The organism is Enterobacter cloacae complex sp. 385G4 (genome assembly GCF_057320665.1).
Window position 1 is genome coordinate 170245 of the sequence record NZ_JBXWDD010000004.1, and the last position, 55882, is coordinate 226126.

57 protein-coding genes and 1 other RNA gene (2 of these 58 running past the window's edge) are annotated in these 55882 nt (G+C 55.8%); 36 read left to right on the forward strand and 22 right to left on the reverse strand.

Features of this window, described 5'->3' with window-relative positions; genetic code table 11:
- Positions 1-215 carry the final stretch of a serine/threonine transporter SstT gene (gene sstT / locus AC2FAJ_RS13655; RefSeq protein ID WP_041907970.1) on the forward strand. 1027 nt of this gene lie to the left of the window's left edge, so the window shows 215 of its 1242 coding nt (coding positions 1028-1242); the start codon falls outside the window, past its left edge; its stop codon occupies positions 213-215.
- A gap of 140 nt (positions 216-355) precedes the next feature.
- Here the strand turns inward: sstT and AC2FAJ_RS13660 are convergent, their stop codons facing one another.
- Both AC2FAJ_RS13660 and uxaC read right to left on the reverse strand, forming a co-directional pair.
- Positions 356-1843, reverse strand: a complete 1488-nt coding sequence (locus AC2FAJ_RS13660) for a UxaA family hydrolase (protein WP_045631611.1) — start codon at positions 1841-1843, stop codon at positions 356-358.
- Positions 1844-1860: 17 nt separating this feature from the next.
- A complete protein-coding gene (uxaC, locus tag AC2FAJ_RS13665; RefSeq protein ID WP_309257550.1) occupies positions 1861-3273 on the reverse strand; it encodes a glucuronate isomerase in 1413 nt (470 codons plus the stop codon).
- Between the two features lie 476 nt (positions 3274-3749).
- Between uxaC and AC2FAJ_RS13670 the strand changes: the two genes are divergently transcribed.
- The 11 genes from AC2FAJ_RS13670 (at position 3750) to AC2FAJ_RS13720 (ending at position 11035) form a co-directional block, all read left to right on the forward strand.
- A complete protein-coding gene (locus AC2FAJ_RS13670; RefSeq protein ID WP_028014505.1) occupies positions 3750-5048 on the forward strand; it encodes an MFS transporter in 1299 nt (432 codons plus the stop codon).
- Between the two features lie 115 nt (positions 5049-5163).
- Positions 5164-5940, forward strand: coding sequence for a transcriptional regulator ExuR (gene exuR / locus AC2FAJ_RS13675; RefSeq protein WP_028014506.1), 777 nt, complete (start codon positions 5164-5166; stop codon positions 5938-5940).
- Between the two features lie 343 nt (positions 5941-6283).
- The gene (gene yqjA / locus AC2FAJ_RS13680) at positions 6284-6946 is read left to right on the forward strand and encodes a DedA family general envelope maintenance protein YqjA (RefSeq protein WP_008503144.1); all 663 of its coding nucleotides are present in this window, start codon (positions 6284-6286) and stop codon (positions 6944-6946) included.
- A gap of 2 nt (positions 6947-6948) precedes the next feature.
- Complete coding sequence (gene mzrA / locus AC2FAJ_RS13685; RefSeq protein ID WP_028014507.1) at positions 6949-7332, forward strand: EnvZ/OmpR regulon moderator MzrA; 384 nt, start codon at positions 6949-6951, stop codon at positions 7330-7332.
- Positions 7333-7475: 143 nt separating this feature from the next.
- The gene (locus tag AC2FAJ_RS13690) at positions 7476-7844 is read left to right on the forward strand and encodes a DUF1090 domain-containing protein (RefSeq protein ID WP_028014508.1); all 369 of its coding nucleotides are present in this window, start codon (positions 7476-7478) and stop codon (positions 7842-7844) included.
- 29 nt (positions 7845-7873) lie between these two features.
- Positions 7874-8179, forward strand: a complete 306-nt coding sequence (locus AC2FAJ_RS13695) for an ElaB/YgaM/YqjD family protein (RefSeq protein ID WP_008503141.1) — start codon at positions 7874-7876, stop codon at positions 8177-8179.
- A gap of 1 nt (position 8180) precedes the next feature.
- Positions 8181-8579 (forward strand): phage holin family protein, encoded by a 399-nt coding sequence (locus AC2FAJ_RS13700; RefSeq protein ID WP_041907961.1) that lies wholly within the window; start codon positions 8181-8183, stop codon positions 8577-8579.
- The gene (locus AC2FAJ_RS13705) at positions 8576-8872 is read left to right on the forward strand and encodes a YqjK-like family protein (protein ID WP_014885330.1); all 297 of its coding nucleotides are present in this window, start codon (positions 8576-8578) and stop codon (positions 8870-8872) included. The genes AC2FAJ_RS13700 and AC2FAJ_RS13705 overlap by 4 nt, the downstream gene beginning before the upstream one ends.
- A 241-nt stretch (positions 8873-9113) precedes the next feature.
- Positions 9114-9506 (forward strand): DoxX family protein, encoded by a 393-nt coding sequence (locus AC2FAJ_RS13710; RefSeq protein WP_014833394.1) that lies wholly within the window; start codon positions 9114-9116, stop codon positions 9504-9506.
- 71 nt (positions 9507-9577) lie between these two features.
- Positions 9578-10564 (forward strand): glutathione S-transferase family protein, encoded by a 987-nt coding sequence (locus AC2FAJ_RS13715; RefSeq protein ID WP_163332897.1) that lies wholly within the window; start codon positions 9578-9580, stop codon positions 10562-10564.
- Between the two features lie 105 nt (positions 10565-10669).
- The gene (locus AC2FAJ_RS13720; protein WP_485454241.1) at positions 10670-11035 is read left to right on the forward strand and encodes a DUF805 domain-containing protein; all 366 of its coding nucleotides are present in this window, start codon (positions 10670-10672) and stop codon (positions 11033-11035) included.
- A gap of 41 nt (positions 11036-11076) precedes the next feature.
- Here the strand turns inward: AC2FAJ_RS13720 and yhaJ are convergent, their stop codons facing one another.
- The gene (gene yhaJ / locus AC2FAJ_RS13725; RefSeq protein WP_041907956.1) at positions 11077-11979 is read right to left on the reverse strand and encodes a DNA-binding transcriptional regulator YhaJ; all 903 of its coding nucleotides are present in this window, start codon (positions 11977-11979) and stop codon (positions 11077-11079) included.
- A 104-nt stretch (positions 11980-12083) separates the two neighbouring features.
- On the opposite strand from yhaJ, the gene AC2FAJ_RS13730 reads away from it, so the two are divergent.
- Complete coding sequence (locus AC2FAJ_RS13730) at positions 12084-12785, forward strand: pirin family protein (protein ID WP_028014512.1); 702 nt, start codon at positions 12084-12086, stop codon at positions 12783-12785.
- A 53-nt stretch (positions 12786-12838) separates the two neighbouring features.
- Here the strand turns inward: AC2FAJ_RS13730 and AC2FAJ_RS13735 are convergent, their stop codons facing one another.
- Positions 12839-14140, reverse strand: a complete 1302-nt coding sequence (locus tag AC2FAJ_RS13735) for an L-cysteine desulfidase family protein (RefSeq protein WP_485454242.1) — start codon at positions 14138-14140, stop codon at positions 12839-12841.
- Between the two features lie 20 nt (positions 14141-14160).
- Positions 14161-15492: an SLC5/6 family protein gene (locus AC2FAJ_RS13740; RefSeq protein ID WP_319879495.1), complete on the reverse strand. Its 1332-nt coding sequence runs from the start codon at positions 15490-15492 to the stop codon at positions 14161-14163.
- Between the two features lie 724 nt (positions 15493-16216).
- Here AC2FAJ_RS13740 and AC2FAJ_RS13745 point away from each other — a divergent pair.
- Together AC2FAJ_RS13745 and AC2FAJ_RS13750 are read left to right on the forward strand one after the other, a co-directional pair.
- A complete protein-coding gene (locus tag AC2FAJ_RS13745; protein ID WP_041907948.1) occupies positions 16217-16660 on the forward strand; it encodes a cupin domain-containing protein in 444 nt (147 codons plus the stop codon).
- Positions 16661-16849: 189 nt separating this feature from the next.
- Entirely contained in the window at positions 16850-17104 is a 255-nt protein-coding gene (locus AC2FAJ_RS13750) for a hypothetical protein (RefSeq protein WP_131728591.1), read from the forward strand.
- A 289-nt stretch (positions 17105-17393) separates the two neighbouring features.
- Here AC2FAJ_RS13750 and AC2FAJ_RS13755 read toward each other — a convergent pair whose 3' ends face one another.
- The 9 genes from AC2FAJ_RS13755 to garL all read right to left on the reverse strand — a co-directional run bounded on the left by AC2FAJ_RS13755 (position 17394) and on the right by garL (position 27846).
- Complete coding sequence (locus tag AC2FAJ_RS13755) at positions 17394-17762, reverse strand: FlxA-like family protein (RefSeq protein WP_051486042.1); 369 nt, start codon at positions 17760-17762, stop codon at positions 17394-17396.
- Between the two features lie 381 nt (positions 17763-18143).
- Positions 18144-20438, reverse strand: a complete 2295-nt coding sequence (pflB, locus tag AC2FAJ_RS13760; RefSeq protein ID WP_319879492.1) for a formate C-acetyltransferase — start codon at positions 20436-20438, stop codon at positions 18144-18146.
- 15 nt (positions 20439-20453) lie between these two features.
- Positions 20454-21662, reverse strand: coding sequence for a propionate kinase (gene tdcD / locus AC2FAJ_RS13765; RefSeq protein WP_193357132.1), 1209 nt, complete (start codon positions 21660-21662; stop codon positions 20454-20456).
- 29 nt (positions 21663-21691) lie between these two features.
- Entirely contained in the window at positions 21692-23023 is a 1332-nt protein-coding gene (tdcC, locus tag AC2FAJ_RS13770) for a threonine/serine transporter TdcC (RefSeq protein ID WP_485454243.1), read from the reverse strand.
- A 9-nt stretch (positions 23024-23032) separates the two neighbouring features.
- Entirely contained in the window at positions 23033-24022 is a 990-nt protein-coding gene (tdcB, locus tag AC2FAJ_RS13775) for a bifunctional threonine ammonia-lyase/L-serine ammonia-lyase TdcB (protein ID WP_485454244.1), read from the reverse strand.
- A gap of 96 nt (positions 24023-24118) precedes the next feature.
- A complete protein-coding gene (gene tdcA / locus AC2FAJ_RS13780; protein ID WP_028014518.1) occupies positions 24119-25039 on the reverse strand; it encodes a transcriptional regulator TdcA in 921 nt (306 codons plus the stop codon).
- 688 nt (positions 25040-25727) lie between these two features.
- Positions 25728-26104: RNase P RNA component class A (gene rnpB, locus AC2FAJ_RS13785), an RNA gene on the reverse strand.
- Positions 26105-26163: 59 nt separating this feature from the next.
- Positions 26164-27054 carry a 2-hydroxy-3-oxopropionate reductase gene (gene garR, locus AC2FAJ_RS13790; protein WP_224066029.1) on the reverse strand — a complete coding sequence of 297 codons (891 nt, stop codon included), beginning with the start codon at positions 27052-27054 and terminating at the stop codon, positions 26164-26166.
- Between the two features lie 21 nt (positions 27055-27075).
- Positions 27076-27846 (reverse strand): 2-dehydro-3-deoxyglucarate aldolase, encoded by a 771-nt coding sequence (gene garL, locus AC2FAJ_RS13795; RefSeq protein WP_028014520.1) that lies wholly within the window; start codon positions 27844-27846, stop codon positions 27076-27078.
- Between the two features lie 358 nt (positions 27847-28204).
- Between garL and garD the strand changes: the two genes are divergently transcribed.
- Positions 28205-29776 (forward strand): galactarate dehydratase, encoded by a 1572-nt coding sequence (gene garD / locus AC2FAJ_RS13800; protein WP_485454245.1) that lies wholly within the window; start codon positions 28205-28207, stop codon positions 29774-29776.
- Positions 29777-29823: 47 nt separating this feature from the next.
- On the opposite strand, the gene AC2FAJ_RS13805 is transcribed toward garD, so the two are convergent.
- Positions 29824-30627, reverse strand: coding sequence for a DeoR family transcriptional regulator (locus AC2FAJ_RS13805; RefSeq protein WP_248112617.1), 804 nt, complete (start codon positions 30625-30627; stop codon positions 29824-29826).
- A gap of 239 nt (positions 30628-30866) precedes the next feature.
- Here AC2FAJ_RS13805 and kbaZ point away from each other — a divergent pair, with 239 nt between their 5' ends.
- The 11 genes from kbaZ (at position 30867) to AC2FAJ_RS13860 (ending at position 42964) form a co-directional block, all read left to right on the forward strand.
- Positions 30867-32174: a tagatose-bisphosphate aldolase subunit KbaZ gene (kbaZ, locus tag AC2FAJ_RS13810; protein ID WP_485454246.1), complete on the forward strand. Its 1308-nt coding sequence runs from the start codon at positions 30867-30869 to the stop codon at positions 32172-32174.
- Between the two features lie 19 nt (positions 32175-32193).
- On the forward strand, positions 32194-32667 hold the full coding sequence (gene agaV, locus AC2FAJ_RS13815) for a PTS N-acetylgalactosamine transporter subunit IIB (RefSeq protein WP_028014524.1): 474 nt from the start codon (positions 32194-32196) through the stop codon (positions 32665-32667).
- A gap of 10 nt (positions 32668-32677) precedes the next feature.
- Positions 32678-33457: a PTS N-acetylgalactosamine transporter subunit IIC gene (gene agaW / locus AC2FAJ_RS13820; RefSeq protein ID WP_485454247.1), complete on the forward strand. Its 780-nt coding sequence runs from the start codon at positions 32678-32680 to the stop codon at positions 33455-33457.
- Positions 33447-34325: a PTS N-acetylgalactosamine transporter subunit IID gene (gene agaE / locus AC2FAJ_RS13825; protein WP_024906386.1), complete on the forward strand. Its 879-nt coding sequence runs from the start codon at positions 33447-33449 to the stop codon at positions 34323-34325. Before agaW ends, agaE begins: the two co-directional genes overlap by 11 nt.
- Before the next feature lie 16 nt (positions 34326-34341).
- Complete coding sequence (gene agaF, locus AC2FAJ_RS13830; RefSeq protein ID WP_041907923.1) at positions 34342-34776, forward strand: PTS galactosamine/N-acetylgalactosamine transporter subunit IIA; 435 nt, start codon at positions 34342-34344, stop codon at positions 34774-34776.
- Positions 34773-35906 (forward strand): N-acetylglucosamine-6-phosphate deacetylase, encoded by a 1134-nt coding sequence (gene nagA, locus AC2FAJ_RS13835; protein WP_485454248.1) that lies wholly within the window; start codon positions 34773-34775, stop codon positions 35904-35906. Before agaF ends, nagA begins: the two co-directional genes overlap by 4 nt.
- A 246-nt stretch (positions 35907-36152) precedes the next feature.
- A complete protein-coding gene (locus AC2FAJ_RS13840; protein WP_041907919.1) occupies positions 36153-37301 on the forward strand; it encodes an SIS domain-containing protein in 1149 nt (382 codons plus the stop codon).
- A gap of 12 nt (positions 37302-37313) precedes the next feature.
- Complete coding sequence (gene kbaY, locus AC2FAJ_RS13845; RefSeq protein ID WP_041907917.1) at positions 37314-38186, forward strand: tagatose-bisphosphate aldolase subunit KbaY; 873 nt, start codon at positions 37314-37316, stop codon at positions 38184-38186.
- A 116-nt stretch (positions 38187-38302) separates the two neighbouring features.
- On the forward strand, positions 38303-39874 hold the full coding sequence (gene malX, locus AC2FAJ_RS13850; RefSeq protein WP_045630716.1) for a maltose/glucose-specific PTS transporter subunit IIBC: 1572 nt from the start codon (positions 38303-38305) through the stop codon (positions 39872-39874).
- Between the two features lie 12 nt (positions 39875-39886).
- Positions 39887-41059 (forward strand): MalY/PatB family protein, encoded by a 1173-nt coding sequence (locus AC2FAJ_RS13855; protein ID WP_485454249.1) that lies wholly within the window; start codon positions 39887-39889, stop codon positions 41057-41059.
- Positions 41060-41074: 15 nt separating this feature from the next.
- A complete protein-coding gene (locus tag AC2FAJ_RS13860) occupies positions 41075-42964 on the forward strand; it encodes an alpha-galactosidase (RefSeq protein ID WP_485454250.1) in 1890 nt (629 codons plus the stop codon).
- A 19-nt stretch (positions 42965-42983) separates the two neighbouring features.
- On the opposite strand, the gene AC2FAJ_RS13865 is transcribed toward AC2FAJ_RS13860, so the two are convergent.
- Both AC2FAJ_RS13865 and rsmI read right to left on the reverse strand, forming a co-directional pair.
- Positions 42984-43964, reverse strand: coding sequence for a Fic family protein (locus AC2FAJ_RS13865; RefSeq protein ID WP_163332887.1), 981 nt, complete (start codon positions 43962-43964; stop codon positions 42984-42986).
- A 5-nt stretch (positions 43965-43969) separates the two neighbouring features.
- A complete protein-coding gene (gene rsmI / locus AC2FAJ_RS13870; RefSeq protein ID WP_041907909.1) occupies positions 43970-44833 on the reverse strand; it encodes a 16S rRNA (cytidine(1402)-2'-O)-methyltransferase in 864 nt (287 codons plus the stop codon).
- A 61-nt stretch (positions 44834-44894) separates the two neighbouring features.
- On the opposite strand from rsmI, the gene AC2FAJ_RS13875 reads away from it, so the two are divergent.
- The 4 genes from AC2FAJ_RS13875 to dolP are packed head-to-tail and all read left to right on the forward strand — an operon-like array spanning position 44895 to position 48592.
- Positions 44895-47042 (forward strand): penicillin-binding protein activator, encoded by a 2148-nt coding sequence (locus AC2FAJ_RS13875; protein WP_047364707.1) that lies wholly within the window; start codon positions 44895-44897, stop codon positions 47040-47042.
- A complete protein-coding gene (locus AC2FAJ_RS13880) occupies positions 47000-47395 on the forward strand; it encodes a YraN family protein (RefSeq protein ID WP_028014533.1) in 396 nt (131 codons plus the stop codon). The genes AC2FAJ_RS13875 and AC2FAJ_RS13880 overlap by 43 nt, the downstream gene beginning before the upstream one ends.
- 21 nt (positions 47396-47416) lie before the next feature.
- The gene (diaA, locus tag AC2FAJ_RS13885) at positions 47417-48007 is read left to right on the forward strand and encodes a DnaA initiator-associating protein DiaA (protein WP_003861754.1); all 591 of its coding nucleotides are present in this window, start codon (positions 47417-47419) and stop codon (positions 48005-48007) included.
- Positions 48008-48016: 9 nt separating this feature from the next.
- The gene (dolP, locus tag AC2FAJ_RS13890) at positions 48017-48592 is read left to right on the forward strand and encodes a division/outer membrane stress-associated lipid-binding lipoprotein (protein WP_028014534.1); all 576 of its coding nucleotides are present in this window, start codon (positions 48017-48019) and stop codon (positions 48590-48592) included.
- 49 nt (positions 48593-48641) lie between these two features.
- Here dolP and AC2FAJ_RS13895 read toward each other — a convergent pair whose 3' ends face one another.
- Both AC2FAJ_RS13895 and AC2FAJ_RS13900 read right to left on the reverse strand, forming a co-directional pair.
- Complete coding sequence (locus AC2FAJ_RS13895) at positions 48642-49679, reverse strand: permease (RefSeq protein ID WP_041907906.1); 1038 nt, start codon at positions 49677-49679, stop codon at positions 48642-48644.
- 40 nt (positions 49680-49719) lie between these two features.
- The gene (locus AC2FAJ_RS13900; protein WP_041907904.1) at positions 49720-50364 is read right to left on the reverse strand and encodes an NAD(P)H-binding protein; all 645 of its coding nucleotides are present in this window, start codon (positions 50362-50364) and stop codon (positions 49720-49722) included.
- 128 nt (positions 50365-50492) lie between these two features.
- On the opposite strand from AC2FAJ_RS13900, the gene AC2FAJ_RS13905 reads away from it, so the two are divergent.
- Positions 50493-51011 (forward strand): type 1 glutamine amidotransferase domain-containing protein, encoded by a 519-nt coding sequence (locus tag AC2FAJ_RS13905; protein WP_028014537.1) that lies wholly within the window; start codon positions 50493-50495, stop codon positions 51009-51011.
- On the opposite strand, the gene AC2FAJ_RS13910 is transcribed toward AC2FAJ_RS13905, so the two are convergent.
- Complete coding sequence (locus AC2FAJ_RS13910; protein WP_047364709.1) at positions 50991-51425, reverse strand: YhbP family protein; 435 nt, start codon at positions 51423-51425, stop codon at positions 50991-50993. The two genes, AC2FAJ_RS13905 and AC2FAJ_RS13910, sit on opposite strands and share 21 nt — an antisense overlap.
- 14 nt (positions 51426-51439) lie before the next feature.
- Between AC2FAJ_RS13910 and AC2FAJ_RS13915 the strand changes: the two genes are divergently transcribed.
- The gene (locus AC2FAJ_RS13915; protein ID WP_045260079.1) at positions 51440-51769 is read left to right on the forward strand and encodes a GIY-YIG nuclease family protein; all 330 of its coding nucleotides are present in this window, start codon (positions 51440-51442) and stop codon (positions 51767-51769) included.
- Here the strand turns inward: AC2FAJ_RS13915 and AC2FAJ_RS13920 are convergent.
- Both AC2FAJ_RS13920 and ubiT read right to left on the reverse strand, forming a co-directional pair.
- Positions 51756-52259, reverse strand: a complete 504-nt coding sequence (locus AC2FAJ_RS13920) for a GNAT family N-acetyltransferase (RefSeq protein WP_041907900.1) — start codon at positions 52257-52259, stop codon at positions 51756-51758. The two genes, AC2FAJ_RS13915 and AC2FAJ_RS13920, sit on opposite strands and share 14 nt — an antisense overlap.
- Positions 52253-52777, reverse strand: coding sequence for a ubiquinone anaerobic biosynthesis accessory factor UbiT (ubiT, locus tag AC2FAJ_RS13925; RefSeq protein ID WP_028014541.1), 525 nt, complete (start codon positions 52775-52777; stop codon positions 52253-52255). The genes AC2FAJ_RS13920 and ubiT overlap by 7 nt, the downstream gene beginning before the upstream one ends.
- Before the next feature lie 211 nt (positions 52778-52988).
- Between ubiT and ubiU the strand changes: the two genes are divergently transcribed.
- The 3 genes from ubiU to AC2FAJ_RS13940 form a co-directional block, all read left to right on the forward strand.
- Positions 52989-53984 (forward strand): ubiquinone anaerobic biosynthesis protein UbiU, encoded by a 996-nt coding sequence (ubiU, locus tag AC2FAJ_RS13930; protein WP_060572041.1) that lies wholly within the window; start codon positions 52989-52991, stop codon positions 53982-53984.
- A gap of 7 nt (positions 53985-53991) precedes the next feature.
- Positions 53992-54870 carry a U32 family peptidase gene (locus tag AC2FAJ_RS13935; RefSeq protein ID WP_028014542.1) on the forward strand — a complete coding sequence of 293 codons (879 nt, stop codon included), beginning with the start codon at positions 53992-53994 and terminating at the stop codon, positions 54868-54870.
- Between the two features lie 78 nt (positions 54871-54948).
- A protein-coding gene (locus AC2FAJ_RS13940) for a luciferase-like monooxygenase (RefSeq protein ID WP_163332883.1) crosses the window boundary here: on the forward strand, positions 54949-55882 show its 5' portion. Its footprint extends 74 nt past the window's final position; only the first 934 of its 1008 coding nucleotides appear in the window; it begins with the start codon at positions 54949-54951; its stop codon lies off the right edge, out of view.

A 55882-nucleotide genomic window follows, 5' to 3' on the forward strand; every position in this document is an offset into this window, starting at 1 on the left:
TGGCGGGCGGTTCGCTGCTGCTGATCCCGCTGGCGTGCAATATGTTCGGCATTCCGAACGAGATCGCCATGCAGGTTGTGGCCGTCGGCTTCATCATCGGCGTGCTGCAGGACTCCTGCGAAACCGCGCTGAACTCCTCTACCGACGTGCTGTTCACCGCAGCGGCCTGTCAGGCGGAAGACGCGCGTTTAGCGAAGAATGCCCTGCGAGGTTAACAGCAAAACGGCAACCCTGAGGTTGCCGTTTTTAGTGTTTGTACCCTCTCCCCGTGGGAGAGGGCCAGGGTGAGGGCACCAGCCCGCACCGATTAAAGTTCAGTAGGTCGGGTAAGCGCTAGCGCCACCCGATAAAACATTTAAAGCGTCACACCACTCTTAAAGATCGCCAGCTCGCGGAAGTCGTTCTTCTCGTTACAGGTCTGCCTGCCGTTAGCAAACTCCACGATAGTGTCCACGAACTCCGTCAGCAGCTGTGGCATCGCTTTGCCGTGGATCAGCTGGCCTGCGTCGAAATCGATCCAGTGCTTTTTCTTCGCCGCCAGCTCGCTGTTGGTGGCGATTTTGACCGTCGGCACAAAACCGCCGTACGGCGTACCGCGACCGGTGCTGAACAACACCATGTGACAGCCCGCCCCCGCCAGCGCGCTGGTGGCGACCGCATCGTTACCCGGTGCGCTCAGCAGGTTCAGGCCGTGGGTTTTCAGGCGTTCGCCGTAGCGCAGAACGTCCACCACCTGGCTGGCCCCCGCTTTCTGGGTGCAGCCGAGGGATTTCTCCTCCAGCGTGGTGATTCCGCCCGCCTTGTTCCCCGGGGACGGATTCTCGTAAATCGGCTGATTGTGGGCAATGAAGTACTGTTTGAAGTCGTTCACCATGGTGACGGTCTTCTCAAACGTCTCTTCGTCGCGGCAGTGGCTCATCAGAATGCGCTCCGCGCCAAACATCTCCGGCACTTCGGTCAGCACCGTGGTGCCGCCGTTGGCAATCACATAATCCGAGAAGCGGCCCAGCATTGGGTTAGCGGTAATGCCGGAAAGACCGTCAGACCCGCCGCACTCCAGGCCAAACTTTAGTTCGCTCAGCCTGCCCGGCTCGCGCCTGTCGTGGCGCATCACCTCATACAGCTGATGCAGCTGCTCAACGCCCGCTTCCACTTCGTCGTCCTGATGCTGGCACACCATGAAGTGAACGCGCTCAGGGTCGAATTCTCCCAGCGTGTCGCGGAAGGCGTCGACCTGGTTGTTCTCGCAGCCGAGGCCGATCACCAGCACCGCGCCCGCATTCGGGTGGCGCACCATGTTTTGCAGCATGGTGCGGGTGTTAATGTGGTCGTCACCCAGCTGGGAGCAGCCGTAGGTGTGGCTGAACAGATGTACCCCGTCGATGCCCTCGGCATCGTGGGTCTCCTTCAGAAAGCGGGTCTGGATCTGACGCGCAATGCCGTTCACGCAGCCGACGGTCGGCAGGATCCACAGCTCGTTGCGGATCCCCACATCACCGTTTGCGCGACGATAGATTTGCACCTCACGATCCCCCGCCTGCACGCCTGCCTTCGGTAGTTCAGGCTGATAGCTGTACTCGTCCAGATCGCTGAGATTGGTGCGGGTATTGTGGGAATGAATATATTCACCCGGCGCAATATCCGCCAGCGCATGGCCGATGGGCAAACCGTACTTCACCACGTTCTCCCCTTTTGCAATGGGGATCAGGGCAAACTTGTGTCCACGTCCAATGGCCTGGCGCAACGTGACCGACAGGTTATCGAAGGCCACTTCCGTGCCTTCGGTTAAATCTGCCAGCGCGACGGCCACGTTATCCAGCGAATGGATTTTGATGTATTGCATATCAACCTCAGACGGCCTTAGTTCAGTTCAATGGCGAAGTAGTCACGTGCATTGTTAAAGCAGATGTTTTTCACCATGTCGCCCAGCAGCTGGAGATCCGCTGGCGCTTCGCCCGCATGCACCCAGCGGCCAATCATCTGGCACAGAATGCGGCGGAAATATTCATGACGGGTATAGGACAGGAAGCTGCGGCTGTCGGTCAGCATACCCACGAAGCGGCTTAACAGACCGAGCTGCGCCAGCTGCGTCATCTGACGCTCCATGCCGTCTTTCTGATCGTTGAACCACCAGCCGGATCCGAACTGCATCTTGCCCGGCATACCTTCGCCCTGGAAGTTGCCCACCATGGTGCCCAGCACTTCGTTATCGCGCGGGTTCAGGCAGTAGAGAATGGTTTTCGGCAGCAGGTTTTGCTCGTTCTGTTTGCTCAGCAGTTTTGACAGCTCTTCCGCCAGCGGGCGGTCGTTGATGGAGTCAAAGCCCACGTCCGCGCCCAGCAGTTTGAACTGGCGCTGGTTGTTATTGCGCAGCGCGCCGATGTGGTACTGCTGTACCCAGCCGCGACGCGCGTATTCCGCACCGAGGAATACCAGTACCGCCGTTTTGAACTGCGCCACTTCGTGCTCGCTAAGCGATTCACCGGAGAGGCGACGCGCCAGGATGCTGTCCAGTTCAGCTTCGTTGGATTCCGCGAACAGCACCACGTCCAGCGCATGGTCAGAGACTTTACAGCCGTGCGCCGCGAAGTGGTCCAGGCGTTTGGTCAGCGCGGTTTGCAGATCGGCGAAACGACGGATGTCGGTATCGGACACTTCCGCCAACTTCGCCATATAGTCGTTGAACGTGGCCTGTTCGATGTTGAAGGCTTTGTCCGGGCGCCAGCTTGGCAGCACTTTAATGTCAAAAGAGGCGTCTTTGGCGACGATTGCATGATGCTCCAGGGAGTCAATCGGATCGTCGGTGGTGCCCACCATCTTCACATTCATCTGCTTCATGATGCCGCGCGCGGAGAAGTTATCCTGCGCCAGCAGCGCATTGCACTGGTCCCAGATGTCATCCGCCGTAGCGGGAGAAAGCAGCTTGCCGGTGATGCCAAACGGACGGCGTAGTTCGAGGTGCGTCCAGTGGTAAAGCGGGTTGCCGATAGTGTGCGGAACGGTCGCCGCCCAGGCGTCGAACTTCTCGCGATCGGTCGCGTCGCCGGTACACAGGCGCTCGGCCACGCCGTTGGTGCGCATTGCGCGCCATTTATAGTGGTCACCCTTCAGCCAGATATCATACAGGTTTTTGAAACGGTAATTTTCGGCAACCTGCTGCGGCGGTAAGTGGCAGTGGTAGTCGAAAATCGGCTGGTCTTTAGCGTAGTCGTGGTACAGGCGGCGGGCAAATTCGGTATCTAACAGAAAATCGTCGGTCATAAACGGCGTCATTATCGTCTTCCTCATTACGGGAGCGTCAGAAAGCGTATGTTCATATGCTGCAAAGTTATCACACCAATTTCCACCCACCGAAGCTTTTTTCGTGAGTGAGATCAATAAACGCTAACAAATAAATTACCCTCAATGGAGTAAACCCTTCTACAGGCCGCGCCGTTTCTGGCTTTGCGCGCAGCGATTAATTTCCCTACAAAGAATCATACATTTGTGATGTCACTCACCTTTTAAAGTTGTATGACAAGTTATCGTTTCGCCGTCGCAAACACTAAGCCGACGGAATGCGTTACCGGTGTGAGACACATCGGATTTAACGGTACGGATACCGACTTATGCACGCTTACTTATGGCAAGGTTCGGGCCGTTCCGGGACATTCTCCCGGCTACGCCCCTCCCGTTACACAACTGCTCCCGGCAACGGTTGAGAGGTTGCCGTGCTCTGGCGCGGAAATAACATAACGATGAGGTTTTAGATGCGTAAAATTAAAGGGTTACGTTGGTATATGATCGCACTGGTGACGCTGGGCACCGTGCTGGGCTACCTGACACGTAACACCGTGGCAGCCGCGGCGCCGACGTTGATGGAAGAGCTGCATATCTCCACGCAGCAATACTCTTACATCATCGCGGCCTATTCTGCCGCTTACACCGTCATGCAGCCTGTTGCTGGGTATGTTCTCGATATTCTGGGTACCAAAATCGGCTATGCCTTCTTCGCCATCGCCTGGGCGGTATTCTGCGGTGCAACCGCACTGGCAGGCAGCTGGGGCGGCCTGGCGCTGGCCCGTGGCGCGGTCGGTGCGGCAGAAGCCGCAATGATCCCGGCGGGGCTGAAAGCCAGCTCTGAGTGGTTCCCGGCAAAAGAGCGTTCCATCGCGGTGGGTTACTTCAACGTGGGGTCGTCCATCGGCGCAATGATTGCGCCGCCGCTGGTGGTGTGGGCCATCGTGATGCACAGCTGGCAGATGGCATTCATTATCTCTGGCGTGCTGAGCTTCGCCTGGGCAATGGCGTGGCTGGTTTTCTATAAACACCCGCGCGATCAGAAAAAACTCTCCGAGGAAGAACGCGAATACATTATTGGTGGTCAGGAAGCGCAGCATCAGACCAACAATGGCAAGAAGATGTCCGTCTGGCAGATCCTGGGCACCCGTCAGTTCTGGGGTATCGCCCTGCCGCGCTTCCTGGCTGAACCGGCCTGGGGCACCTTCAACGCGTGGATCCCACTGTTTATGTTTAAAGTCTATGGCTTTAACCTGAAAGAGATCGCGATGTTCGCCTGGATGCCGATGCTGTTCGCTGACCTGGGCTGTATTGTAGGCGGCTACCTGCCGCCGCTGTTCCAGCGCTGGTTTGGGGTGAACCTGATTGTTTCCCGTAAGATGGTGGTGACCATGGGCGCCCTGCTGATGATTGGCCCGGGCATGATCGGCCTGTTCACCAGTCCGTATGTGGCTATCGCCCTGCTGTGCATCGGTGGTTTTGCGCACCAGTCGCTCTCCGGCGCGCTGATTACGCTCTCCTCTGACGTCTTCGGTCGCAACGAAGTGGCCACCGCCAACGGCCTGACCGGGATGGCCGCGTGGACCGCGAGTACGATGTTTGCGCTGGTCGTCGGCGCGCTGGCTGATACCATCGGCTTCAGCCCGCTGTTCGCGGTGCTGGCAATCTTCGACCTGATGGGCGCGGTGGTTATCTGGACGGTGCTGAAAAGCAAATCCGCAGAGGAGCTGGCGAAAGAGTCTCTCGGGCGACCGGCTACGCAGAGTTAGCGAAAATGCGTTTCACCGAAGCCGCCCCCGGGCGGCTTTTTTAATGGCAAAATCTGGAGAGTATTCCGTGAAAGTGGTATAACAAATCATCTGCCGTACCCTGCCTGGAGCGCATATGGAAATCACCGAACCACGTCGTTTATATCAACAACTTGCTGCCGAGCTGAAAGATCGCATCGAGCAAGGGGTCTATCTTGTCGGTGATAAACTTCCCGCCGAGCGCTTTATCGCGGATGAAAAAAGCGTAAGCCGAACCGTGGTGCGCGAAGCGATTATCATGCTGGAAGTGGAAGGCTACGTTGAGGTACGCAAAGGTTCCGGCATTCACGTTATTTCTAATCAGCCTAAACACTCTCCGGTGGCGGATGAAAGTCTTGAATTCGCCAGCTACGGTCCGTTTGAGCTGCTCCAGGCTCGCCAGCTGATCGAAAGCAATATTGCCGAATTTGCCGCCACGCAGGTGACCAAGCAGGACATCATGAAGCTGATGGAGATCCAGGAGAACGCTCGCAAGGAAAAATGTTTCCGTGATTCCGAGTGGGACCTGCAGTTTCACGTTCAGGTCGCCCTGGCAACCCAAAATACAGCGCTGGCGGCAATCGTTGAGAAAATGTGGACTCAGCGCGTTCACAACCCGTACTGGAAAAAACTGCACGATCATATTGATTCGCGTACTGTGGACAACTGGTGTGACGACCACGATCAAATTCTTAAGGCGCTGATTCGTAAAGATCCCCACGCCGCGAAGCTCGCCATGTGGCAGCACCTGGAAAACACCAAGCAGATGCTCTTCAATGAAACCAGTGACGACTTCGAATTTAACGCTGACCGCTATCTTTTTGCCGATAATCCTGTCGTTCATCTCGATACGGCCCCGAGCGGCGCAAAATAGGCGACCTTTCTACCGGCAGGCGCTTCGCTGCGCCTCCCCGGCTGAATGGGTAAGCAAAACATATATAGTGTCAGCCTTTGTAAAATCCCTCGCTCACTTTCAGGGCTTACGCCAAAATCACCTCACCCTGCAAATTCTGTGACGCAGAACGTTGGGCTTTGTTACAATTGGATTCACTTCGTTATTTTGAAAGTTAGTGCTTGCTAACCAGCCAATTAACAGGGAACAGTGTTGGCCACACCGCAATGTGTCCGCGAGCGACCATAATGAAATCACAACAATGTCGCCGTGCTGTTTGTCCCGGATAACAGGCGAGACGTTAACCGATTTCCAGGAACACTGAATGGAACTTTTGACCCAACTGCTGCATGCCCTTTGGGCGCAGGATTTTGAAACGCTGGCCAACCCTTCCATGATTGGCATGCTCTATTTTGTCTTGTTTATGATTCTGTTCCTTGAGAATGGTTTGCTGCCTGCAGCCTTCTTGCCGGGTGACAGTTTGCTGGTGCTTGTCGGCGTGCTGTGTGCCAAAGGCGCAATGGCGTTCCCGCAAACCATTTTATTACTGACCGTCGCGGCCAGCCTTGGCTGCTGGGTGAGCTATATCCAGGGAAGATGGCTGGGCAATACCCGAATAGTACAGAACTGGCTTTCCCATCTGCCTGCGCACTATCACCAGCGGGCACACCACCTGTTCCATAAGCATGGGCTTTCCGCGCTGCTGATTGGCCGCTTTATCGCCTTTGTGCGCACCCTGCTGCCCACCATTGCCGGGCTGTCCGGGTTGAGCAGCGCACGCTTCCAGTTCTTCAACTGGATGAGCGGCCTGTTATGGGTTCTGATCCTGACGACGCTGGGCTATGCGCTGGGTAAGACGCCGGTCTTCATGAAATATGAAGATCAGCTGATGTCCTGCCTGATGCTGCTGCCTGTTGTTCTGCTGGTCTTCGGCCTGATCGGCTCGCTGGTTGTCCTGTGGAAGAAAAAATACGGAGCGCGAGGTTAACGATGGTTATCTCACCGCTCGCCATGCGCCGCTTTGCCTGTGCCTTTATTGCACTGGTGATGCTCAGCGCCGTACTGCTGGCCTGGAACACGCTTTCACATCAGGACGCTACGCTGGCCATTCGCCCGGTAAACCAGGGGGGCGGTGTGCCTGACGGTTTTTCTGTCTGGCATCATCTGGATGCAAACGGCATCCGCTTTAAAAGCATCACCCCGCAGGACGATGTTTTACTGATTAAGTTTGATTCCCGTGCGCAGAGCGCTGCCGCGAAAGCGGTTCTTGACCGTACGCTGCCGCACGGCTATATCATTGCCCAGCAGGAAGATGACAACCCGCCAGCCGCGTGGTTATCATTGATTCGCGATACGTCGCATCGGTTTGGATAACTTCCTGGATTCCGAATCTTTTCACTCACTTTGGTGAATCCCCCGTTTACTTACTATGCTTAAGTACGCGGAGCACCCCTCAAATGTACTCCGCATCATTTTGGATAGCGGCTAACCCCGCAGCACAATGGAAGGTTTCGATAATGAAATTCCGCATGACCCTGGCTCTGGCCCTTTTTTCTTTAAGCACAACGACCTTCGCAAACTCTCTCTGTCAGGAGAAAGAACAGGATATTCAGCGTGAGATCGGTTATGCCGAAAAGCATAACAATCAGCACCGTGTTGATGGTCTCAAAAAAGCGCTGAGCGAAGTGAAAGCGAACTGTTCAGACAGCAAGCTGCGTGCCGATCACCAAAAGAAAATCGCTGAACAGAAGGACGAGATAGCCGAGCGCCGTCAAGACCTGCAGGAAGCGAAAGAGAAAGGGGATGCGGAAAAAATTGCTAAGCGCGAGAAGAAGTTGAAAGAGGCGCAGGACGACCTGAAAGCGCTGGAAGCTCGCGATTATTGAGTTAACGGAAATCTCAACAGGAGAGAATCATGTCAAAAGATACGACGTCTGAACATCTGCGCGCTGAACTGAAATCCCTGGCCGATACCCTTGAAGAGGTGCTGAACTCCTCTGCCGATAAGTCGAAAGAAGAAGTAAGCAAGCTGCGCAGTAAAGCGGAGCAGGCGCTGAAAGAGAGCCGCTACCGCCTGGGTGAAACCGGTGATGCACTGGCGAAACAGACCCGTGAAGCGGCTGCGCGTGCAGATGAATATGTGCGCGACAATCCATGGACGGGAGTTGGTATTGGTGCCGCAGTGGGTGTGGTACTGGGTGTCCTGCTGACGCGTCGTTGATATGGAAGATCCTCGTCACGCACAAGGGCCTGCTAATAACGTCCTCGGCATCGGCCAGCGTATTTTAACGACGCTGGTTGGGATTGCCGAAACGCGCGTCCGGCTGGCAGTGGTCGAACTGGAAGAGGAGAAAGCGAACCTCTTCCAGATGCTGCTGATGCTCGGGCTGACCATGCTCTTCGCCGCGTTTGGTCTGATGAGCCTGATGGTGTTAATCATCTGGGCCATTGACCCGCAGTATCGACTTAACGCGATGATTGCCACGACCGTCGTTCTGCTGGTCGCGGCGCTGATTGGCGGCATATGGACGATGCGTAAAGCGCGCAGGTCCACTTTCCTGCGCCACACGCGCCAGGAACTGGCTAACGATCGCGCCCTGCTGGAGGATGACAAGCCGTGAGCGATAAAGCGGAACGTCAGAAGCGAAAAGCGTACCTGTTAAGTCAGATCCAGCAGCAGCGGCTGGATCTGTCTGCCAGCCGCCGTGACTGGATCGACGCGACGCGACGGTTTGACCGAGGCTGGAATACCTTCCTGAGCCTGCGTTCGTGGGCGCTGGTCGGCAGCAGCGTGATGGCTATCTGGACGGTTCGTCATCCGAATATGCTCATCCGCTGGGCCCGACGCGGTTTTGGTGCCTGGAGCGCCTGGCGTCTGGTCAAGGCAACGTTGCGGCAACAACAGCTGCGGTGATAAACGCAAAACGGTAACTCAGGTTACCGTTTTTTGTTTTTGCCCTTCTCCCCGTGGGCTGAGGGCACCAGCGCGCACCTGCCCTTACTCAATATCTTTGAAGAAGATTGACAGTTTTCCTTGCTAACAATTGCTACCCGCCCCGTTTACACTCCTCTCCATCGACAGCAGAACCGCGGTATCTACCCGGAATTGCAGACAAATAATGTTCAGCCGCTTATGTGGTTTCCTGGAGAGTAAAATGAAAAAATTAGAAGATGTTGGTGTACTGGTCGCGCGTATTCTGATGCCTATTCTGTTTATCGTGGCAGGCTGGGGCAAAATCACGGGATATGCGGGTACCCAGCAGTATATGGAAGCCATGGGCGTTCCGGGGTTCCTGCTGCCGCTGACCATTCTGCTTGAGTTTGGCGGCGGCCTGGCGGTTCTGTTCGGCTTCCTGACCCGCACCACAGCGCTGTTTACCGCAGGCTTCACCCTGCTGACGGCGTTCATCTTCCACAGCAACTTTGCGGAAGGCGTGAACTCTCTGATGTTCATGAAAAACCTGACCATCGCGGGTGGCTTCCTGCTGCTGGCGATCACCGGCCCAGGCGCATACAGCATCGACCGCGTTCTGAATAAGAAATGGTAAGCACGCTATACTGAATAAACACAAAGCGAGGAGACATCTCCTCGCTTTTGCTATCTGACGGAGGAGAAAAAATGGGACAACTCGTAGACGGCGTCTGGCAGGATGTCTGGTATGACACCAAATCCACCGGCGGTCGCTTTAAGCGCTCTGTTTCGGCCTTCCGTAACTGGCTGACCGCCGACGGTGCGCCGGGCCCGAGCGGCGAAGGCGGCTTCGCGGCTGAGAAAGATCGTTATCATCTTTATGTTTCCCTCGCCTGCCCGTGGGCCCACCGCACGCTGATCGTGCGCAAGCTAAAAGGCCTCGAATCCTTCATTCCGGTTTCAGTCGTCAATCCGTTGATGCTGGAAAACGGCTGGACGTTTGACAGTGATTTCCCTGCGGCAACCGGCGACGAACTGTATCACCACGATTTCCTGTACCAGCTCTATCTGCGCGCCGATCCGCACTACACCGGGCGAGTGACCGTGCCGGTTCTGTGGGACAAGAAAAACCAGACGATCGTCAGCAATGAGTCCGCGGAAATCATCCGCATGTTCAATACCGCGTTTGATGCGCACGGCGCCCGCGCCGGGGATTACTACCCGGTTGAACTGCGCGATAAGATTGACGAGCTGAACAGCTGGATTTACGACAACGTCAACAACGGTGTCTATAAGGCCGGTTTCGCCACCAGCCAGGAAGCCTATGACGAAGCGGTCGGAAAGGTGTTTGAATCGCTGGAGCGCCTGGAGCAGATCCTGGGCCAGCATCGCTACCTGACGGGCGATCGCCTGACGGAAGCGGACATTCGCCTGTGGACCACGCTGGTTCGCTTTGACCCGGTCTATGTCACCCACTTTAAGTGCGATAAACACCGCATCAGCGACTACCTGAACCTGTATGGTTTCCTGCGCGACATCTACCAGATGCCGGGCATCGCGGAGACGGTCGACTTCGACCATATTCGCACCCACTATTTCCGCAGCCACAAGACCATCAACCCGACGGGTATTATCTCCATTGGCCCGTGGCAGGATATGGATGAACCGCACGGGCGCGACGTGCGTTTCGGATAATTATTTAGGGAATCAATTGATTCCCTTTTTTAATTCACAGCATACATCTATCCTTACCTCGATCGCTTAGAAAACAAGTGATTGACTGATTAAGAGGCAAGGAAAATGGACTGGTATTTAAAAGTACTGCGCAACTACGTTGGATTTGGTGGCCGCGCCCGCCGCAAAGAGTACTGGATGTTCGTTCTGGTGAACTTCGTCCTGATTATGGTGCTGGGCATCGTGGATAAAATCCTCGGCTGGGAGCGCGACGGCGGTGAAGGTGTACTCACTACGATTTATGGCTTGCTGGTTTTGCTGCCTTCATGGGCCGTGCTGTTTCGTCGTCTCCACGACACCGATCGTTCGGCGTGGTGGCTGCTGTTGCTGTTGATCCCGCTTGTCGGCTGGATCGTGATTTTAATTTTCAACTGCCAGAGCGGGACGCCGGGCGAAAACCGCTTTGGTCCGGATCCTAAGATCGGCGCGTAAATTACTGCCCGGTGGCGCTTACGCTTACCGGGCCTGCTCGCTTATTTGTTGTGATGCGCAAACAGCTTTGGAATTTCGCGCAGGCACCACGATTTGGCTTCGCCCATGCTGTCGCGGCGCCACGCCATAATAATGTCCACTTCGCTGGTATACTCCGGGCTCACCACCCTCAGTCGCCCTTCCGCAATATCTTTTTCGACAAACGGGTAGGGCATCGTCGCCACGCCCAAACCGGCCAGCAGCGCCTGCCGCTTGTTTTCCAGTGACGTGACCGTCAGACGCGGCTGTTTATCCAGCAGCTGAACCGTCAGCACCGGACGCTCGCGCGCGGTATCCGCCACCGCCACGCCGCGGTACTTCACGCGCGTCACTTCAGAGAGCGGCTCCGGCTCCTGGTGAATCGGGTGATCCGGCGCGGCGACGTAAACGTTCATGACGCTGTAGAGCTTGCGCGAGTTGATTTCTGACGATGAGCGGAAATGCATGTCAGGCGCAATGACGATATCCGCCCTGCCCGTCTCCAGACGCTCCCACGCCCCGGCCAGCACCTCGGTGATGATCGACAGCTGCGTATTGGCCTTCGCCGCCAGGCGGTCCACCAGCGGGAACAGCGCTTCGGTCGGCACCAGCGCTTCGGTGACTAACGTCAGGTGGGTTTCCCAACCTCGCGCCAGCGCTTCGGCATCCGTGGTGAGCTTGTCCGCCGCTTCCAGCAGCACGCGACCTCGCTCCAGTAGCATCCGCCCCACGTTGGTGAATTTTGTTCGATGACCGGAGCGATCGAAGAGCACGACGTCCAGCTCTTCCTCCAGTTTTTGCATGGTGTAGCTTAGCGCAGACGGAACGCGCCCCAGCTCATCTGCCGCCGCGGCAAAGCTGCCGCGCCGGTCAATCGCGTCCATGACGCGAAGCGCCTCAAGCGTCAATGCTCTCTCTTTAGCCATCTCGTTCTCATTCAGGAAATTTGAACATACCAGGCAGAATATCTGGCTAACAATGCAGCGTCCATACCTTTACCATTGTTTTAGTGTAAAGAGAGGTCAAGTTTATGATTACGACAAGAACAGCGAAACAGTGCGGACAAGCCGATTTCGGTTGGCTGCAGGCCCGCTACACCTTTTCCTTTGGACACTACTTTGACCCTAAACTCCTCGGTTACGCTTCACTGCGCGTGTTGAACCAGGAAGTGCTCGCCCCAGGCGCCTCCTTCCAGCCGCGTACGTATCCGAAAGTCGATATCCTGAACCTGATCCTGGAAGGCGAGGCAGAATACCGCGATAGCGAGGGCAATCATGTCCAGGCAAAGGCTGGCGAAGCGTTGTTAATTTCCACGCAGCCGGGCATCAGCTACAGCGAGCATAACCTCAGCAAAGACAAAACGCTGACGCGCATGCAGCTGTGGCTCGACGCCTGCCCTGAGCGAGAAAACCCGCTGGTGCAGAAAATAGATCTGAAGGGCGATAAACAGCAGCTGATTGCCTCGCCTGACGGCAGCAAGGACAGCTTGCAGCTGCGACAGCAGGTATGGCTGCACCATATCGAACTGAAAAAAGGTGAACAGGCAAGCTTCCAGCTGCACGGTCCGCGCGCCTATTTGCAGTCCATTCACGGTACGGTGCATGCGGTAACGCACGCGGAAGAGAAAGAAGCGCTCACCTGCGGCGACGGGGCGTTTATTCGTGACGAAGCGAATATCACCCTGGTGGCAGATACGCCGCTGCGCGCGCTGCTGATTGATTTGCCGGTTTAAGAGTTGCTCGATCGGTCCCTCTCCCCTTTGGGAAGAGGGACGAATGCCAATCGCTACACCTTACTCGCCATAATCTCAATAATCTGCCGGTCCGTTGCCTGCATTGAGCGGCACGCCAGCGCGCACAGGTTCGCGATCGACTGCTCCACGTCGTGCGCTACAATCCCCTCGTTGCCCGTCACGCCCGACTCATCCAGCGCCATCATCACGGCTTTCCAGGCGCTGGTGACGCTGGTCGAGACTTTCATGGCGCAGCTGTTAGACGCCCCGTCGCAGATCATCCCGCTGATGTCACCGATCATACTGCCGATGGCCATTGCAATCGTCTGATAGCTTCCGCCCATCAGCCACGCCATCCCTGCGGCGGCCCCCATACCGGCCGTTGTCGCCGCACACAGCGCGGACAAACGCGGAAGCTGGTAATGAATGTAGATAGCCGACAGATGCGAGAGCATCAGCGCCCGCGCCAGCCGTTCGTCATCGGCCTGAACATGTTCAGCGACCACGACAACCGGCATGGTGGCTGTAATTCCCTGATTCCCGGAGCCCGAGTTGCTCATCGCCGGCAGCGTCGCACCGCCCATGCGGGCATCCGAGGCCGCACTGGTGCGGATAACGATGTCTGAACCCAGATCCTGCGCCATCCATCCGCGTGCGCGCTGCTTATTGAGGGTGGCGCCAATGTGTAGCCCCCACTTCCCGCTAAGCCCTTCACGAGAGAGCGCGTCGTTCAGTTGCCCTGCTTCCAGGATAAAGCGGATCGCCTCGAACGGTACCTGTTCGACAAACTCCAGGATCTGCGAGAGCGTGGTGTTCGACAGTACCGCCAGCGGATCGTTACTTACCTCGACCTGCCGCTCGTCAAGACTGAAGCGCGTTTCGCCGTGACAAACCACCTCCACCACGCGGGTATGTCCGCCCGCAATGGTCACCATGGCCGAGGACTCACCGGCGTAGACGCAGGCACGTGAATAGAGGATCTCATCGCACGGCTCCTGCAATTTCACCTGCACCAGACCGGCGTTAAGCATTGCTTTGGCCCGCGCCAGCGCATCGGCGGTGACATCTTTCAGCACCTCCAGCCCCGCCTGCGCATTGCCACCGATGGCACCCAGCGCCGCCGCAATGGGCAACCCGACCATGCCGGTGCCCGGCACCGTTACGCCAAGCCCATTCTTCATCAGATTCGGCGATACCCACGCCTCAATCTTCGTGACGTCGCCAGGCAGTTGCTCTGCGGCAATCGCACAGGCAAGGGCCAGAGAAACGGGCTCGGTGCACCCCAGCGCAGGCTTAACTTCTTCCTGCACTACGCGAATAAATTGATTCCATAAAGGATGAGTTTGCTCAGACATCGTTACGACCTTATTTGCCCTCAGGAAAATGCGAGGAAAGGAGAAACACAAAGCAGCAGCCCGGTGATGACAATAATCACCAGCGATACGCCCTTATATTTATGCAGCGCCGGTACCTTGTAGACCAGCCACGCAGGGATCAGGCAGCCCACCATGCCGAAGATGGGGCTACAGATAGAGGTGAAGCTCAGTACCGGCGCGTTTAACACGATCGCGCTCCAGGCCAGCAGGATAGCGAACAGCATGATCCCGCGCTGGACGATGCTTTCATTAATACGTTCAGCCGGCATTTTACGGCGCAGGATATTCATCACGATCCCCTGCGTGGCTTCGCGGAAGCCGAGATAGACGCCGAAGAAGGCGGTCATCACGGCAAAAATATTGAGGATCACGCTGACGATTTTGACCCAGCCCGCGCCGTCGCCGCTGATAAACTGCGCCGCAATCGCCAGGGCGGAAATGTTCTGCTCGTAGGCTTTCACCGCTTCTTCGTGTCCCATCGCCAGGGTGAAAGAGACGGCGTAGAAGAAGACCGTGACAAACAGTATGCCAAAGGCGATATTCATCGCCCGCAGCGCCTTATGACGCGCCACCTCAACGGATTTTTCCCGTGAACGATAGGAAATCACCATCGGGCTTAATGTCTGGATAAACAGAATGGAGGTTAAGGTAAAGGGCAGCGTAATAATGGCATTTTTTATCAGCAAGCCCATCGGCGGCAGCATGCCCACGTTGGCTAAATGCCAGAGGCCGATCATCGAAAGCCCCAGCGCCGCCACCACAAATAATTTGGTCAGCACCATCAGACTGGAGACTTTAAACAGCAGCTTTTCACCGCGCGAAGAGATGGCGACCACAATACAGATCAGGAATAAGCCGTAGAAGGGATTTTCCGACAGCAACCCCTCGGTGACCCCGAAGGTGTGCAAATAGGATGCGCTGTCGTTGGTGATAGCCGTGGAATAGACAAACATCCAGATGACCAGCATCACGAAATAGAGCGCACCTAATAAGATGCCCCAGTTTTTACCTAAATAACCGCTAATCACGCTCGGGTAGTCTTTACATTCCGGGGATTCCGCCAGCGTATTAATAAATAAACGCTGGAAGAGGTACATGGCCGGATAGCCAATTATCGACGAGAGCAAAAAGACCCACAGGCCCATTAATCCAACCTGCACCGGAAGAAAAACGATACCCGCACCGATAGCCATCCCGATACTCATGATGACCCAGCCCGTGTCGGTGCTGTCGAATTTGATCGCCTCTCGCCACTCGCTTTCGCTCATTCCCGCCCGCCTTGCCGCAGGGGAATCATTCACAATCACACTGCTGTTTGTTGCCATATTCATTGGGCACTCGCTTATTTTGTAGGGTAAACAGTTGTTTTTATAGGGTTCCGATCGCCAGCGATTGCGATTCAGAGAGTGCAGGTGTGTGTTATTGGTGTGGGAAGATCATATCCGGAGAGAGGGAGAAAAAAGTCACATAATTAATATGGCTTTTCTGCATTTAGAGAAAAATTTTCTCCTTATTTTGGAAATATTAAAAATAAAACCCAAATGTGATTCAGCTCAAAGAATTAAGTTATCCTGGGAATGGCGCTTTATCAGAATTTATAAAGGTGTACGTAACATCTCCACATCAGAGTTATTTTTGAATTTCCCGGATACTACCGATGAACAATTCGATGGATTAAAGTGAATCGCCATGGCGTGTCGGCGGTGTCAGTCCAGTCAGATTGAGCTACGTGAGCTGCGCCGATTTTATATCCTCGGCATTAGTGCCCTGAGGATAAAAAATATGACAACCATATGATACTTTATAAATTAAATATCATTAAAAAATATTAAACATCATCAATGCGGCACCATTTTTTATTCCTTCACAATTCAAAACAATATAACCATTAAAATACAAGCATTAAGCTTATTAAAATATGTAAATACTCTTGCTGTTTATTTTTTCATAACTACAATGTTTCCGTCTGCATTTCAAACATATTGTTGATGTTAGATGAATAAATTTTGATATTTACGCACAAGCTTAAACATGATAATTGTAAAGGAAATTCCTATGAAAAGATCTTACGTTCACGCATCTGTTCTTTGTGTATTATCTTTTATTATTTCACCAGTGGCATCTTATGCTCACAGCAGTCATAATTCTGATGGGATTAGCATCGAAACGTTACTGGAGACCGAGAAGTCCTGGGATGGAGTGGAATACGCGCCTTATCCAGCAGGTACACCGCAGCTTTCTGTGCTGAAAATCACTATTTCGCCGAATACAAGTCTTGACTGGCATGAACATCCCATGCCGAACGCCGCCTATGTAGAAAAAGGCGCTTTAACCGTTGAAAAACAGGCAACGGGTAAAACCCGTACTCTGCAGGCGGGAGAGGTGCTACCAGAGATGGTTGATAGTGCACACAGGGGCTACACAGGTCCGGAAGGAGCCACGCTGGTGGTATTCTATGCCGGGAAAAAAGGGCTTCCACTGTCAAAGCCCGTTAAATAAATTCTGTCTTTTAAATCGCCCATTTCTTCCGACATGACGAGAAGAAAACAGTCCCTCACTTGCACTTACTTGTACCGGAAGTGACGTGGGGGCTGTTGATTCGGACTTGACGCCATGCAATGGCCATACAAAATTACTATCAATTAATGAGATTTATCTGGCTGTATTGTTAATTCGCAGCCACAAATTATGCTCACGCCAAAAAGCGTAACTACAAACAAGAATGACCAGAGCAGAATCCAGGACATTCGCATTCCAGAACATTCTGACGATCTGAGTGCTCACAATATCCATGAATCCTTCAGAATAGAGGGGGGGCTTGCTTATTTTGAACGTAATAAGCCAAAGAACGCAAATCAGAGCAAAACGAAAAGCAATCCACGCGATGAGGGGCATCATGAAAGCATGACCTTTAGTGAATTTGCCCCGATGAGTCAGGAATAAAAAATATAATAGTGGAGTCAACGCGGGAAGAATTCCCATGGAATAGTGTACTATTTGCTCCCAGACAGGGATTTGCCATTGCTGCAATACTTTTAATGACAAAAAGATCTCTGAGGGAAATGCACGATAAAGTAATGAAAAACAAACCAGTCCCCATATCAGAGCAATCCTGTAACGATGAGTCATCGATGCATTACCTCCCGGATAAAGCTGGCGACTCAATAGTGCCAGCATGTATAAAAATGATATCAAACCTTAAGTATGACGAAAACCGGCCAAAAGAACCAATTTAGATATATACATCAATATAACGGGTTATCTTCTTGATGTGATCTATCTGTTCTTCTCCGTTTTGTTTTGGTGTAGATTCTGCTTTTTTCTGCTGTGCTTCTTCAACTTGTTGTCTCTGGAGCTGGCCAAGCTGTTCATAAAGATGTGCTAGCTGCTGACTAAGCTCTGCCATTCTGCGTTCTTTTTCTTCAGGAGTCTCATCTATCTCACCACTTGCAATACCTTCAACATAATTCTGGATTTCTTTTGTTAAGGCCTCGATCTGGGCCTCTACCTGCTTGATTTTTGATGCTGAATTGTTCCTGCCCGGGCTGGCTTCAGCGTGTATGGCCTGCCTAAGTTGTTGTCCATTTGAGATCGCCGTCATAAGTTCTCCTTTACCTTAGAAAAGAGTGGTGGTCGTTTCTGAATTACATCGGCAACAACGACAACATCATAAATAATTCTATTGCTCCTTGTACCGAAGCGATTTTAAATGTTTTGTAGATTAATTTGATTTTTTATATTCAGCCAGAGGCAGCTTGTCGCTCGAACCATACCGACGCTTGCAGGTAAACGCTCACTGCTCATGGGTATGGGTTCCCCTGTTTAAGTCTTCTTAGATGACGCTGAGGTGCCTGTTAAATCCGTGGCGCTCCCGTTTTTCAAGACTGGATGAATATGTGTGAGTAATTACATAAACAATTTTGTATGTTTAGCGGGCAAAAAAATGCCCCCTGCGCTGAGGGGGCATGAGACCTGAATGTCGTCAGATTGCCTGCGTAAACGTCCTCGAAATCACGTCCTGCTGCTGCTCGCGCGTCAGAGCGTTAAACCGTACCGCATAGCCGGATACGCGAATTGTCAGGTTCGGGTAGCTCTCCGGATGGGCAATGGCATCCAGCAGCATCTCCCGGTTCATGACGTTGACGTTCAGGTGCTGCCCGCCCTCAATAGACGCTTCGTGATGGAAGTACCCATCCAGCAGCCCCACCAGGTTGGTTTTGCGCACCAGTTCATCCTTGCCCAGCGCCTGCGGCACAATGGAGAAGGTATAGGAAATCCCGTCTTTGGCGTAGGTAAACGGCAGCTTGGCGACCGACGTTAGCGAAGCCACCGCCCCTTTCCTGTCGCGACCGTGCATCGGGTTGGCGCCAGGCGCAAACGGCGTACCGCCGCGGCGTCCGTCCGGCGTGTTGCCCGTTTTCTGGCCGTAGACCACGTTGGAGGTGATAGTCAGGATCGACTGAGTCGGCACCGCGTTGCGATACGTCGGCAGCGCCTGGATCTTCTTCATAAATCGCTCCACCAGGTCGCAGGCGATGCTGTCCACGCGATCGTCATTATTACCGTACTGCGGATAGTCCCCTTCGATGACGAAGTCCACCGCCAGGCCGTTGTGGTCGCGCACTGGTTTCACCGTGGCGTACTTAATCGCCGACAGGGAATCCGCCGCCACCGACAGCCCGGCAATGCCGCAGGCCATGGTGCGATAGACGTCACGATCGTGCAGCGCCATCAGCGAGGCTTCGTAACTGTACTTATCATGCATGTAGTGAATGAGATTCAGCGCGCTGATGTACTGCACCGCCAGCCAGTCCATAAAGTGATCGAGGCTCGCCATCACGGTGTCGTAATCCAGCACCTCATCCAGCAGCGGCTCGGTTTTCGGGCCGACCTGGATCTTCAGCTTCTCGTCCACCCCGCCGTTGATCGCGTACAGCAGCGTTTTAGCAAGGTTGGCGCGTGCGCCAAAGAACTGCATCTGCTTGCCGATCACCATCGGGCTGACGCAGCAGGCAATGGCGTAGTCGTCGCTGTTGAAGTCGGCGCGCATAAGATCGTCGTTCTCATACTGCAGCGACGAGGTGACGATCGACACCTGCGCGGCGTATTTCTTAAACGCGATCGGCAGCTGTTCAGACCAGAGGATAGTCAGGTTCGGCTCCGGCGCGGGCCCCATGGTGTGCAGGGTATGCAGGTAGCGGAAGCTGTTTTTTGTCACCAGCGTACGGCCATCCAGCCCCATGCCGCCGATCACTTCCGTGGCCCAGATCGGATCGCCGGAGAAGAGCGTGTCGAACTCCGGCGTGCGCAGGAAGCGCACCATGCGGATCTTCATGATGAAGTGGTCGATCAGCTCCTGGGCCTGCACCTCGTTCAGCCTTCCTGCCTGCATGTCGCGCTCAATGTAGATATCAAGGAACGAGGCCGTGCGCCCCAGCGACATCGCCCCGCCGTTCTGGGATTTCACTGCGGCAAGGTAGGCAAAGTAGACCCACTGCACCGCTTCCTGCGCGTTCATTGCCGGACGTGAAATATCAAAGCCATAGTTCGCCGCCATCTGCTGGATCTGCAGCAACGCACGCTTATGCTCCGCCAGTTCCTCGCGCAGGCGGATCGTCGCCTCCAGATCTTCGCCGCGCTCCAGCCTCCCCTGCAGATCGGCAAACTGCAGTTCACGCTCGCGCACCAGATAGCTGATGCCGTACAGCGCCACGCGGCGGTAGTCGCCGATAATGCGCCCGCGCCCGTAGCCGTCCGGCAGACCGGTCAGCACGCCAGATTTACGGCAGCGCATCATCTCCGGGGAGTAAACGTCAAACACGCCCTGGTTGTGGGTTTTACGCAGGTCGGTAAACAGGTATTCGAACTGCGGATCCATCTCGCGGCCGTAGGCTTCGAACGAGCTGCGGATCATATTGATCCCGCCGTACGGATGCAGGGCGCGCTTGAGCGGCTTGTCGGTTTGCAGGCCGACGATCGTCTCAAGATCCTGGTCGATATAGCCCGGTCCGTGGGCGGTAATGGTGGTGGCAATGTTGGTGTCGAAATCCACTGGGGCGTGGGTGGCATTCTCCTGGCGAATGCCGACCATCACCTTCTGCCACAGCGCCGTCGTTGCTGGCGTCGCCTGCGCGAGGAAAGCTTCATCGCCTTCATAAGGGGTGTAGTTATGCTGAATAAAATCGCGGACGTTAACGGCATTTTTCCATTCTTCACCGCGAAACCCGGCCCATGCGTCGCTGTAAGGCGCGACGCCCGTATCGATTGTTACTTTCATGTGATTCTCGCTTTATCAGGCGTAAGCCGCAGCCGGGGTGACCTTCCCAAGACGGAGGGCGTCCAGCGCGATCATTTTTTCTTCGTTGGTAGGGATAACCGCGCAGGTCACGCGGGACGACTCGGTGGAGATGACGCGCGCACCCGCGCTGCCCGGCAGAGCGTTTTTCGCCTCGTCGAGCGCGATGCCAAACACCTTCAGATGTTCCGCCACCAGCGCGCGGATCAGCGTTGAGTTTTCACCGATGCCGCCAGTGAAGATCACGCCATCCAGACGGTGCAGAGACGCGGCGTGACCGGCGATATGCCGCGCTATGCGGTGGACAAAGGTCTTTATCGCCAGCTGCGCCCGGTCATTGCCGTCATGCCAGGCTTTCTCCAGCGCGCGTAAATCGGAGGAGATACCGGAGATGCCAAGCAACCCGGACTCTTTGTTGACCACGCGCTCCAGATCCTCGAACGACTGGCCGGTCTGCTGGGCAATCCACGCCATTGCGCCGAAGTCCACGTCGCCGCAGCGCGTGCCCATCACCAGCCCTTCCAGCGGCGTCATCCCCATTGAGGTATCGACGCTTTTACCGTTGCGCACCGCGCAGATGGACGCCCCGTTGCCGAGGTGAGCAATCACCAGGCCGCTGTCCTCGGGGGACAGCCCGAGGAGCGCGTGCGCCTGCGCGGACACGTAGCGGTGAGAGGTGCCGTGGAAGCCGTAGCGGCGCACGCCCAGCTCTTCAAAATAGCGGTACGGCAGACCGTACAGATACGCCTGCGGCGCCATGGTCTGATGGAAGCTGGTGTCAAATACCGCCACCTGCTGCACGCCGGGGAACAGGCGCTCTGCGGCTTGCACGCCGCTCAGGTTGGCGTAGTTATGCAGCGGCGCCAGCGGGGAAACCAGGCGGATCTGCTCAATGACCTCTTCCGTGATGAGGGTCGACTCGCTGAAGAGATCGCCGCCGTGAGCGATGCGGTGGCCAATCAGGGCCACGCTGCTCATCAGGTCGCGTTTCTCCAGCTCGAGGGCGATGGCGGCCAGCGCCCCTTCGTAGTCCTGGTGAGCCAGTCTGACTGGCTCACCCCCGTTCACGGAAATAAAGGCTTTTTCAGTGTTGATGCCGTCCGCAATGCCCGTCAGCAGGGCATCGCAGCCTGCTGCGTCCAGCACCGAAAACTTAACGGAGGACGATCCGCAGTTAATAACCAGTACTACCGGAAATTCAGTCATGTGTTACTCCGCTCTTCCTGAGCTTTGGGTTAGAACAGTTTGTAAACGATATTCAGAATGGTCAGCAGGCCGACCACGGTCACGAAGATGTTCTCGGTCCGGCCTTTGTATTTCGCCAGCGCTGGCGCCTTGCGGATAGCGTACATCGGCAGCAGACACAGCAGAGAGGCGATAATTGGCGCCCCCATGGCTTCAATAAGGTCGAGGATGTTCGGGTTGGCGTAGGCCACAATCCAGGTGGAGCCCATGATGAAAATCATGCTGATGGTGTTCAGTTTGCCGACGGAGACGCTCTTCTTATCGCCTTTGTAGCCGAACTTGAGGATCAGGCCATTCAGCCCCTCCAGCGTGCCCAGGTAGTGGCCGAAGAAGGATTTAAAGATAGCGACCAGCGCGATGATGGAGGCGCCGTATTCCAGCACCGTGGCGAACGTGGATTTACTGCCCGACATCGAGGCAAAGTGGTTCGCCAGGTAAGAGAGCACCGGAATGTTCTGCGCTTTGGCATCCGCCATGTTCTGCGGAGAGAGCGTAAACAGGCAGCTAAAGGCGAAGAACATCACCACCGCCACCATCAGCAGGCTGGCGCGACCGATGATTTTGGAACATTTCTGCTCGGTGAATTCTTTCCCGAACTTCGGCTCGTACTCTTCGCGCTTGGAGACTACAAACGAGGAGACGATGGGCGAGAAGTTAAAGGAGAAGACCATGATGGAGATCCCCAGCCACACCGTGACCAGAATGCCGTCATGACCGGTAAAGGCGATATCGCTCAGGTTGACCTGGTCGATTACCGCCGAGTTCCAGTACGGGATCAGCGACAGGGAAATCAGCACCAGGCTGGCAATGAACGGGAACACCAGGTAGCTCATCACCTTCACCATCAGGTCTTTCCCGAACCAGATCACAAAGGCCATCAGCAGCAGCAGGAACAGCGCCACCACGCCGCGGTTCAGCGCAGGCATCTGGAGCTGGTTTTCCCAGAAGGTCATAAAGGTGTTAGTAATGGTGACGCCGTAAATCCACAGCAGCGGGCAAATGGCGAAGAAGTAGAGGAAAGTGATCACCACCCCACCGGTTTTCCCGAAGTGCTCTTCCACCGTTTCGGTGATGTTGCCGGAGACGTTGCTGCCGGATAAACAGAGGCGCGCCAGCGCGCGGTGGCAGTAAAACGCAATCGGGAAGGCGAGAACCAGCATCAGCAGGATGGGGATCAGTCCGCCAAAGCCTGCGCGAATGGGGAAGAACAGCACGCCTGCGCCAATGGCGGTACCAAACAGGCCGAGCGTCCATGTGGTGTCAGACTTACGCCAGGAGGACGTTTTTGTCTGGCCAACGATAATGCTTTCTGTGTTGCTCATAGGTCACCTTTATGCGTCAACGAAGCCGGTAATTTGGGAAACACGGGAGAGATCGATATTGCCGCCGGAAATAATGCAGACGGTTTTACGGCCCTGAATATAGTGGTCAAGCTTGCCGCTTAATAACGCCGCGCAGGCCAGCGCGCCCGCACCTTCCGTCACCACTTTATTTCGCTGAATAAGGGCAATCATGCTGTTGCGAATATCGTCTTCGCTCACCAGCACAATGTCATCGACCAGTTCACGAACAATTTCGAAGGTTAATTTACCCGGACGAGACACGTCGCAGCCGTCGGCTAATGTGCCGGTAACGCGATGGTTGGTTATTTCTCCGGCCTGCCAGGAAGCCGCCATGCCGTGAACGTTTTCAGACTGTACGCCGATAATATTGATTGTCGGGTTGATGGATTTAATTGCTGTCGCAATACCGGCAATTAAGCCGCCGCCGCCGATAGGGACAATCACGTTATCCACGTCGTAAAGATCTTCGAGAATTTCGAGGCCGATGGTGCCCTGCCCGGCAATGACTTTCGCATCGTCATAAGGCGGAATAAATATGCGCCCCTCCATCTCGACGATTTCGCTCACCTTAGCGATGGTGTCGTTAAAGTTCTCGCCGTGCAGCACCACTTCCGCCGAATAGTCGCGGGTAGCGGCGACCTTGGATTTTGGCGCGCCCATCGGCATCACCACTTTGCCGTCGATACCGAGCATGGCGCAGGAGAGCGACACCCCCTGAGCGTGGTTTCCTGCGGAGCAGGCCACTACCCCTTTGCGTTTTTCTGCATCCGTCAACGAACTTAACTTATTAAACGCCCCGCGTATTTTAAACGAACCGGTACGCTGCATATTTTCAAATTTCAGGAATATCTCACCCTTACAGCGTTCGCTGAGATAATTTGAGCGCGGCATGCCGGTTTTATAAATTTTTCCCGCCAGGCGTTTTCTGGCGTCCTGAATATCTTCAATGGTCATCGGGAGATCGTAAGTAATGTGCATAATATCCTCGTTATAATAATTCATTGTTTTCAGACAAAGTCAGGGTATCAGAGCGTTAAAAAGCGTCGCTCCGGGTGTTTTAAAACTTAATTATTTCTATCGTCGTTTATCGATATCCATCGACGAATATTGTTTTGCCAGTTCAACTAATACTGACGCCGATTTTTTAATACTGTAATTTTTCGACCACACGGCGGCATAGCGCGCCACGGGTAATTCATCTTCCACCGGCAGGACGATAAACTGGTCCGAGCCGAACGGCGCAATCATGTCGCGGGGGATCACCGTCAGATAATCGGCATTCAGGACAAGGTTATAAATGGTGACGACGGAATCGGTCTGGACGATGTTTTCAATGCTGATGTGGTTGTCTTGCAGGGTGGTCAGGAGTTCGTTGTAGTAGCCCATATCGGTTTGCGGCATCACCCACTGCTCATGCGTAAGTGATGCCAGTCTGGTCGGGCCAGTGCACGTTCGTGATTTACTCGCCACCAGCACAAACTCAGATTCAAACAGTGGCTCAACGTGAAGATCCTGAAGCAACATTCCGTCGCTCAGCGTGCCGATGGCAAAATCCAGCCGACCGTCGCGAATGGCGGGCAGGAATGAAGAGAGCTGCGCTTCATACATGGAGACGCGTGCTTTCGGGAACACTTCCCTGAATTTTTTGATCATCTCAGACAGGAAGGTGAAGCCAATCAGCGACGGATAACCAAAGGAGACGTCCATAACGGTACTAAAACTGAGGCTGTTAATCTCGCTCACCATGTTTTTCATTTCGCGGGTGATCGACTCAGCGTATGACAGCAGCACCTGACCAGCGGCAGTGAGTTTTACGCCGGTGTTTTTACGCACCATCACTTCCACCCCGAAGTAGGATTCGATGTCGCTGATGATTTTGCTGACGGCGGGTTGCGTCAGGCCTAGTTGTCTTGCGGCAGAACCTATGGAGCCACTTTTAATGACTTCCTGAAATACCACGAGGTGCTGAGTTTTCGGTAGAATAATAGTATTCATAATATTCTGCGCTTATTTCCCTATGACGCAGCGGATTCTACCCAATAATGTTTCAGGGGGTATGTGCTGTTACTCACAATTTGCTTCCCCGCGCATTTTACGGGCACAACAAGAACCTAAAAAACACTTTACAATCAATATCATAAAAAATTAAAAGCACACCATTACGCTGATATCGATCAATAAAATCAGCAGTAATAAATTTATTTTATGGCGATAACCTTGATAAATTTCTCTGCGTTAAATAAATCAATAAAGACGAACTTTCAGACAATTAAAGGCCAATAAATAACCGTTATTCCTTTTAAACATTCTTTCAAATTATCAAATTTTGCAGAGGATTTTTGGACAGCTTTTTATAAACAGTGGAATACGTCACACATTCATAGCCTGAATGTTTTTAATTTCAATATGTTTATATCAAATAAGAAAATATTTGCGATCGTTCAGTTAACATTCGCAACAAATTAACAATACTGTAAATTCACCATTTTTTAGGGTGAAATTTTGTGATGACGATCGTTTGCGGTAGGCATAGCGATGCCCGAAAGGGTCATGCAGTGAAATGTGCTTAATGTCGCAAATATGAGAACTGATGTCGTTTGTGCGAGTTGCCGGGTGGCGATGCGCATACCTGGGCTACGAAACCCTAAAAGCAAAAACCCCGCCGAAGCGGGGTTCTGGAAGAAGTTGAAGCTGACCGATAAGCCGGGTTCTGTCGTGGACAGTCATTCATCTAGGCCAGCAATCGCTCACTGGCTCAAGCAGCCTACCCGGGTTCAGTACGGGCCGTACCATGTGAACCCCTATTTGGCCTTGCTCCGGGTGGAGTTTACCGTGCCACGGACTGTTACCAGCCGCGCGGTGCGCTCTTACCGCACCCTTTCACCCTTACCTGATCCCGCTTGCGCGGGCCATCGGCGGTTTGCTCTCTGTTGCACTGGTCGTGGGTTTCCCCCCCAGGCGTTACCTGGCACCCTGCCCTATGGAGCCCGGACTTTCCTCCCCTCCGCCCGTCTCCCCCGAAAGGGACGACGACGAAGCGGCGACTGTCTGGTCAGCTTCGGCGCGCAGTATAGAGGGTTTGCGCGCCGCTGTCACCCTCAGGTGCGGGCAAGATGCTATTAACGCGCCACTTCCACCTTCGCCAGTTTTTCGTAGTAGCACGCAATCGCGCTGTGATCGGCCGTACCCAGGCCATCCGCACGCAGCGCCTGCATCATCTCCATAACCGCAGCGGTCAGCGGTAGCTGTGCACCCACGCCGTGAGACGTATCCAGCGCGTTCGCCAGATCTTTGATGTGCAGATCAATGCGGAAACCGGGTTTGAAATTACGATCCATCACCATCGGCGCTTTGGCATCCAGCACCGTACTGCCCGCCAGACCGCCACGGATTGCCTGATAAACCAGGTCCGGATTGACGCCCGCCTTCGTTGCCAGCGTCAGCGCTTCAGACATGGCGGCAATGTTCAGCGCCACAATCACCTGGTTCGCGAGCTTGGTAACGTTGCCCGCGCCAATGTCTCCGGTATGCACTACGGAGCCCGCCATCGCCTTCATCAGGTCATAGTATTTGTCGAACACGGCCTTATCGCCGCCCACCATCACCGACAGGGTACCGTCGATGGCTTTCGGCTCGCCGCCGCTGACGGGCGCATCCAGCATCTCTACGCCCTTCGCTTTTAACGCCTCGCTGATTTCACGGCTCGCGAGCGGGGCGATAGAGCTCATATCAATCAGCACCAGGCCCGGCTTCGCACCCTCGATGATGCCGTTCTTCCCAAGCGCGACCTCTTTGACGTGAGGGGAATTTGGCAGCATGGTGATGATGACATCGCACTGCTCAGCAATGGCTTTAGGGGTAGTAGCTGTTTCCGCGCCCGCCGCCATCACCTCAGCCACAGACTGTGGATTGTGATCGGATACCACCAGTGAGTAACCCGCTTTAATCAGGTTCTTACTCATTGGTTTACCCATGATCCCAAGACCAATAAAACCCACTTTCAGCGTCATAATCTGTTTCCTCAATGATGGTTATTTTTTAAAAGCGTCCGCTAATTTCTGCGTCGCTGAGCGGAACACGCCGAGGTCGCTGCCGACGGCAACGAACGTGGCTCCCCACTCCAGGTAGCGGCGGGCATCGGCTTCAACCGGCGCCAGAATGCCGCACGGTTTGCCGTGCGCTTTGGCGCGGGCAAAGATGTGCTGTATTGCGCGCTGTACGTCCGGGTGGCTGGCGTTACCCAGATGCCCAAACGCCGCAGCCAGATCGCTTGGACCGACGAAGATACCGTCCACGCCGTCTGTGGCTGCAATCGCATCGACGTTATCAACGCCCTGCTGGCTTTCAATCTGAACCAGAATAGTGATGTTGCTATTAGACTGGGCGAAATAGTCCGGCACGGTGCCAAACATGTTGGCGCGGTGTGATACCGAGACGCCGCGAATCCCTTCCGGCGGATAGCGCGTTGAGGCCACGGCCAGCGCCGCCTGTTCTTCCGTTTCCACAAACGGGATCAGGAAATTGTAGAAACCGATATCCAGCAGACGCTTGATAATCACCGGCTCGTTAGTTGGCACGCGCACCACCGGAGTGCTGGGGCTACCTTTCAGCGCCATCAGCTGCGGAATAAAGGTGCTGATATCGTTCGGCGCGTGTTCGCCGTCCAGCACCAGCCAGTCGAATCCGGCCAGGCCTAACACTTCGGTGCTGATAGGGTTTGCCAGCGCGGACCAACAGCCAATCTGAATCTGGTGCGCCGCGAGGGCAGCTTTAAACTTATTCGGGAAGATATCGTTATTCATCACTTAACCCTTTTTTAATTCCGCAGTTTTCGCCAGTAATATTTATTCCAGAACAGATTCTTTATATTTATTTCTCTGACTGAATGGTGGCGTTATAAAATCGTCATTCAGTATAATCGGCTCTATACGTCAGCACATTGTTTTGATGCTCAAGTATTGCGTTACATCTCAATGCTATTTTGAGCATATGCACAAAGCAGTGGGCGCTAATGCACAGAATCAAGGATTAGTCCGCCTGAAACGATCGCGATCACATTTTCACTTTTCTTCTCCTGACATGCTTTATTTCTACGTTAAGAAAACGATTATCCAACGAGTTATTTTTCATAGCTGAAACTTTGCCGGAGAAGAGTGAATAATGACCGATATTGTAATTAGAGAGGCACCCCCGACGGCGTTTTATATTAAGGTTCACGATACGGATAACGTGGCGATTATTGTCAACGACAATGGCTTAAAAGCAGGCACCCGCTTCCCGGACGGGCTGGAGCTGATTGAGCATATTCCGCAGGGGCACAAGGTCGCGTTGGTCGATATTCCTGCCCACGGTGAAATCGTACGCTACGGCGAAGTCATCGGCTATGCGGTAAGCGCTATCCCGCAGGGTAGCTGGATTGAGGAGTCGCTGGTGGCGCTGCCAGAAGCACCGCCGCTGAATACGCTTCCGCTGGCGACCCGCGTTCCTGAAGCTTTGCCGCCGCTGGAGGGCTATACCTTTGAAGGCTACCGCAATGCGGACGGTAGCGTCGGCACCAAAAACCTGCTCGGCATTACCACCAGCGTGCACTGCGTGGCGGGCGTGGTGGATTACGTGGTGAAAATCATAGAACGCGATCTGCTGCCAAAGTACCCGAACGTCGACGGCGTAGTGGGTCTTAACCACCTGTACGGCTGCGGCGTAGCGATCAATGCGCCCGCGGCGGTCGTGCCGATCCGTACTATCCACAATATCGCCCTGAATCCGAACTTTGGCGGCGAGGTGATGGTTATTGGCCTCGGCTGTGAAAAATTGCAGCCAGAGCGCCTGCTGCAGGGCACCGAAGATGTCAAAGCCATCCCGGCTGACGGGGCCAGCATCGTGCGCCTGCAGGACGAGCGCCACGTTGGTTTTCGTTCAATGGTCGACGATATTTTGCAGGTAGCAGAGCATCATCTGGACAAACTCAACCGCCGCCAGCGCGAAACGTGTCCGGCGTCGGAACTGGTGGTGGGAACACAATGCGGCGGCAGCGATGCGTTTTCCGGCGTGACGGCCAACCCGGCAGTGGGCTATGCGTCCGATCTGCTGGTTCGCTGCGGCGCCACGGTGATGTTCTCCGAGGTAACCGAAGTGCGTGACGCCATCCATCTGCTGACGCCGCGCGCCGTCAACGAAGAGGTGGGCAAACGCCTGCTGGAAGAGATGGCCTGGTACGATAACTATCTCGATATGGGCCAAACAGACCGCAGCGCTAACCCGTCGCCGGGCAACAAAAAAGGCGGCCTGGCCAACGTGGTGGAAAAAGCCCTCGGTTCGATTGCCAAATCCGGCCAGAGCGCGATTGTGGAAGTGCTCTCTCCGGGCCAGCGGCCAACCAGGCGCGGCCTTATTTATGCGGCAACACCTGCCAGCGATTTTGTGTGCGGCACCCAGCAGGTGGCGTCCGGCATTACGGTGCAGGTCTTTACCACCGGGCGCGGCACGCCGTACGGGCTGATGGCGGTCCCGGTGATCAAGATGGCGACCCGCACCGAGCTGGCAAACCGCTGGTATGACTTAATGGATATCAACGCGGGCACCATCGCCACCGGGGAAGAGAGTATTGAGGACGTGGGCTGGAATCTGTTCCATTTTATTCTGGACGTAGCGAGCGGGAGGAAGAAAACTTTCTCGGACCAGTGGGGATTGCATAACCAGCTGGCGGTGTTTAACCCGGCGCCGGTGACGTGATGGCCCCTCAGCCTTCCCTCTCCCCATAGGGGAGAGGGTAAAAAATCTTAAACCAACACCACCTCAATCCCGCTTTTCCGTAATCCTTCCAGACTCTCCGCCGGAATACCTTCATCAACGATAATCATATCAATCCGTTGCGTATCAATGATTTTATGCAGGCTTGAGCGGTTAAACTTGCTGGAGTCGGTCACGACAATAATACGCTCTGCCACCTCGCACATTTTGCGGTTCAGGCGTGCTTCATCCTCGTTGTGCGTGCTCACCCCGCGCTCGAGATCGATAGCGTCGACACCCAGGAACAGCAGATCAAAGTGATAATTCTGTAAGGACTGTTCCGCCTGGTCGCCGTAGAAGGACTGCGACTGACGCCGCAAGTGCCCGCCGGTCATCAGCAGCTCTACCCCTTCAGCTTCCAGCAACGCATTCGCCACGTTCATCCCGTTAGTCATCGCAATGACATCCGTGTGCTGGCGCAGCATACGAGCGATCTCAAAAGTGGTGGTGCCGGAATCCAGAATAATGCGGTGCCCCGGCTTCACCAGCGCGGCGGCGGCCTGAGCGATGCTGCGCTTCACCGCCGTATTGAGCGAGCTTTTATCCTCAACGGAAGGCTCGATGCCAGGCGCATTCCCTTCGCAGATCAGCGCCCCGCCGTAGGCACGAACGGCGATGCCCTGCTTTTCCAGAAACGCCAGATCGTTACGGATCGTCACCGTCGATACGCCGTACAGATGAGACAGATCGTTAACCTGCACGCTTCCCTGCGCCCGCAACCGCTGAATGATCTGCTCCCGCCTTTCACTGGTGCCGGTGATGCGCTTCTCTGCGGATGAATCGCTGCTGCTCATACGAGATCCTTAATCAATAAACTTTCATTTCATTTCGTTTTGTCTATTAACGCCTTTCTTTTTAGCGAATGCAAGCCCTGCATGGTGACGATACGCAAGCTGATACCGCGCTGAAACCTTTCATTATGTTTCTTTTGTGAAACAGATCGGAAAACCATTATCTTTCGTTTTATTTTTACACCGCCATAATGCAGGATTAAATGAAACAAAACGAAAGATAAAAATCATTGCCATCCGAAATGGAGAGGAAAGTGAAACATCTGACAGAAATGGTGGAACAACATAAACGGGGGAACGCAAACGGGATTTATGCCGTCTGTTCCGCACATCCACTGGTACTTGAAGCTGCCATTCGTTACGCCCATTCACGCCAAACGCCACTGCTGATTGAAGCCACCTCAAACCAGGTGGATCAGTTTGGCGGCTATACCGGCATGACGCCCGCCGACTTTCACGGGTTCGTCTGTAAGATGGCGCAATCGCTTGGTTTCCCAACTTCGCAGCTGATCCTCGGCGGCGATCATTTAGGGCCCAACCGCTGGCAAAACCTGCCGGCTTTGCAGGCGATGGCGAACGCCGACGATCTGATCAGGCACTACGTGACGGCCGGATTTAAAAAAATTCACCTCGATTGCAGCATGTCCTGTGAAGACGATCCGGTTCCTTTAACCGATGCGATCGTTGCCGGGCGCGCCGCGCGTCTGGCAAAAATTGCCGAAACAACCTGTCTCGAGCAATTTGGTGTAGCCGATCTGGTCTACGTTATCGGCACGGAAGTTCCGGTTCCCGGCGGCGCGCACGAAACGCTGACCGAGCTTGAGGTCACGACGCCAGAGGCGGCGCGCGCCACGCTTGAGGCACACCGCCACGCATTCGAGAAGGAAGGGTTAAGCGACATCTGGCCGCGCATTATTGGCCTGGTGGTTCAGCCCGGCGTTGAGTTCGATCATGCGCACGTTTATGACTATCAGCCACATAAAGCCGTCGCGCTGAGCAAGATGGTTGAAGCCTATAACACGCTGGTATTTGAAGCACACTCTACCGATTACCAGACGCAACAGGCACTGCGCCAGCTGGTGAACGATCACTTCGCTATTTTAAAAGTCGGCCCTGCCCTGACCTTTGCCCTGCGTGAAGCGCTGTTCTCACTGGCCGCCATTGAAGAAGAACTGCTGCCGGCGAAAGCCAGCTCGGGCCTGCGTCACGTTCTGGAAAACGTGATGCTCGATCGCCCGGAATACTGGCAAAGCTACTATCACGGTGACGGCAACGCCCGACGCCTGGCCCGCGGCTACAGCTACTCCGACCGCGTGCGCTATTACTGGCCCGATAGCCAGATTGACGATGCTTTTGAACGACTGGTGCGCAATCTGGCAGACGAACCCATTCCGCTGCCGCTTATCAGCCAGTATTTGCCGTTGCAGTACAGCAAAGTTCGCGAGGGCGCTCTCAAGTCAACGCCGCGGGAACTCATCATTGACCACATTCAGGACATACTCCAGCAGTACCATGCCGCCTGCGAAGGCGTAACGACTCCACACGCATAATTAAAAAGAGGAAAACGCTATGCCAAACATTGTCTTATGCCGCATTGATGAACGCCTGATCCACGGACAGGTGGGCGTGCAGTGGGTGGGGTTTGCGGGGGCAAACCTGGTGCTGGTGGCAAATGACGAGGTTGCAGACGATCCGGTTCAACAAAACCTGATGGAAATGGTGCTCGCGGAAGGGATCGCCGTGCGTTTCTGGTCGCTGCAAAAAGTGATCGACAATATTCACCGCGCCGCTGACCGTCAGAAAATTCTGCTGGTCTGCAAATCACCCGCCGATTTTCTGAAGCTGGTTGAAGGCGGCGTGCCCATCACCCGTATCAATGTCGGAAACATGCACTACGCCAGTGGCAAACAGCAAATTGCCAAAACGGTCTCTGTCGACGCGAACGATATCGCTGCGTTCAACGGCCTGAAAGCGGCCGGGGTGGAATGCTTTGTTCAGGGCGTCCCAACAGAGACCGCTTTGGATCTCTTTAAACTGCTTTGAGGGATTCACAATGGAAATCAGTCTGTTGCAGGCTTTCGCGCTGGGGCTTCTTGCCTTTATCGCGGGCCTGGATATGTTTAACGGCTTAACACACATGCACCGCCCGGTGGTGCTTGGTCCTCTGGTCGGCCTGATACTGGGCGATCTGCATACCGGGATCCTGACCGGCGGTACCTTAGAGCTGGTCTGGATGGGTCTGGCGCCGCTGGCGGGCGCGCAGCCGCCAAACGTGATTATCGGCACCATCGTCGGCACCACGTTTGCCATCACCACGGGCGTGAAGCCGGATGTCGCCGTTGGGGTCGCGGTGCCGTTTGCCGTGGCGGTGCAGATGGGTATCACCTTCCTCTTCTCCGTGATGTCCGGCGTAATGTCCCGCTGCGATCGCATGGCGGCCAACGCGGACACCGACGGCATAGAGCGAGTCAACTATCTGGCGCTGCTGGCGCTCGGCATTTTTTATTTTCTGTGCGCGTTTCTGCCCATCTACTTTGGCGCTGAACACGCGAAAACCGCCATTGATGTCCTGCCTGCACGGTTAATAGACGGTCTCGGCGTCGCGGGCGGCATCATGCCAGCGATCGGCTTCGCCGTGCTGCTGAAGATCATGATGAAAAACGTCTACATCCCTTACTTCATTATCGGTTTTGTCGCCGCGGCCTGGCTCAAGCTTCCTGTACTGGCGATTGCGGCGGCGGCGCTGGCAATGGCGCTGATCGACCTGATGCGTAAATCACCTGAACCGACGGCTCCCGCAGCTCAGAAAGAGGAATTCGAAGATGGCATCTAATCAAACAACGTTGCCGGGCGTGTCTGAAAGCGAAGAGACGTTGCTCACCGGCGTAAATGAAAACGTCTACGAAGACCAGAGTATTGGTGCCGAGCTGACGAAAAAGGATATTAACCGCGTGGCCTGGCGTTCCATGCTGCTGCAGGCCTCGTTCAACTACGAACGTATGCAGGCCTCTGGCTGGCTGTATGGGTTACTGCCTGCACTGAAAAAGATCCACACCAACAAGCGGGATCTGGCGCGGGCGATGAAAGGCCATATGGGCTTCTTTAACACCCACCCGTTCCTGGTGACCTTTGTTATCGGCATTATCCTGGCGATGGAACGCTCCAAGCAGGATGTGAACAGCATCCAGAGCACCAAGATTGCCGTGGGTGCGCCGCTTGGCGGTATTGGCGACGCCATGTTCTGGCTGACGCTGCTGCCCATCTGCGGCGGTATTGGTGCCAGCCTCGCGCTGCAAGGCTCCATTCTGGGGGCTGTGGTCTTTATCGTGCTGTTTAACGTGGTCCATCTTGGCCTGCGTTTTGGGCTGGCGCACTACGCTTACCGGATGGGCGTTGCGGCCATCCCGCTGATTAAAGCCAACACCAAAAAGGTCGGTCATGCGGCTTCCATCGTTGGGATGACGGTGATTGGCGCACTGGTCGCAACCTATGTCCGCCTTAATACAACGCTCGAAATCAAAGCGGGTGATGCGGTTGTTAAACTGCAGGCCGACGTGATCGATAAGCTAATGCCTGCGTTCCTGCCGCTGGTCTATACCCTGACGATGTTCTGGCTGGTACGCCGCGGCTGGAGCCCGCTGCGGCTGATCGGTATCACCGTGCTGCTGGGCGTTGTCGGTAAATTCTGTCACTTCCTGTAAAAGCAAAGGGGTTGCGATGTTAGGCATTATTTTGACGGGTCACGGCGGTTTTGCCAGCGGGCTTGAGCAGGCGATGAAGCAGATCCTCGGCGAGCAGCCGCAGTTTATCGCCATCGATTTTCCGGAAACCTCCACCACCGCGCGGCTGACCGCTCAGCTTGAGCAGGCGGTGAGCGAACTCGATGCAGAGCACGATGTTGTGTTTCTTACCGACCTGCTCGGCGGCACGCCGTTTCGCGTGGCGTCAACGCTCGCGATGCAAAGACCGGGCAGCGAAGTCATCACCGGCACTAACCTGCAGCTATTGCTGGAGATGGTGCTGGAGCGCGACGGATTAAGCAGCGAAGCGTTTCGTCTGCAGGCGCTGGAGTGCGGACACCGCGGCTTGACGAGCCTGGCGGACGAGCTGGGACGCTGTCGCGAGGAAGCTCCGGCTGAGGAAGGGATATGAGCCAGCTGCTGCGCGCGCATCGTCTACTCACCGAACAGGGATGGCTGGATGACCACCAGCTACGCATTGAAAGCGGCGCGGTTGCGGCGATTGAACCCATCCCGGCGGGCGTTACGGCGCGCGATGCGGAGCTGCTTTGCCCGGCCTATATCGATACGCACGTCCACGGCGGCGCGGGTGTGGACGTCATGGATGATGCGCCCGACGCGCTGGATACCCTGGCGATGCATAAAGCGCGTGAAGGCGTGGGCGCATTTCTGCCCACCACCGTCACCGCGCCGCTGGAGATTATCCACGCCGCGCTGATGCGTATTGCCCGGCACAGTCACTCCGGAGGCCCCGGCGCGCAGATCCTGGGCAGTTATCTGGAAGGACCGTACTTTACGCCGCAGAACAAAGGAGCGCATCCGCCGGAGCTGTTCCGGGAGCTGGATATCGCCGAGCTGGATGCACTGATCGCGGTTTCTGATAACACGCTACGGGTAGTGGCGCTCGCGCCAGAAAAGCCCGGCGCGCTGCAGGCGATTCGCCATCTTAAACGGCGCGGTATACGCGTGATGCTGGGCCACAGCGCTGCCACGTACCAGCAAACTCTCGCCGCGTTTGACGCGGGTGCCGACGGGCTGGTGCACTGTTACAACGGCATGACGGGGCTGCACCACAGAGAGCCCGGCATGGCCGGCGCAGGGCTTACGGACCAACGGGCGTGGCTGGAGCTGATTGCCGACGGCCACCACGTCCATCCGGGGGCAATGCGCTTATGCTGCTGCTGCGCGCAGGATCGCTTGGTGCTGATTACCGATGCCATGCAGGCGGCAGGTATGCCGGACGGACGGTACACGCTCTGTGGTGAAGAGGTCTCGATGCAAAACGGCGTGGTTCGAACCCGCTCCGGCGGGCTGGCGGGTAGCACGCTGTCGCTGGATGCCGCGGTCAGGAATATGGTGGAGTATGCGGGCGTAACCGCCGAAGACGCTATCCATATGGCCTCGCTGCACCCTGCCCGCCTGCTGGGCGTTGATGGTCAGCTTAGATCCTTAGCCCCGGGTAAACGTGCCAATATCATTGCGCTGGACGGGGGTTTACATCTCCGGCAGATCTGGATTCAGGGCCAGGCTCTCCCCCTTTAGCCCTTTCATTGTGTCTCGTGTTGGCTTTACGGCAGCAAACCGTAAGGCCTTTCTTTTCCTTTCCTTAAATTTTCCCTTTCCTTTCACGATCACACTTTTCGTTTTATTTCTTTTCTTCCATTGAAGTTTCGATTTCTTTTCTATAGATTTTATTTAACTGCTTAAGTGAACAAGTGAAACGAAACGAAAGATAGCGACACGATTGCCAGCGTCTGATGTGGAATTCACACGACTAAGGACTGAGTTATGCCACAAACCACTACCGCCGCCACAACCGGCACCTGGACCGAGGAAGAGATCCGCCAGCAGCCTGCCAGCTGGATCCGCTCGCTCAACAACATCGATAGCCTGCGCGCTTCGATCGACAGTTTCCTGACGCCGCTGCTGCGCAAGCACGATCTGCGGATCGTCCTGACCGGCGCGGGCACGTCCGCGTTTATCGGCGATATCATTGCGCCATGGCTTGCGAGCCACACCGGGAAAAACTTTGCCGCCGTTCCAACGACCGATCTGGTTACTAATCCGATGGATTACTTCAGTCCGGCACATCCGCTGCTGCTGATATCGTTTGCCCGCTCCGGCAACAGCCCGGAAAGCGTCGCGGCCGTTGAGCTGGCAAACCAGTTCGTGCCGGAGTGCTACCACCTGTCGATTACCTGCAACGAGGCGGGGAGCCTGTACCAGAACGCCGTCGACAGCGATAACGCCTTTGCCCTGCTGATGCCTGCCGAAACGCACGATCGCGGGTTTGCGATGACCAGCAGCATCACCACCATGATGGCAAGCTGTCTGGCCGTGTTCGCCCCGGAAACGATCAATAGCCACACCTTCCGCGACATCGCCGATCGCTGTCAGGCGATCCTCACTACACTCGGCGATTTCAGCCACGGCGTCTTTGGCAATGAAGCGTGGAAACGCGTTGTCTATCTGGGAAGCGGCGGCCTGCAGGGCGCGGCGCGCGAATCGGCGCTGAAGGTGCTGGAGCTGACGGCGGGCAAGCTGGCGGCATTTTACGACTCCCCGACGGGCTTCCGTCACGGGCCTAAGTCTCTGGTCGATAACGAAACGCTGGTGGTGGTGTTTATTTCCAGCCATCCATATACGCGTCAGTACGATCTGGATCTGCTTGCCGAGCTGCGCCGCGATCGCCAGGCCCTGCGCGTCGTCGCCATCGCAGCTGAAAACGATCCGGTCATTGAAGCGGGTCCGCACATTCTGCTGCCGCCTTCACGTCCGTTTATCGATATGGAACAGGCGTTCTGCTTCCTGATGTATGCCCAAGTCTTTGCACTCACCCAGTCGATCAGCGTAGGCAATACGCCCGATACGCCATCCGCCAGCGGGACGGTTAACCGCGTGGTGCAGGGCGTTGTTATTCACCCGTGGCAGGCTTAAGAGGATCTGATTATGAGTATTATCTCGACCAAATATCTTCTGCAGGACGCGCAGGCAAAAGGCTACGCCGTTCCGGCGTTCAACATCCACAACGCGGAGACGATCCAGGCGATCCTTGAAGTGTGCAGCGAAATGCGATCGCCGGTGATCCTCGCGGGCACGCCGGGCACCTTTAAACACATTGCGCTGGAAGAGATCTACGCCCTGTGCAGCGCGTATTCCCTCACTTATGACATGCCGCTGGCGTTGCATCTCGACCACCACGAATCACTGGACGATATTCGCCGCAAGGTCAACGCGGGCGTGCGCAGCGCGATGATCGACGGCAGCCACTATCCGTTTGAACAAAACGTGAAGCTGGTGAAGTCGGTGGTCGATTTCTGCCACCTTAACGACTGCAGCGTCGAAGCCGAGCTGGGCCGCCTGGGCGGCGTGGAAGATGATATGAGCGTGGACGCCGAAAGCGCGTTCCTCACCGATCCGCAGGAAGCGAAACGCTTCGTCGAACTAACCGGCGTCGATAGCCTTGCCGTCGCCATCGGCACCGCGCACGGCCTGTATACCAAACGCCCGAAAATCGACTTCCAGCGGCTGGCGGAAATCCGCGAAGTGGTCACCGTGCCGCTGGTGCTGCACGGCGCGAGCGATGTGCCGGATGAGGATGTGCGTCGCACCATCGAGCTGGGCGTGTGCAAAGTCAACGTGGCCACCGAACTGAAAATTGCCTTCTCTGACGCGGTGAAAGCCTGGTTTGCCGAAAACCCGCAGGGTAACGATCCGCGCTTCTACATGCGGGTCGGCATGGACGCCATGAAAGAGGTGGTCAGAAGCAAGATCGCCGTTTGCGGCTCGGCAAACCGGTTCCTGCTTCCGGCCGAAGCCTGATCCCATCGCGCATTACGTCAATACCTAAAAAATAACTATAAGCCTCGCAAATATGAAGGCGCGTCCTTAAGCCGGACAGCGCCTTCGATTATCCTAAAAATCCGAGGAGTCCCTACATGACACAGGAAAAGTCGTTTAAATCGAAAGCGTGGGAATTTTTCCAAAGCCTGGGAAAGACGTTTATGTTCCCGGTCTCTCTGCTGGCCTTCATGGGGTTGCTGCTGGGTATCGGTAGCTCCGTCACCAGCCCTTCCACTATTAAAAGTTTTCCCTTTCTGGGCGGTGAGTTAACGCAGCTGACCTTTGGCTTTATCGCCATGGTGGGCGGCTTCGCCTTTACCTATCTGCCGCTGATGTTTGCCATGGCGATCCCGATGGGTCTTGCCAAACGCAACAAGGCCGTAGGCGCTTTTGCCGGGTTCGTTGGCTACATGCTGATGAACATGAGCATTAACTACTACCTGACTGCCACCCACCAGCTTGCCGACGCCGCCACCATGAGACAGGTAGGTCAATCTATCGTGCTGGGGATACAGACCCTGGAGATGGGCGTGCTGGGCGGCATTGTAGTTGGGGTGATTACCTATTTCCTGCACGAGCGTTTTCAGGACACGGTTCTCCACGACGCCTTTGCCTTCTTTAGCGGCATCCGTTTTGTGCCGATTATCACCGCCCTCACCCTTTCACTGGTCGGGCTGTTTATTCCCCTGCTGTGGGAATACGTGGCGCTGGGGATTGCCGGAATTGGCCATATCATTCAGAGCACCAGCGTTTTCGGACCGTTCCTGTACGGTGTAGGCGTGCTGCTGCTTAAACCCTTTGGTCTGCACCATATTCTGCTGGCGATGGTGCGCTTCACGCCGGCAGGCGGCATTGAAATGGTCAACGGTCACGAAGTGGCCGGCGCGCTGAATATCTTCTACGCCGAGCTGAAAGCCGGACTGCCGTTTAGCCCGCACGTGACCGCGTTTCTGTCACAAGGCTTTATGCCGACCTTTATCTTTGGCTTACCTGCCGTGGCGTACGCCATCTACCGCACCGCGCGCCCGGAAAACCGCCCGGTGATTAAGGGGCTGTTGCTTTCCGGCGTGCTGGTTTCCGTCGTCACCGGTATTTCAGAGCCGATTGAGTTCCTGTTCCTGTTTATCGCCCCCGCGCTTTACGTCTTCCATATCGTGATGTCGGGCCTGGCGCTGATGGTGATGGCCCTGCTGGGGGTAACCATCGGCAACACCGACGGCGGGATTTTGGATCTGCTGATCTTCGGCGTCATGCAGGGGATGTCGACCAAATGGTACCTGCTGTTCCCGGTGGGCATTGCCTGGTTTGCTATCTACTTCTTCGTCTTTCGCTGGTACATCCTCAAACACGATATCAAGACGCCGGGACGTGAAGTGGACGCGCAGGGTGCGCAGCAGGCCGTCGAAGCCAACACCCGCGCGCGCGGAAAATCGAAATACGATCATGGGATTATCCTGCGCGCACTCGGTGGCAAAGAGAACATCGAGTCGCTCGATAACTGCATCACCCGCTTGCGTCTGGTGGTGAAAGAGATGGGCCTTATCGATCAGCAGGCGCTGAAAGCGGCTGGCGCCCTGTCAGTGGTAGTGCTGGATGCCCACAGCGTTCAGGTGATCATCGGCCCGCAGGTGCAGAGCGTCAAAACCGGCATTGAAGCCTTAATCTAACAGGGGGTTGTTGTGTTTGATTTCGACAAAATCATCGAGCGTAAAAGCGATAAGTGCCGCAAATGGGACCATGCGTTTGTCCGCTCGCGCTTTGGTGATGTCCCGGAGGGGTTTATCCCGCTGTGGATCGCAGATATGGATTTCACCTCGCCACCGGCCGTGATTGAAGGCTTCCAGCGCATCGTGGAGCACGGCACCTTTGGCTATACCTGGTGCTTCGACGAATTTTACGACGCGGTGATGGCCTTCCAGCGCACGCGTCATCAGGTTGAGGTGGAGAAGTCGTGGATCACCCTGACCTACGGCACCGTCTCCACGCTGCATTACACGGTCCAGGCGTTCTGTACGCCTGGCGATAGCGTGATGATGAACACACCGGTCTACGACCCGTTTGCGATGGCGGCACAGCGCCAGGGCGTGCGGGTGCTTGCTAACCCGCTGTGCGTGAAGGAAAACCGCTATCAGCTGGATTTTAATCTGATAGAAGATCAGCTCAAAACCCACCGTCCAAAACTGTGGTTCTTCTGCTCGCCGCATAACCCTTCGGGCAGGATCTGGCGCGCGGATGAGATACGCCAGGTGTCCGAGCTCTGTAAACGCTACGGCACGATTCTGGTAGTCGATGAGGTTCACGCCGAGCACATTCTGGACGGCACATTCGTCAGCTGTCTGACCTCTGGCTGTGCCGCGCTGGACAACCTGATCGTGCTGACGTCGCCAAATAAAGCCTTCAATCTGGGCGGGCTAAAAACGTCTTATTCGATGCTCCCGGACGATTCGCTGCGCCAGCGCTTCCGCCAGCAGCTTGAGAAGAACTCGATTACCTCACCCAATATGTTCGGCGTTTGGGGAATTATCCTGGCCTACCAGCACGGCCTGCCGTGGCTCGACGCGCTGAACGAGTATCTGCATGGCAACGCCCGCTACCTTGCGGACGCTATTCAGACCCATTTTCCGGCGTGGAAGATGATGAACCCCGAATCGTCGTATCTGGCCTGGATAGACGTAAGCGCCGACGAGCGCAGCGCCACAGAGTTGACCCAACATTTCGCCCAACAGGCCGGTGTCGTGATTGAAGACGGCAGCCACTACGTGCAAAACGGCGAAAACTACCTGCGGATTAACTTCGGCACCCAGCGCTACTGGCTGGAGCAATCCATCAACCGAATGCTGAAGCATTACTGATTAGGATCTTAACTGATGAAAAAAGTGCTCACTCTCTCGCTGCTGGCTCTCTCTGTTTCTCATGGCGCTCTGGCCGCGAACTACGCGCTCAATAACGACAATATTGCCCTCTCGTTTGATGACGCAAACGCAACGGTCGTGGTTAAGGACAGCAAGGCTAACCATCCGCTCACGCCGCAGGAGCTGTTCTTTCTGACGCTGCCGGATGAGACAAAAATCCACACCGCGGATTTCACCATCAAGCACGTCGAAAAGCAGGACAACGCCATTGTCATCGACTTTACCCATCCGGACTTTAACGTAACGGTGAAGCTGAACCTGGTGAAGGGGAAATACGCCAGTATCGACTACACCGTTGCCGCCGTGGGCCAGCCGCGAGACGTGGCGAAAATTACCTTCTTCCCGACCAAAAAGCAGTCTCAGGCACCCTATGTTGACGGGGCGATCAACAGCTCGCCGATCGTTGCGGACTCATTCTTTATTCTGCCGGACAAACCCATCGTTAACACTTACGCCTATGAAGCGACCACCAACCTCAACGTCGAGCTGAAAACGCCGATCCAGCCAGAGTCGCCGGTCAGCTTTACCACCTGGTTCGGCACCTTCCCGGAAATCAGCCAGCTACGACGCAGCGTGAACCAGTTTATTGATGCCGTACGTCCGCGACCATACAAGCCTTATCTGCACTACAACAGCTGGATGGATATCGGCTTTTTCAATCCGTACACCGAACAGGATGTACTGGGGCGGATGGACGAGTGGAATAAGGAGTTTATTACCGGACGCGGCGTGGCGCTGGACGCCTTCCTGCTGGACGACGGCTGGGACGACCTTACCGGTCGCTGGCTGTTTGGCCCGGCATTCAGCAACGGTTTTGGCAAGGTTCGGGAAAAAGCCGACAGCCTGCACAGCTCGGTCGGACTGTGGCTCTCACCGTGGGGAGGCTACAACAAGCCGCGCGACGTTCGCGTCTCGCATGCAAACGAGTATGGGTTCGAAACCGTCGACGGGAAGCTGGCGCTGTCAGGGCCGAACTACTTTAAGAACTTCAATGAGCAGATCGTTAATCTTATCAAAAATGAACACATTACCTCATTCAAGCTGGACGGGATGGGGAATGCCAACGCGCATATCCAGGGCAGCCCGTATGCCTCGGATTTTGACGCCTCTATCGCCCTGCTGCATAACATGCGCAGCGCCAACCCGAATCTGTTTATCAACCTGACGACAGGTACCAACGCCAGCCCGTCCTGGCTGTTCTACGCCGATTCTATCTGGCGCCAGGGCGATGACATCAACCTGTACGGCCCCGGCACGCCGGTTCAGCAGTGGATGACCTACCGCGATGCGGAAACGTACCGCTCCATTGTGCGCAAAGGCCCGCTGTTCCCGCTGAACTCGCTGATGTACCACGGGATCGTCAGCGCAGAAAATGCCTATTACGGGCTGGAAAAAGTACAAACGGACAGCGATTTTGCCGATCAGGTCTGGAGCTACTTCGCGACCGGCACGCAGCTGCAGGAGCTGTATATCACCCCTTCAATGCTGAACAAGGCGAAGTGGGATACCCTGGCGCAGGCGGCGAAGTGGTCGCGGGATAACGCCAGCGTGCTGGTGGATACGCACTGGATTGGTGGTGATCCAACAGCACTGCAGATTTACGGCTGGGCATCCTGGAGCAAGGACAAAGCGATTCTCGGCTTGCGTAACCCGTCGGATAAGCCGCAAAGCTACTTCCTGGATTTGGCGAAAGATTTCGAAATCCCGACAGGAAACGCGGCGCAATTTCGTCTGAGAGCGGTGTACGGCAGTAATTCAACCGTACCGGAGGAGTACAAAAACGCGGTGGTGATTACGCTGCAGCCGCTGGAAACGCTGGTGTTTGAGGCGATGCCTGGTAAATAAAACCTTTTCATCTGGCAGGTTAAGTCATGACCTGCCAGCTTCCCCCTTTCCTTGCCCCCAGGCGTTTTAATTTACCTTTTGTTTGCAAAGAATGGAGATAACGTTCCGCAGTGCGGGAAGCCACGCCCAGTGCAGAGGCCAACATTACCGCAGTCATTTGCGGCTGAACGGTAAGAAGCTCAAGGATGGACTTTTCCTTTTCCGACAGTTCTTCCGACATTTTTTCCGACATGACGGACGACATACCTATGCCTTCCCGCAAAGCTTCGGTCATATTTTGCAGCATAAATTCCACGAATGCCGTGCAATCACTGGCCCGATCGCATTGCCCTAAAATCTGGTAATAGCGCGCTTGCTGGAAGTGAATGAGCGTCTCAACGGGCAGCCATGCAAGTTCGGCGCGCCACTGGCTTAAGATCAACGTTTGCCACAGCCGCCCCATGCGGCCATTTCCATCCGAAAAGGGATGAATAAACTCAAACTCGTAATGAAATACCGAGCTGACAATCAGCGGGTGAAGATCGGTTTGCTTAAGCCAGGCAAGAAGATCGTCGATAAGACGGTTCATCTGTGAGGCTGGCGGAGCCATGTGGACTAACTGGTTTCCACGGTACACCCCTACGTCCCCATTTCTGAGCGTTCCGGGATGATCGACCAGACCCTTCATCAATAATCGGTGTGCACTGAGTAAGTCGTTGAGCTTCCAGGGCTTCCATTCGGGCAATTTCTCATATGCCAGGATAGCGTTGCGTACTTCCTGAATATCTTTTTCAGGAGCAAGTACGCGTTTGCCATCCATGATTGCCGTCACCTGCCCTGTCGTCAGCGAGTTATGTTCAATGGCTAGCGAGGCCTGAATGGTTCGAATACGGTTCTCTTTACGGAGTAGCGGAGAAGTTCGACCTGAATGTGCCGCCCAATGTCCTAATAGCTCACCAATCTCAACCACCTGATTGAGGATAAAGGGTGTGATGGTGAAAGGAGGCTGATAGCGGCTCATCTGGCTTACTCCCCCTGCTGCTCCAGCGCATACTTATACAGCGCATTTTTCTTCACGCCGTGAATCTCTGCTGCTAATGCCGCCGCTTTCTTCAGCGGCAGTTCGGCCTGCAGCAAGGCCAGCGTGCGCAGCGCATCAGCAGGCAGGGCATCCTCTTCCGCCCTATGCCCTTCGACAATCAGCACCATTTCGCCTTTGCGGCGGTTTTCGTCTTCCTTCACCCACGCCAGCAGTTCACCGACTGGCGCGCCGTGAATGGTTTCCCAGGTTTTGGTCAGCTCACGCGCCAGCACCACGTAGCGGCCTTCTCCCCAGACGGTCACCATATCTTCCAGGCTCTCCAGCAGGCGGTGTGTGGATTCGTAGAAGATCAGGGTACGCGGCTCGGCTTCCAGTTCCTTTAATACATCGCGACGGCCTTTGGATTTGGCAGGGAGGAAGCCTTCATAGCAGAAACGGTCAGACGGCAAACCTGCGGCGCTCAATGCAGCAATCGCGGCGCACGGCCCCGGCAGTGGCACAACGCGAATCCCGGCTTCGCGACAGGTGCGCACCAGATGGTAGCCAGGATCGTTAATCAGCGGCGTCCCGGCGTCAGAGACCAGCGCGATGTTCTGCCCCTCTTTGAGCTTCGCCACCAGCGTTTCGGCTTTTTGTTGCTCATTGTGATCGTGCAGGGCAAACAAACGGGCGTTAATCGCGAAATGTTGCAGCAGTAAACCGGTGTGTCGGGTGTCTTCAGCGGCAATTAAATCAACAGCTTGCAATACGTTCAGCGCACGTTGGGTAATATCAGACAAATTCCCGATAGGAGTAGGTACAATATAAAGCTGGCCTTGAGAATTATCTGCCGTTTCGTGTTGTTTCATTGTTTCGTCCGTATTGCCGATTTAATATTGAGCATTGCGTAAAAAAATCACTGGATACAGTATGGTACCGTTAACGTTTCTTCGAAAAAAAGCCACGCGCAGCGTGCCGCTGCTGCTCGCAGCCCTGATTTTTGCAGGCTGTGGCACCCAGGCACCTGACCAGAGCACCGCCCATCTTCAGGGCTCCGCTCAGGCTGATTCTGGCTTTTATCTGCAACAAATGTCGCAGAGTACAAATGATACCAGGATCAACTGGCAATTACTCGCCATTCGTGCACTGCTGAAAGAGGGCAAAACCCAGCAGGCTGCCGAGCTGTTCGGCCAACTGCCGAAAGAGCTTAACGATACTCAGCAACTTGAGCAGAGCCTGCTCTCTGCTGAGCTGAAGGTCGCGCAGAAAGATTTTGATGGCGCGAAAAAGATCCTGGGGGGCATCGACCTGAGCGCGCTGGATAAAAACCAGCAGGCGCGCTTCTGGCAGGCGGGCATTACCGCTGAGCAGGGACGCCCTTCCCTGACGCTCCTGCGTGCCTTGATTGCCCAGGAGCCGCTGCTCGCCGGTGCCGACAAGCAGAAAAATATTGATGCCACCTGGCAGGCGCTTGCCTCGATGACCCAGGATCAGGCAAAGGCGCTGGTCATTAACGCGGACGAAAACGTGCTTCAGGGCTGGCTTGATCTGCAGCAGATGTGGTTTAACAACCGCAGCGATCCAAAAATGCTGAAAGCCGGTATTACCGACTGGCAGACCCGTTACCCGCAGAACCCGGGCGCAAAAATGCTGCCAACCCAACTGGTGAATGTGCAGAACTTTAAGCCTGCGTCGACAAGCAAAATTGCGCTGCTTCTGCCGCTGAATGGCCAGGCGGCAGTGTTTGGCCGTACGATTCAACAGGGCTTTGAAGCGGCGAAAAACGGCACCACGCCGGTAACGGGCAGTGCGGTTCCGGTGCAGGCAGCGCAGGCGGCCAACGTGAACGACGTTGTCAGTCCCTCTGCCGCCGAGACCAGTGACCTGACCACCGCACAAACCCCGGCGCAGGGTACAATGCAAAATCCGGTTACCGCACCGACTACCCCTCCAGCGACGGCAGCACCAGCAGCACAGGCTCCGGCTGAGGCACAAGCGACGCCTGCACCAGAGGCAACGGCAGAACAGCCTCAACAGCAGCCGGCACAACCAGCATCACAACCTGCCGCTCAGCCGCAGGCCGTGGCGACCGCCAGCGCGAACCCTGGCGCTGAGCTGAAAATCTACGACACCAGTTCGAAGCCGCTTGACCAGGTGCTGGCGCAGGTTCAGCAGGACGGGGCAAGCATCGTTGTCGGCCCGCTGCTGAAAAACAACGTGGAAGAGCTGATGAAGAGCAATACCACGTTGAACGTACTGGCGCTCAACCAGCCGGAACAGGTTCAGAACCGGGCCAATATTTGCTACTTCGCACTCTCTCCGGAAGATGAAGCCCGCGATGCGGCACGTCATATCCACGAGCAGGGTAAACAGGCCCCGCTGCTGCTGATCCCGCGCAGTACGCTGGGCGATCGCGTGGCTAATGCTTTTGCCGACGAGTGGCAGAAGCTGGGCGGCGGCATCGTGCTGCAGCAGAAATTCGGTTCCGTCTCTGAACTGCGTGCGGGCGTTAACGGTGGAGCGGGTATCGCGCTTAACGGCAGTCCGGTTTCCGCCAGCCTGCCGCAGCAGCAGAGCGTGACCATTGGCGGCCTGACCATCCCTGCCCCGCCAACCGACGCGCAGATAAGCGGTGGTGGTAAAGTGGATGCGGCCTATATCGTTGCCACGCCGCAGGAGATCGCCTTTATCAAGCCGATGATCGCGATGCGTAACGGCAGCCAGAGCGGCGCAACGCTCTACGCCAGCTCCCGCAGCGCACAGGGCACCGCAGGCCCGGATTTCCGTCTGGAAATGGACGGCCTGCAGTACAGCGAAATCCCGATGCTGGCGGGCAGCAACCCGGCGCTGATGCAGCAGGCGCTAAGCTCCGTACGTAACGACTACTCTCTGGCGCGTCTGTATGCGATGGGTGTTGATGCGTGGGCGCTGGCAAACCACTTTACCCAGATGCGTCAGGTGCCGGGCTTTGAGCTTAACGGCAACACCGGCGATCTGACCGCCACTCAGGACTGTGTGATTAACAGGAAGTTATCATGGCTCAAATACCAGCAGGGGCAAATCGTCCCGGCCAGTTAAGCCGTAAAGAGACCGGCGATGCATGGGAGTTAAAAGCGCGTCGCTGGCTCGAAGGCAAAGGACTGCGCTTTATCGCCGCCAACGTCCGCGGGCGCGGCGGCGAAATTGATCTGATCATGAAAGACGGTCAGGTGATTGTGTTTGTAGAAGTCCGCTTTCGACAGTCTTCCCGTTTTGGCGGTGCTGCCGCCAGCGTGACGCTCGCCAAACAACATAAATTATTACAGACTGCCCACTTGTGGCTTGCCCGCCATAATGGGAGCTTTGATACTGTGGATTGCCGTTTCGATGTGATAGCCTTCACCGGAAATGAGATCGAATGGCTTAAAAACGCTTTTGGCGAAGACGCATAATTAAGATTTAAAAGGGATAACGTGCTCGAAAGAATTAAAGTGTGCTTCACAGAAAGCATCCAGACTCAGATTGCCGCGGCGGAAGCCCTTCCGGACGCGATCTCTCGCGCTGCAATGACGCTGGTGCAATCCCTGCTTAACGGCAACAAAATCCTCTGTTGTGGCAACGGAACCTCAGCCGCCAACGCACAGCATTTTGCTGCCAGCATGATTAACCGTTTTGAAACCGAACGCCCGAGTTTACCTGCCATTGCACTTAATACCGATAATGTGGTCTTAACAGCGATTGCTAACGATCGTCTGCATGACGAAATTTACGCAAAGCAGGTGCGCGCCCTGGGGCATGCCGGCGATGTGCTGCTGGCGATCTCCACGCGCGGCAACAGCCGGGACATCGTCAAAGCCGTTGAAGCCGCCGTTACCCGCGACATGACCATCGTCGCCTTAACCGGCTATGACGGCGGTGAGCTGGCGGGTCTGCTCGGGCCGCAGGATGTGGAAATCCGCATTCCGTCTCACCGTAGCGCACGTATCCAGGAGATGCATATGCTCACGGTGAACTGCTTATGCGATTTGATCGATAACACGCTTTTCCCTCACCAGGATGATTAAGGAGTTTTTATGAAGGCTTTATCGACCCTCGCAGTCCTTATGTCTGCATTACTGCTTCAGGGATGTATCGCTGCGGCCGTTGTGGGTACTGCCGCAGTAGGCACCAAAGCGGCGACCGATCCGCGCTCAGTGGGAACGCAGGTGGATGACGGTACGCTGGAGCTGCGGGTCAACAGTGCGCTGTCGAAAGACGAACAAATCAAGAAAGAAGCGCGTATCAACGTGACGGCTTATCAGGGCAAAGTCCTGCTGACGGGTCAGGCACCGAATACCGAACTCTCCAGCCGCGCGAAGCAGATCGCAATGGGCGTTGAGGGCACCACGGAAGTCTTCAATGAAATCCGCCAGGGTCAGCCAATCAGCCTGGGCACCGCGTCGTCTGACACCTGGATCACCACCAAAGTCCGCTCCCAGCTGCTGGGTTCAGACCAGGTGAAATCCTCAAACGTGAAGGTAACGACCGAAAACGGTGAAGTGTTCCTGCTGGGTCTGGTGACCGATCGTGAAGGGAAAGCGGCGGCCGATATCGCCAGCCGGGTGAGCGGCGTGAAGCATGTCACCACCGCGTTTACCTACATTAAGTAATCCACGTCTGACTAAAGGCCCGGTAGGCGCGAGCGCCACCGGGCTTTTTTTACATCAACGCAATACTCCCCACCATCACTCCGCTCAACGCCACCAGCCCCGCCGTCAGCCACAGCGCTTTCGCCGGGAAAGACTTACGCAGCATGATGAGCGACGGCAGGCTGATTGCCGGCAAGGTGATAAGCAGCGCCAGCGCCGGTGCGGTACCCATACCGGCCAGCATCATGGTCTGGACAATCGGAATTTCTGCCGCCGTGGGGATCACAAACAGGCAGCCTGCAACGGCCATCGCAATCACCCACATCAGCGTGTTGTCGATCGTGCCATCCGCATGCGGGAATAGCCAGACGCGCGCCGCGCCCAGAACCAATACCGCCAGGATATAGACCGGAATGGTGCTCCAGAAAAGCTGCCACAACGCCTTACCCCAGCGAGTGAAGAAACCGCCCTGCGGTTCGCTGACGTCCAGTTCAACGGCTGCGGGTTCGACGGCAGTATCCTTCACCAGTTTTTGTACCAGCGTCGCCACCACCAGCACCGTCAGCAGCCCGGCAACCAGACGGATAGCGGCAAAATGCCAGCCGAGCACAAAGCCCATAAACACCAGCGTCGCCGGGTTGAGCAGCGGGTTCCCCATCCAGAATGCCAGCGCACCGCCCATGGATACGCGCTGGCGGCGCATACCCGCCGCTACCGGTGCGGCACAGCAGGAGCACATCATGCCCGGCAGAGAGAAAATCGTCCCCAGCAGCGTGCCCTGAAAGCGCGGCTGCCCGAGTGTTTTCACCAGCCAGTTTCGCGGAATAAGTACCTGAATCAGCGATCCCAGGATTACCCCTAAGACGGCAGCTTTCCACACCGCCAGGAAGTAGACCATGGCGTAATCCCATGCCGCCTTCAGCGGGCTGGCATCAGCCTGAGCGAGTATAGATTTACCGATGCTGTGCGTTTCGGCGGCGGTGAAGGCTTTGCCGTAGTACGGCTGCCATTTCACATACCAGAGGCCAATGATGACCACGAGAAAGAAGAGTGCGGGCTTCCACCATTGGACAGGTGTTGCCGCCTGAGATGAAGACTGACCAGTCATACCATTCCCCGGAGAGTGTTATTTAATAAGCCGGAGAAGTTTACGCCTCGCCCTGCGCGATTTCACGAAGTTTTGCCGAAGGGATGATATTGACGCCCTCCTGCGACGGTGCCAGCGCCTCTTTCAGCATCGCCTGCGCGACGTCCCGTGCCTCGATGGACTTCCAGTTACCCGGCAGGATGCGAAACAGCGGGGCGAAGAAGGATTCGTTAAAACGCCGTTCGTCGCGGTGGCCCATCAGCATGGAAGGCCGCACGATTGTCAGGCGCTCCCACTTCTGCGCAATCAGCGCCTCTTCCATTTTGCCCTTCACCTGATTGTAAAAAAACGGTGAGCCGGTGCTGGCGCCGTGCGAGCTCACCACCAGGAAATGTTTTGCCCCCAGCTTTTTCGCCGTCAGGGCGGTATCCACCACCAGCGTGTAGTCCGCATGGATGAACGCTTCTTTACTGCCCGCCTCACGCCGCGTCGTGCCCAGGCAGCAAAAGGCGATATCTATAGGATCCTGCACCTGCGCCAGCGCGTCGGTGAGCTGGGGATCGTGCGGGTTATAGACGCCAGTGATATCCAACAGCGGGCGGCGCGTCGGGGCGGCAATATAGTTGATATGCCGGTCCTGGATCAGCAACCGCAGCAGATGTCCCCCCACCAGCCCGGTTGCGCCGGTAATCAGTACCTGACTCATCTTATCCCCTTTACAGAATTGTCCGTTTGCGATCTGGACCTGCTCTACCACACTTAAAAGTCTGTTACCGGTAAGTATTTACCACAAACGGGAAAAAAACAGTCTGAAGCGAAAACAACGGAGGAAGCATGGGTAAAAAAATCGCAGTCTTGATTACCGACGAGTTTGAAGATTCAGAATTTACGTCGCCAGCTGAGGCATTCCGCAAGGCAGGCCACGAGGTCATCACCATTGAGAAAGAAGCGGGTAAAACCGTGAAGGGCCACAAGGGCGAAGCCAGCGTGACCATCGACGAGTCCATCGATAACGTCAGCCCGTCAGATTTCGACGCCCTGCTGTTACCGGGCGGCCATTCACCGGATTCCCTGCGCGGGGACGAGCGTTTCGTCACCTTTACCCGTGACTTCGTCGGCACCGGCAAGCCGGTCTTTGCCATCTGCCACGGCCCGCAGCTGCTGATCAGCGCTGAAGTGGTCCGCGGGCGTAAGCTTACGGCGGTGAAACCGATCGTTATCGATCTGAAAAACGCAGGGGCCGAGTTTTACGATCAGGAGGTGGTCAACGATAACGACCAGCTGATCACCAGCCGGACCCCGGACGATCTCCCGGCGTTTAACCGCGAAGCGCTACGCCTGCTCGGCGCGTAGCCAGTGAAGCTTTTTGCCAAAGCCCAGGGTGTTGTCGGTAAATTTCAGCTCATCAACGCGGATTTCCCACACCGGGGCTTTTAGCGCAGCAGCAACCGGGAAGCGGCGCGTGTAGCGTTTACGCTGTGCGTCGCTTTCTTCACCTTCCAGACGACGAATCTCACCCTTGAACTGCACGCCGCGGATCAGCGCGACCGTTTTCGGCTGACCGTTGACCGTGCCCGCCACTTTTGCCTGCTGGCCGGTCATCTGGGCATGCCGCGTTTTGTCCTCACTCATGACGTAAAAAGCGACGCGTTCAGGATCGTAGTAGTAAAAGGCGTTGGCGCACCACATTTCGCCCTCGCTATATACGCACCAGGTCACGACGTGCTGCTTTGCCAGCCAGCGGTTAATGGCGGCCAGTGTTTCCATTTTCGTTCTCTCTCATGCTATGGTGCGTTCACCTTAACATACTGAATCTGTTTACCGTGTGCTGGTTTCTCTATCTTGTCCGAACCGCTGATAACGCACTCTACACCGGGATCACCACCGATGTGGCGCGGCGTTTTTTACAACATCAAACGGGGAAAGGGGCAAAAGCGCTGCGGGGGAAAGGCGAACTGCAACTGGCTTTTTCTGCCGCCGTGGGGGACAGATCGCTGGCACTCAGGCTGGAGTACCGTATTAAGCAACTAACGAAGCGCCAGAAGGAGCGCCTCGTGACCGGAGACGGCTCCTTTGAGGCGCTACGCGAGAGCCTGATTAAAAGCGATTAAAATGGTCGTGGTAGTCCACCAGACCATTTACGCCGTTCAGGGCATCATCCGCCAGGCGATGCACCTGGAAGGCGGATTCGGTACCCGGCCAGCGGCAGCGAAGATCGTAATGCGCGGCCTGCTCGAAGCCTAAACGGCCATAGAACGCCGGATCGCCCAGCGTGACCACGGCGGCATAACCAAACTCATTCAGCGAGTCCAGCCCTTCATAGACCAGCTGGCGCGCCAGGCCCTGCCCGCGGTAGTTTTCATCTACCGCCAGCGGTGCCATGCCCACCCACTGAAGATCTTCACCCTGAACGATCACCGGGCTGAAGGCAACATAGCCGACAACCTGACCTTCGTCATCGGTGGCAACCAGCCCCAGCGTGATCAGGCCGTCTTCACGGAGATCGTGGACCAGTTGGGCTTCCGCATCGCTCTCAAAAGAGCGGCGTAATAACGCATCGATACCCGGTGCATCAATCCCTATTTCGACTCGAATCAGCATGGCTCACCTACTGAAGTGTGTTTACTGTCCGGCGGGGATTTCAGCCCCGCCTCAACAAAATCTGCCATTTGCATCAACATCACGCGCAGCGCTTTCGGCATCTGCTCCAGCTCAATGGCATCCATTAAATTCTTAACGTACAGGCCAAGCTCCGTGTCGCCCTCAATCACCAGACGGCGCTGGAAGAAAAGTGTGTCCGGGTCCTGCTTACGCGCGGCAATCATCAGCAGGTCGCTGGCGTTGGCGCTAAAGCTCACGTCCGCCTCGGCAGACTCACGAACGATCAGCTGGTCGTTCTCTACGGAGGTAAACCAGCGCAGCCCGATGTCACGCACCTCAATGCTCAACCAGCGGCCTTCCAGGAATTCCAGCTCGCCATCCTGCAGCGCCTGGCGGAACTGCCAGCTCAGGACCTGCTCCAGCACCTGACGTTTAAGCGCGAACGGCGCCAGCCTGACCGGCACGCTCAGCATTGATGGGCCAAATTGTACGAGACGTGAACGCAGTTTATCCAGCACGAGCTTTACTCCCTGATAGCTATAGTCCCGCTATTTTGCCACATCCGTTCCAGAACATAGCGGCGTAAATCAACAAACCATCGTCGGACGTACCCCATTATTGGTGCCATCAATACGCCATTAGCTGCCTTAAATCAAAAATTGTCGCGTATGGGTTAATTAAAATCCCAGCTCGTTAACAATTTTGCTATCGACTACATCAGGATAATTTATGGAGCTGCTCTGCCCTGCCGGAAACCTTCCGGCGCTTAAGGCGGCCATCGAGAATGGGGCCGATGCGGTCTATATCGGGCTGAAAGATGACACCAACGCCCGCCATTTTGCTGGCCTTAACTTTACGGAGAAAAAGCTTCAGGAAGCCGTTAACTTCGTTCATCAGCACCGCCGCAAGCTGCATATTGCCATCAACACGTTTGCCCATCCTGACGGTTACGCCCGCTGGCAGCGCGCGGTGGATATGGCAGCACAGCTGGGCGCCGATGCGTTAATCCTGGCCGACCTCGCCATGCTTGAGTATGCAGCAGAACGCTATCCGCATATTGAGCGCCACGTCTCTGTTCAGGCATCTGCCACCAACGAAGAGGCGGTGCGTTTTTACCATCAACACTTTGACGTCGCCCGCGTGGTGCTGCCGCGCGTACTCTCTATTCATCAGGTTAAGCAACTCGCGCGCGTCACGCCAGTGCCGCTGGAGGTTTTTGCCTTTGGTAGTCTGTGCATCATGGCCGAAGGCCGTTGCTATCTTTCTTCTTACTTAACCGGTGAATCGCCGAATACCGTCGGGGCCTGCTCCCCTGCCCGCTTCGTCCGCTGGCAGCAGACCCCACAGGGGCTGGAGTCGCGTCTGAATGAAGTTCTGATCGACCGCTATCAGGACGGTGAAAACGCGGGTTATCCGACACTGTGCAAAGGCCGCTACCTGGTCGACGGCGAGCGCTACCACGCGCTGGAAGAGCCCACCAGCCTTAATACGCTGGAGCTGCTGCCGGAGCTACTGGCCGCCAATATTGCCTCGGTGAAAATTGAAGGTCGCCAGCGCAGTCCGGCCTATGTGAGCCAGGTGGCGAAAGTGTGGCGTCAGGCCATCGACCGCTGCATGGCGGACCCGCAGAACTACACCCCACAGGCGGCGTGGATGGAGACGCTCGGATCGATGTCCGAAGGCACGCAAACCACGCTGGGCGCGTATCACCGTAAATGGCAGTGAGATAACCATGAAATATTCATTAGGGCCGGTGCTCTACTACTGGCCAAAAGAGACGCTGGAAGATTTTTATCAACAGGCCGCCACCAGCAGCGCCGATGTGATTTACCTCGGTGAGGCAGTGTGCAGCAAACGCCGCGCCACCAAAGTGGGCGACTGGCTGGAGATGGCGAAAAGCCTGGCCGGGAGCGGCAAGCAGGTGGTGCTGTCAACGCTCGCGCTGGTGCAGGCTTCGTCCGAACTGGGCGAGCTGAAGCGCTACGTCGAAAACGGTGAGTTTCTGCTGGAGGCGAGCGACCTGGGGGTAGTGAACATGTGCGCCGAACGCAGGCTGCCGTTTGTCGCAGGCCATGCGCTGAACTGCTATAACGCCGTCACCCTGCGCCTGCTGCTCAAACAGGGAATGACCCGCTGGTGCATGCCGGTAGAGCTCTCCCGTGACTGGCTGGCAAACCTGCTGAATCAGTGCGACGAACTGGGCATTCGCCATCAGTTCGAAGTGGAAGTGCTGAGCTACGGTCATCTGCCGCTGGCCTACTCTGCCCGCTGCTTCACCGCGCGATCGGAAGACCGCCCGAAAGATGAATGTGAAACCTGCTGCATCAAGTACCCGAACGGGCGCAGCATGCTGTCGCAGGAGAACCAGCAGGTATTCGTCCTGAACGGCATTCAGACCATGAGCGGTTACGTCTATAACCTCGGCAACGAACTGGCGTCGATGGACGGGCTGGTGGACATGGTGCGCCTGTCGCCGCTGGATACCAGCGTTTTCGCGATGCTGGACGCCTTCCGCGCCAACGAAAACGGCGCGTCGCCGCTGCCGCTGACGGCAAACAGCGACTGCAACGGTTACTGGAAACGTCTGGCCGGGCTGGAACTTCAGGCCTAAAAAAGGCTCACTTTGTTAACAACGGTTATCATTTTTTAATGCAGTATTAAAGATTGACCGTCGACAAAGTGAGCTGTTATGACTGACAAAACCCTTCCGTTTTCGGTGCTGGATCTGGCGCCGATCCCACAAGGCTCCTCGGCAAGAGAAGCCTTCACGCACTCTCTCGATCTGGCTCAGCTGGCCGAAAAGCGTGGCTATCACCGCTACTGGCTGGCAGAACATCACAACATGGTCGGCATTGCCAGCGCCGCTACATCGGTGCTGATTGGCTACCTGGCAGCGAATACCACCACTTTGCACCTTGGCTCCGGTGGCGTGATGCTGCCGAACCACGCCCCGCTGGTGATAGCCGAGCAGTTCGGGACGCTGAATACCCTCTATCCGGGCCGTATTGACCTGGGGCTTGGCCGCGCGCCGGGCAGCGACCAGCCGACCATGCGCGCCCTGCGCCGCCATATGAGCGGCGATATCGATAACTTCCCGCGCGACGTGGCGGAACTGGTGGACTGGTTCGACGCGCGCGATCCGAACCCGCACGTGCGCCCGGTGCCGGGCTATGGCGAGAAGATCCCGGTGTGGCTGTTAGGCTCGAGCCTGTATAGCGCGCAGCTCGCCGCGCAGCTGGGGCTGCCGTTCGCGTTCGCCTCCCACTTCGCGCCGGATATGCTGCATCAGGCGCTGCACCTCTACCGTACGAACTTCAAACCGTCCGCGCGTCTGGAGAAGCCGTACGCGATGGTGTGTATAAACATCATTGCCGCTGACAGCAATCGCGACGCGGAATTCCTGTTTACCTCTATGCAGCAGGCGTTTGTGAAGCTGCGCCGCGGCGAGACGGGCCAGTTGCCGCCTCCGGTGGAAAATATGCATCAGCTGTGGTCGGCCTCCGAGCAGTATGGCGTGCAGCAGGCGTTGAGCATGTCGCTGGTGGGTGATAAGGCAAAAGTGCGTCACGGGCTGGAAGCAGTGCTGCGTGAAACGCAGGCGGATGAAATTATGGTCAACGGCC

What these genes read in the sequence shown, in the direction of transcription:
- AC2FAJ_RS13660 (WP_045631611.1), bottom strand. Translation starts at nt 1,843, where the DNA reads ATGCAATACATCAAAATCCATTCGCTGGATAACGTGGCCGTCGCGCTG.
- uxaC (WP_309257550.1), bottom strand. Translation starts at nt 3,273, where the DNA reads ATGACGCCGTTTATGACCGACGATTTTCTGTTAGATACCGAATTTGCC.
- AC2FAJ_RS13670 (WP_028014505.1), top strand. Translation starts at nt 3,750, where the DNA reads ATGCGTAAAATTAAAGGGTTACGTTGGTATATGATCGCACTGGTGACG.
- exuR (WP_028014506.1), top strand. Translation starts at nt 5,164, where the DNA reads ATGGAAATCACCGAACCACGTCGTTTATATCAACAACTTGCTGCCGAG.
- yqjA (WP_008503144.1), top strand. Translation starts at nt 6,284, where the DNA reads ATGGAACTTTTGACCCAACTGCTGCATGCCCTTTGGGCGCAGGATTTT.
- mzrA (WP_028014507.1), top strand. Translation starts at nt 6,949, where the DNA reads ATGGTTATCTCACCGCTCGCCATGCGCCGCTTTGCCTGTGCCTTTATT.
- AC2FAJ_RS13690 (WP_028014508.1), top strand. Translation starts at nt 7,476, where the DNA reads ATGAAATTCCGCATGACCCTGGCTCTGGCCCTTTTTTCTTTAAGCACA.
- AC2FAJ_RS13695 (WP_008503141.1), top strand. Translation starts at nt 7,874, where the DNA reads ATGTCAAAAGATACGACGTCTGAACATCTGCGCGCTGAACTGAAATCC.
- AC2FAJ_RS13700 (WP_041907961.1), top strand. Translation starts at nt 8,181, where the DNA reads ATGGAAGATCCTCGTCACGCACAAGGGCCTGCTAATAACGTCCTCGGC.
- AC2FAJ_RS13710 (WP_014833394.1), top strand. Translation starts at nt 9,114, where the DNA reads ATGAAAAAATTAGAAGATGTTGGTGTACTGGTCGCGCGTATTCTGATG.
- AC2FAJ_RS13715 (WP_163332897.1), top strand. Translation starts at nt 9,578, where the DNA reads ATGGGACAACTCGTAGACGGCGTCTGGCAGGATGTCTGGTATGACACC.
- AC2FAJ_RS13720 (WP_485454241.1), top strand. Translation starts at nt 10,670, where the DNA reads ATGGACTGGTATTTAAAAGTACTGCGCAACTACGTTGGATTTGGTGGC.
- yhaJ (WP_041907956.1), bottom strand. Translation starts at nt 11,979, where the DNA reads ATGGCTAAAGAGAGAGCATTGACGCTTGAGGCGCTTCGCGTCATGGAC.
- AC2FAJ_RS13730 (WP_028014512.1), top strand. Translation starts at nt 12,084, where the DNA reads ATGATTACGACAAGAACAGCGAAACAGTGCGGACAAGCCGATTTCGGT.
- AC2FAJ_RS13735 (WP_485454242.1), bottom strand. Translation starts at nt 14,140, where the DNA reads ATGTCTGAGCAAACTCATCCTTTATGGAATCAATTTATTCGCGTAGTG.
- AC2FAJ_RS13740 (WP_319879495.1), bottom strand. Translation starts at nt 15,492, where the DNA reads ATGAATATGGCAACAAACAGCAGTGTGATTGTGAATGATTCCCCTGCG.
- AC2FAJ_RS13745 (WP_041907948.1), top strand. Translation starts at nt 16,217, where the DNA reads ATGAAAAGATCTTACGTTCACGCATCTGTTCTTTGTGTATTATCTTTT.
- AC2FAJ_RS13750 (WP_131728591.1), top strand. Translation starts at nt 16,850, where the DNA reads ATGCTCACGCCAAAAAGCGTAACTACAAACAAGAATGACCAGAGCAGA.
- AC2FAJ_RS13755 (WP_051486042.1), bottom strand. Translation starts at nt 17,762, where the DNA reads ATGACGGCGATCTCAAATGGACAACAACTTAGGCAGGCCATACACGCT.
- pflB (WP_319879492.1), bottom strand. Translation starts at nt 20,438, where the DNA reads ATGAAAGTAACAATCGATACGGGCGTCGCGCCTTACAGCGACGCATGG.
- tdcD (WP_193357132.1), bottom strand. Translation starts at nt 21,662, where the DNA reads ATGACTGAATTTCCGGTAGTACTGGTTATTAACTGCGGATCGTCCTCC.
- tdcC (WP_485454243.1), bottom strand. Translation starts at nt 23,023, where the DNA reads ATGAGCAACACAGAAAGCATTATCGTTGGCCAGACAAAAACGTCCTCC.
- tdcB (WP_485454244.1), bottom strand. Translation starts at nt 24,022, where the DNA reads ATGCACATTACTTACGATCTCCCGATGACCATTGAAGATATTCAGGAC.
- tdcA (WP_028014518.1), bottom strand. Translation starts at nt 25,039, where the DNA reads ATGAATACTATTATTCTACCGAAAACTCAGCACCTCGTGGTATTTCAG.
- garR (WP_224066029.1), bottom strand. Translation starts at nt 27,054, where the DNA reads ATGACGCTGAAAGTGGGTTTTATTGGTCTTGGGATCATGGGTAAACCA.
- garL (WP_028014520.1), bottom strand. Translation starts at nt 27,846, where the DNA reads ATGAATAACGATATCTTCCCGAATAAGTTTAAAGCTGCCCTCGCGGCG.
- garD (WP_485454245.1), top strand. Translation starts at nt 28,205, where the DNA reads ATGACCGATATTGTAATTAGAGAGGCACCCCCGACGGCGTTTTATATT.
- AC2FAJ_RS13805 (WP_248112617.1), bottom strand. Translation starts at nt 30,627, where the DNA reads ATGAGCAGCAGCGATTCATCCGCAGAGAAGCGCATCACCGGCACCAGT.
- kbaZ (WP_485454246.1), top strand. Translation starts at nt 30,867, where the DNA reads ATGGAGAGGAAAGTGAAACATCTGACAGAAATGGTGGAACAACATAAA.
- agaV (WP_028014524.1), top strand. Translation starts at nt 32,194, where the DNA reads ATGCCAAACATTGTCTTATGCCGCATTGATGAACGCCTGATCCACGGA.
- agaW (WP_485454247.1), top strand. Translation starts at nt 32,678, where the DNA reads ATGGAAATCAGTCTGTTGCAGGCTTTCGCGCTGGGGCTTCTTGCCTTT.
- agaE (WP_024906386.1), top strand. Translation starts at nt 33,447, where the DNA reads ATGGCATCTAATCAAACAACGTTGCCGGGCGTGTCTGAAAGCGAAGAG.
- agaF (WP_041907923.1), top strand. Translation starts at nt 34,342, where the DNA reads ATGTTAGGCATTATTTTGACGGGTCACGGCGGTTTTGCCAGCGGGCTT.
- nagA (WP_485454248.1), top strand. Translation starts at nt 34,773, where the DNA reads ATGAGCCAGCTGCTGCGCGCGCATCGTCTACTCACCGAACAGGGATGG.
- AC2FAJ_RS13840 (WP_041907919.1), top strand. Translation starts at nt 36,153, where the DNA reads ATGCCACAAACCACTACCGCCGCCACAACCGGCACCTGGACCGAGGAA.
- kbaY (WP_041907917.1), top strand. Translation starts at nt 37,314, where the DNA reads ATGAGTATTATCTCGACCAAATATCTTCTGCAGGACGCGCAGGCAAAA.
- malX (WP_045630716.1), top strand. Translation starts at nt 38,303, where the DNA reads ATGACACAGGAAAAGTCGTTTAAATCGAAAGCGTGGGAATTTTTCCAA.
- AC2FAJ_RS13860 (WP_485454250.1), top strand. Translation starts at nt 41,075, where the DNA reads ATGAAAAAAGTGCTCACTCTCTCGCTGCTGGCTCTCTCTGTTTCTCAT.
- AC2FAJ_RS13865 (WP_163332887.1), bottom strand. Translation starts at nt 43,964, where the DNA reads ATGAGCCGCTATCAGCCTCCTTTCACCATCACACCCTTTATCCTCAAT.
- rsmI (WP_041907909.1), bottom strand. Translation starts at nt 44,833, where the DNA reads ATGAAACAACACGAAACGGCAGATAATTCTCAAGGCCAGCTTTATATT.
- AC2FAJ_RS13875 (WP_047364707.1), top strand. Translation starts at nt 44,895, where the DNA reads ATGGTACCGTTAACGTTTCTTCGAAAAAAAGCCACGCGCAGCGTGCCG.
- AC2FAJ_RS13880 (WP_028014533.1), top strand. Translation starts at nt 47,000, where the DNA reads ATGGCTCAAATACCAGCAGGGGCAAATCGTCCCGGCCAGTTAAGCCGT.
- dolP (WP_028014534.1), top strand. Translation starts at nt 48,017, where the DNA reads ATGAAGGCTTTATCGACCCTCGCAGTCCTTATGTCTGCATTACTGCTT.
- AC2FAJ_RS13895 (WP_041907906.1), bottom strand. Translation starts at nt 49,679, where the DNA reads ATGACTGGTCAGTCTTCATCTCAGGCGGCAACACCTGTCCAATGGTGG.
- AC2FAJ_RS13900 (WP_041907904.1), bottom strand. Translation starts at nt 50,364, where the DNA reads ATGAGTCAGGTACTGATTACCGGCGCAACCGGGCTGGTGGGGGGACAT.
- AC2FAJ_RS13905 (WP_028014537.1), top strand. Translation starts at nt 50,493, where the DNA reads ATGGGTAAAAAAATCGCAGTCTTGATTACCGACGAGTTTGAAGATTCA.
- AC2FAJ_RS13910 (WP_047364709.1), bottom strand. Translation starts at nt 51,425, where the DNA reads ATGGAAACACTGGCCGCCATTAACCGCTGGCTGGCAAAGCAGCACGTC.
- AC2FAJ_RS13915 (WP_045260079.1), top strand. Translation starts at nt 51,440, where the DNA reads ATGCTATGGTGCGTTCACCTTAACATACTGAATCTGTTTACCGTGTGC.
- AC2FAJ_RS13920 (WP_041907900.1), bottom strand. Translation starts at nt 52,259, where the DNA reads ATGCTGATTCGAGTCGAAATAGGGATTGATGCACCGGGTATCGATGCG.
- ubiU (WP_060572041.1), top strand. Translation starts at nt 52,989, where the DNA reads ATGGAGCTGCTCTGCCCTGCCGGAAACCTTCCGGCGCTTAAGGCGGCC.
- AC2FAJ_RS13935 (WP_028014542.1), top strand. Translation starts at nt 53,992, where the DNA reads ATGAAATATTCATTAGGGCCGGTGCTCTACTACTGGCCAAAAGAGACG.